51 protein-coding genes and 2 tRNA genes (1 of these 53 running past the window's edge) are annotated in these 57,551 nt (G+C 69.2%); 16 read left to right on the top strand and 37 right to left on the bottom strand.

From position 1 onward, the window contains the following. Positions 1–64 precede the first annotated feature (64 nt). Positions 65–310, top strand: coding sequence for a hypothetical protein (locus tag ACWDU4_RS19050; protein ID WP_450115482.1), 246 nt, complete (start codon positions 65–67; stop codon positions 308–310). Between the two features lie 118 nt (positions 311–428). Here the strand turns inward: ACWDU4_RS19050 and rpsA are convergent, their stop codons facing one another. Further along, complete coding sequence (rpsA, locus tag ACWDU4_RS19055) at positions 429–1,901, bottom strand: 30S ribosomal protein S1 (RefSeq protein ID WP_450115483.1); 1,473 nt, start codon at positions 1,899–1,901, stop codon at positions 429–431. 189 nt (positions 1,902–2,090) lie between these two features. On the opposite strand from rpsA, the gene ACWDU4_RS19060 reads away from it, so the two are divergent. Continuing rightward, positions 2,091–2,969, top strand: a complete 879-nt coding sequence (locus ACWDU4_RS19060) for a class I SAM-dependent methyltransferase (RefSeq protein ID WP_450115484.1) — start codon at positions 2,091–2,093, stop codon at positions 2,967–2,969. A gap of 25 nt (positions 2,970–2,994) precedes the next feature. On the opposite strand, the gene ACWDU4_RS19065 is transcribed toward ACWDU4_RS19060, so the two are convergent. From ACWDU4_RS19065 to ACWDU4_RS19080, 4 genes are all read right to left on the bottom strand, one after another. After that, entirely contained in the window at positions 2,995–3,192 is a 198-nt protein-coding gene (locus ACWDU4_RS19065) for a hypothetical protein (protein WP_450115485.1), read from the bottom strand. Between the two features lie 2 nt (positions 3,193–3,194). Beyond that, a complete protein-coding gene (locus tag ACWDU4_RS19070) occupies positions 3,195–4,091 on the bottom strand; it encodes an SPFH domain-containing protein (protein ID WP_450115486.1) in 897 nt (298 codons plus the stop codon). Between the two features lie 112 nt (positions 4,092–4,203). Further along, the gene (locus tag ACWDU4_RS19075; protein WP_450115547.1) at positions 4,204–4,956 is read right to left on the bottom strand and encodes an amino acid ABC transporter ATP-binding protein; all 753 of its coding nucleotides are present in this window, start codon (positions 4,954–4,956) and stop codon (positions 4,204–4,206) included. A gap of 26 nt (positions 4,957–4,982) precedes the next feature. Further along, entirely contained in the window at positions 4,983–5,885 is a 903-nt protein-coding gene (locus ACWDU4_RS19080) for an amino acid ABC transporter permease (RefSeq protein WP_450115548.1), read from the bottom strand. Here ACWDU4_RS19080 and ACWDU4_RS19085 point away from each other — a divergent pair. Then, positions 5,857–5,935 (top strand) — tRNA-Pro (locus ACWDU4_RS19085). The genes ACWDU4_RS19080 and ACWDU4_RS19085 overlap by 29 nt on opposite strands. Before the next feature lie 30 nt (positions 5,936–5,965). On the opposite strand, the gene ACWDU4_RS19090 is transcribed toward ACWDU4_RS19085, so the two are convergent. Further along, positions 5,966–6,856, bottom strand: coding sequence for an ABC transporter substrate-binding protein (locus ACWDU4_RS19090; RefSeq protein ID WP_450115549.1), 891 nt, complete (start codon positions 6,854–6,856; stop codon positions 5,966–5,968). A 58-nt stretch (positions 6,857–6,914) separates the two neighbouring features. After that, positions 6,915–8,084: an isocitrate/isopropylmalate dehydrogenase family protein gene (locus ACWDU4_RS19095; protein WP_450115487.1), complete on the bottom strand. Its 1,170-nt coding sequence runs from the start codon at positions 8,082–8,084 to the stop codon at positions 6,915–6,917. Here ACWDU4_RS19095 and ACWDU4_RS19100 point away from each other — a divergent pair. Both ACWDU4_RS19100 and trxA read left to right on the top strand, forming a co-directional pair. Then, on the top strand, positions 8,083–8,595 hold the full coding sequence (locus ACWDU4_RS19100; RefSeq protein ID WP_450115488.1) for a 2'-5' RNA ligase family protein: 513 nt from the start codon (positions 8,083–8,085) through the stop codon (positions 8,593–8,595). The genes ACWDU4_RS19095 and ACWDU4_RS19100 overlap by 2 nt on opposite strands. 146 nt (positions 8,596–8,741) lie before the next feature. Next, a complete protein-coding gene (trxA, locus tag ACWDU4_RS19105) occupies positions 8,742–9,107 on the top strand; it encodes a thioredoxin (RefSeq protein WP_450115489.1) in 366 nt (121 codons plus the stop codon). 79 nt (positions 9,108–9,186) lie between these two features. Here the strand turns inward: trxA and ACWDU4_RS19110 are convergent, their stop codons facing one another. The 8 genes from ACWDU4_RS19110 to ACWDU4_RS19145 all read right to left on the bottom strand — a co-directional run bounded on the left by ACWDU4_RS19110 (position 9,187) and on the right by ACWDU4_RS19145 (position 18,980). Beyond that, entirely contained in the window at positions 9,187–9,960 is a 774-nt protein-coding gene (locus ACWDU4_RS19110; protein ID WP_450115490.1) for a PIG-L family deacetylase, read from the bottom strand. Between the two features lie 19 nt (positions 9,961–9,979). After that, a complete protein-coding gene (gene polA, locus ACWDU4_RS19115) occupies positions 9,980–12,715 on the bottom strand; it encodes a DNA polymerase I (protein ID WP_450115491.1) in 2,736 nt (911 codons plus the stop codon). Between the two features lie 55 nt (positions 12,716–12,770). Then, positions 12,771–13,529 (bottom strand): ABC transporter ATP-binding protein, encoded by a 759-nt coding sequence (locus tag ACWDU4_RS19120; protein WP_450115492.1) that lies wholly within the window; start codon positions 13,527–13,529, stop codon positions 12,771–12,773. Further along, on the bottom strand, positions 13,513–14,478 hold the full coding sequence (locus ACWDU4_RS19125) for an ABC transporter ATP-binding protein (protein ID WP_450115550.1): 966 nt from the start codon (positions 14,476–14,478) through the stop codon (positions 13,513–13,515). The genes ACWDU4_RS19120 and ACWDU4_RS19125 overlap by 17 nt, the downstream gene beginning before the upstream one ends. A 26-nt stretch (positions 14,479–14,504) precedes the next feature. Continuing rightward, on the bottom strand, positions 14,505–15,737 hold the full coding sequence (locus ACWDU4_RS19130) for a branched-chain amino acid ABC transporter permease (RefSeq protein ID WP_450115493.1): 1,233 nt from the start codon (positions 15,735–15,737) through the stop codon (positions 14,505–14,507). Next, the gene (locus tag ACWDU4_RS19135) at positions 15,734–16,792 is read right to left on the bottom strand and encodes a branched-chain amino acid ABC transporter permease (protein WP_450115494.1); all 1,059 of its coding nucleotides are present in this window, start codon (positions 16,790–16,792) and stop codon (positions 15,734–15,736) included. Before ACWDU4_RS19135 ends, ACWDU4_RS19130 begins: the two co-directional genes overlap by 4 nt. Positions 16,793–16,875: 83 nt before the next feature. After that, positions 16,876–18,102 carry a branched-chain amino acid ABC transporter substrate-binding protein gene (locus ACWDU4_RS19140; RefSeq protein WP_450115495.1) on the bottom strand — a complete coding sequence of 409 codons (1,227 nt, stop codon included), beginning with the start codon at positions 18,100–18,102 and terminating at the stop codon, positions 16,876–16,878. 269 nt (positions 18,103–18,371) lie between these two features. Continuing rightward, entirely contained in the window at positions 18,372–18,980 is a 609-nt protein-coding gene (locus tag ACWDU4_RS19145; RefSeq protein ID WP_450115496.1) for an ANTAR domain-containing response regulator, read from the bottom strand. A gap of 125 nt (positions 18,981–19,105) precedes the next feature. Here ACWDU4_RS19145 and ACWDU4_RS19150 point away from each other — a divergent pair. The 5 genes from ACWDU4_RS19150 to ACWDU4_RS19170 all read left to right on the top strand — a co-directional run bounded on the left by ACWDU4_RS19150 (position 19,106) and on the right by ACWDU4_RS19170 (position 23,468). Beyond that, positions 19,106–19,182, top strand: a tRNA-Leu gene (locus ACWDU4_RS19150). A 331-nt stretch (positions 19,183–19,513) separates the two neighbouring features. Next, on the top strand, positions 19,514–20,188 hold the full coding sequence (locus ACWDU4_RS19155; RefSeq protein WP_450115497.1) for a hypothetical protein: 675 nt from the start codon (positions 19,514–19,516) through the stop codon (positions 20,186–20,188). Positions 20,189–20,306: 118 nt separating this feature from the next. Further along, a complete protein-coding gene (locus ACWDU4_RS19160) occupies positions 20,307–22,007 on the top strand; it encodes a DEAD/DEAH box helicase (RefSeq protein WP_450115498.1) in 1,701 nt (566 codons plus the stop codon). 134 nt (positions 22,008–22,141) lie between these two features. Then, on the top strand, positions 22,142–22,372 hold the full coding sequence (locus tag ACWDU4_RS19165; protein ID WP_450115499.1) for a hypothetical protein: 231 nt from the start codon (positions 22,142–22,144) through the stop codon (positions 22,370–22,372). A gap of 223 nt (positions 22,373–22,595) precedes the next feature. Further along, positions 22,596–23,468 carry an SGNH/GDSL hydrolase family protein gene (locus tag ACWDU4_RS19170; RefSeq protein ID WP_450115500.1) on the top strand — a complete coding sequence of 291 codons (873 nt, stop codon included), beginning with the start codon at positions 22,596–22,598 and terminating at the stop codon, positions 23,466–23,468. Between the two features lie 300 nt (positions 23,469–23,768). Here the strand turns inward: ACWDU4_RS19170 and ACWDU4_RS19175 are convergent, their stop codons facing one another. From ACWDU4_RS19175 to ACWDU4_RS19185, 3 genes are all read right to left on the bottom strand, one after another. Beyond that, positions 23,769–25,166 carry an FAD-binding oxidoreductase gene (locus ACWDU4_RS19175; protein ID WP_450115501.1) on the bottom strand — a complete coding sequence of 466 codons (1,398 nt, stop codon included), beginning with the start codon at positions 25,164–25,166 and terminating at the stop codon, positions 23,769–23,771. Positions 25,167–25,228: 62 nt separating this feature from the next. Beyond that, positions 25,229–28,099, bottom strand: a complete 2,871-nt coding sequence (locus ACWDU4_RS19180) for a BTAD domain-containing putative transcriptional regulator (protein WP_450115502.1) — start codon at positions 28,097–28,099, stop codon at positions 25,229–25,231. Positions 28,100–28,196: 97 nt separating this feature from the next. Then, a complete protein-coding gene (locus tag ACWDU4_RS19185) occupies positions 28,197–28,844 on the bottom strand; it encodes a TetR/AcrR family transcriptional regulator (RefSeq protein ID WP_450115503.1) in 648 nt (215 codons plus the stop codon). Between the two features lie 147 nt (positions 28,845–28,991). Between ACWDU4_RS19185 and ACWDU4_RS19190 the strand changes: the two genes are divergently transcribed. Continuing rightward, positions 28,992–29,753 carry an SDR family NAD(P)-dependent oxidoreductase gene (locus tag ACWDU4_RS19190; protein WP_450115504.1) on the top strand — a complete coding sequence of 254 codons (762 nt, stop codon included), beginning with the start codon at positions 28,992–28,994 and terminating at the stop codon, positions 29,751–29,753. A gap of 90 nt (positions 29,754–29,843) precedes the next feature. On the opposite strand, the gene ACWDU4_RS19195 is transcribed toward ACWDU4_RS19190, so the two are convergent. After that, a complete protein-coding gene (locus ACWDU4_RS19195) occupies positions 29,844–30,926 on the bottom strand; it encodes a phosphatidylinositol-specific phospholipase C domain-containing protein (RefSeq protein ID WP_450115505.1) in 1,083 nt (360 codons plus the stop codon). Positions 30,927–31,045: 119 nt separating this feature from the next. Between ACWDU4_RS19195 and ACWDU4_RS19200 the strand changes: the two genes are divergently transcribed. Together ACWDU4_RS19200 and ACWDU4_RS19205 are read left to right on the top strand one after the other, a co-directional pair. Then, positions 31,046–31,309, top strand: a complete 264-nt coding sequence (locus tag ACWDU4_RS19200; protein ID WP_450115506.1) for an SRPBCC family protein — start codon at positions 31,046–31,048, stop codon at positions 31,307–31,309. 510 nt (positions 31,310–31,819) lie between these two features. Then, a complete protein-coding gene (locus ACWDU4_RS19205; RefSeq protein ID WP_450115507.1) occupies positions 31,820–31,966 on the top strand; it encodes a hypothetical protein in 147 nt (48 codons plus the stop codon). 35 nt (positions 31,967–32,001) lie between these two features. Here the strand turns inward: ACWDU4_RS19205 and ACWDU4_RS19210 are convergent, their stop codons facing one another. The 6 genes from ACWDU4_RS19210 to gltB form a co-directional block, all read right to left on the bottom strand. Then, positions 32,002–33,855 (bottom strand): ABC transporter ATP-binding protein/permease, encoded by a 1,854-nt coding sequence (locus tag ACWDU4_RS19210; RefSeq protein ID WP_450115508.1) that lies wholly within the window; start codon positions 33,853–33,855, stop codon positions 32,002–32,004. Positions 33,856–33,944: 89 nt separating this feature from the next. Continuing rightward, on the bottom strand, positions 33,945–35,081 hold the full coding sequence (locus tag ACWDU4_RS19215) for a cation:proton antiporter (RefSeq protein ID WP_450115509.1): 1,137 nt from the start codon (positions 35,079–35,081) through the stop codon (positions 33,945–33,947). 43 nt (positions 35,082–35,124) lie between these two features. Continuing rightward, the gene (locus tag ACWDU4_RS19220; protein WP_450115551.1) at positions 35,125–36,009 is read right to left on the bottom strand and encodes an acyl-CoA thioesterase; all 885 of its coding nucleotides are present in this window, start codon (positions 36,007–36,009) and stop codon (positions 35,125–35,127) included. Positions 36,010–36,047: 38 nt separating this feature from the next. Further along, positions 36,048–37,469: a pyruvate kinase gene (pyk, locus tag ACWDU4_RS19225; protein ID WP_450115510.1), complete on the bottom strand. Its 1,422-nt coding sequence runs from the start codon at positions 37,467–37,469 to the stop codon at positions 36,048–36,050. Between the two features lie 115 nt (positions 37,470–37,584). Continuing rightward, positions 37,585–39,090, bottom strand: coding sequence for a glutamate synthase subunit beta (locus ACWDU4_RS19230; protein ID WP_450115511.1), 1,506 nt, complete (start codon positions 39,088–39,090; stop codon positions 37,585–37,587). Then, positions 39,083–43,660 (bottom strand): glutamate synthase large subunit, encoded by a 4,578-nt coding sequence (gltB, locus tag ACWDU4_RS19235; RefSeq protein ID WP_450115512.1) that lies wholly within the window; start codon positions 43,658–43,660, stop codon positions 39,083–39,085. The genes ACWDU4_RS19230 and gltB overlap by 8 nt, the downstream gene beginning before the upstream one ends. 655 nt (positions 43,661–44,315) lie before the next feature. Here gltB and ACWDU4_RS19240 point away from each other — a divergent pair. After that, a complete protein-coding gene (locus ACWDU4_RS19240; RefSeq protein ID WP_450115513.1) occupies positions 44,316–45,290 on the top strand; it encodes a hypothetical protein in 975 nt (324 codons plus the stop codon). Between the two features lie 59 nt (positions 45,291–45,349). Here ACWDU4_RS19240 and ACWDU4_RS19245 read toward each other — a convergent pair whose 3' ends face one another. From ACWDU4_RS19245 to ACWDU4_RS19275, 7 genes are all read right to left on the bottom strand, one after another. Next, positions 45,350–45,949 carry a TM2 domain-containing protein gene (locus ACWDU4_RS19245; RefSeq protein ID WP_450115514.1) on the bottom strand — a complete coding sequence of 200 codons (600 nt, stop codon included), beginning with the start codon at positions 45,947–45,949 and terminating at the stop codon, positions 45,350–45,352. After that, complete coding sequence (gene lgt, locus ACWDU4_RS19250; RefSeq protein WP_450115515.1) at positions 45,946–46,944, bottom strand: prolipoprotein diacylglyceryl transferase; 999 nt, start codon at positions 46,942–46,944, stop codon at positions 45,946–45,948. The genes ACWDU4_RS19245 and lgt overlap by 4 nt, the downstream gene beginning before the upstream one ends. Beyond that, positions 46,941–47,744, bottom strand: a complete 804-nt coding sequence (trpA, locus tag ACWDU4_RS19255) for a tryptophan synthase subunit alpha (protein ID WP_450115516.1) — start codon at positions 47,742–47,744, stop codon at positions 46,941–46,943. Before trpA ends, lgt begins: the two co-directional genes overlap by 4 nt. Continuing rightward, a complete protein-coding gene (gene trpB / locus ACWDU4_RS19260; RefSeq protein WP_450115552.1) occupies positions 47,741–48,991 on the bottom strand; it encodes a tryptophan synthase subunit beta in 1,251 nt (416 codons plus the stop codon). The genes trpA and trpB overlap by 4 nt, the downstream gene beginning before the upstream one ends. 102 nt (positions 48,992–49,093) lie before the next feature. Then, entirely contained in the window at positions 49,094–49,903 is an 810-nt protein-coding gene (gene trpC, locus ACWDU4_RS19265; protein ID WP_450115517.1) for an indole-3-glycerol phosphate synthase TrpC, read from the bottom strand. Positions 49,904–49,987: 84 nt separating this feature from the next. Next, entirely contained in the window at positions 49,988–50,671 is a 684-nt protein-coding gene (locus ACWDU4_RS19270; RefSeq protein WP_450115518.1) for a TIGR02234 family membrane protein, read from the bottom strand. Further along, complete coding sequence (locus ACWDU4_RS19275; RefSeq protein WP_450115553.1) at positions 50,664–52,238, bottom strand: anthranilate synthase component I; 1,575 nt, start codon at positions 52,236–52,238, stop codon at positions 50,664–50,666. Before ACWDU4_RS19275 ends, ACWDU4_RS19270 begins: the two co-directional genes overlap by 8 nt. Positions 52,239–52,426: 188 nt before the next feature. Between ACWDU4_RS19275 and ACWDU4_RS19280 the strand changes: the two genes are divergently transcribed. Then, a complete protein-coding gene (locus tag ACWDU4_RS19280; protein WP_450115519.1) occupies positions 52,427–52,885 on the top strand; it encodes a peroxiredoxin in 459 nt (152 codons plus the stop codon). A 62-nt stretch (positions 52,886–52,947) separates the two neighbouring features. Here ACWDU4_RS19280 and ACWDU4_RS19285 read toward each other — a convergent pair whose 3' ends face one another. Then, on the bottom strand, positions 52,948–53,730 hold the full coding sequence (locus ACWDU4_RS19285; protein WP_450115520.1) for a dioxygenase family protein: 783 nt from the start codon (positions 53,728–53,730) through the stop codon (positions 52,948–52,950). A gap of 78 nt (positions 53,731–53,808) precedes the next feature. On the opposite strand from ACWDU4_RS19285, the gene ACWDU4_RS19290 reads away from it, so the two are divergent. Next, positions 53,809–54,321 carry a MarR family winged helix-turn-helix transcriptional regulator gene (locus tag ACWDU4_RS19290; RefSeq protein WP_450115521.1) on the top strand — a complete coding sequence of 171 codons (513 nt, stop codon included), beginning with the start codon at positions 53,809–53,811 and terminating at the stop codon, positions 54,319–54,321. A gap of 44 nt (positions 54,322–54,365) precedes the next feature. Here ACWDU4_RS19290 and ACWDU4_RS19295 read toward each other — a convergent pair whose 3' ends face one another. The 4 genes from ACWDU4_RS19295 to ACWDU4_RS19310 all read right to left on the bottom strand — a co-directional run. Then, positions 54,366–55,046, bottom strand: a complete 681-nt coding sequence (locus ACWDU4_RS19295) for a hypothetical protein (protein WP_450115522.1) — start codon at positions 55,044–55,046, stop codon at positions 54,366–54,368. Between the two features lie 112 nt (positions 55,047–55,158). Beyond that, complete coding sequence (locus ACWDU4_RS19300) at positions 55,159–55,338, bottom strand: tautomerase family protein (protein ID WP_450115523.1); 180 nt, start codon at positions 55,336–55,338, stop codon at positions 55,159–55,161. Positions 55,339–55,450: 112 nt separating this feature from the next. Next, positions 55,451–56,503 (bottom strand): zinc-dependent alcohol dehydrogenase family protein, encoded by a 1,053-nt coding sequence (locus ACWDU4_RS19305; protein ID WP_450115524.1) that lies wholly within the window; start codon positions 56,501–56,503, stop codon positions 55,451–55,453. 433 nt (positions 56,504–56,936) lie between these two features. Continuing rightward, positions 56,937–57,551 carry the 3' portion of an oxidoreductase gene (locus ACWDU4_RS19310; protein WP_450115525.1) on the bottom strand. It continues 168 nt past the right edge of the window, so the window shows 615 of its 783 coding nt (coding positions 169–783); the start codon falls outside the window, past its right edge; it ends in the stop codon at positions 56,937–56,939.

Below are 57,551 nucleotides of genomic sequence, written 5' to 3' on the forward strand. Positions count from 1 at the left end.
GGTCGCCGTCGTTCGTGCCCCTTCGTGGGATGCGGCCTCGGCCCGCCGGTTCTACCGTGAGTACATGACTGTCACAGCCGATGACCTGCGCACACTGTTGTCCAGCACCGTGCCCGGTGCCACGTTGGTCCTGGAGGAGGGCGAGACCAGGGTCTACTCGAAGGACCAGGCCGAGCAGCGCTCGTCCTGGGTCGTCACCACGCAGGACGACCTGCGGCGCGATCTCCCGGACGCGGCGAGTCCCACCGCTCACGACCTGGACGAACGGGCGGCGATGCTGGACGACATGATCGCCGCTCAGGGCGGCTGAGCGGCTCCCCCGCCCGTTGTCGTGGCTCCGACCCACCCGGCCCGAGCACGTCGAAGGCCCCGGTCCTGCGAACAGGACCGGGGCCTTCTGGTCACCACCCGACTAGCGGGCGATCACGTCACGCGTTGCCGGACAGCTTCTCGCGCAGCGCAGCGAGCTGGGCATCGCTGGCCAGCGAGCCCGCGGCCTCGGTGGAGCCGGTGGTCTGGCCCTCGGTGGCACCGGACTCGGAGGAGTAGTTGGCGCCCGACGCACCGGCCGCCGCCTCGGCGGCCTCGTCGGCAGCCATCTTCTCCATCTGAGCGGTGTGCATCTTGTGGCGACGCTCGGCCTCCGCGTAGCGGGACTCCCACTCCTCACGCTGCTTGTCGAAGCCCTCGAGCCATTCGTTGGTCTCGGGGTCGAAGCCCTCGGGGAAGATGTAGTTGCCCTGCTCGTCGTAGCTGTCGGCCATGCCGTACTTCGACGGGTCGAACTCGGCGTTGTAGTCCTCGTTCGCCTGCTTCAGCGACAGCGAGATCCGGCGACGCTCCAGGTCGATGTCGATGACCTTGACCATCGCGTCGTCGCCAACGGCCACAACCTGGTCCGGCACCTCGACGTGGCGCTCGGCCAGCTCGGAGATGTGGACGAGGCCCTCGATGCCCTCCTCGACGCGGACGAACGCGCCGAACGGAACCAGCTTGGTGACCTTGCCCGGCACGATCTGACCGATCGCGTGGGTGCGGGCGAACTGACGCCACGGGTCTTCCTGGGTGGCCTTGAGCGAGAGGGAGACGCGCTCGCGGTCCAGATCGACGTCGAGAACCTCGACGGTGACCTCGTTGCCGACCTCGACAACCTCGGACGGGTGGTCGATGTGCTTCCAGGACAGCTCGGAGACGTGCACCAGGCCGTCGACACCGCCGAGATCGACGAACGCGCCGAAGTTGACGATGGAGGACACGAAGCCCTTGCGGACCTGGCCCTTCTGGAGCTGGTGCAGGAACTCGCTGCGGACCTCGGACTGGGTCTGCTCGAGCCACGCACGACGCGACAGGACCACGTTGTTGCGGTTCTTGTCGAGCTCGATGATCTTGGCCTCGATCTCCTTGCCGACGTACGGCTGGAGGTCACGGACACGACGCATCTCGACGAGCGAGGCAGGCAGGAAGCCGCGCAGCCCGATGTCGAGGATCAGGCCGCCCTTGACGACCTCGATGACGGTGCCCTTGACGGCCTCGTCCTTCTCCTTGAGCTCCTCGATGGTGCCCCAGGCACGCTCGTACTGAGCGCGCTTCTTCGACAGGATCAGGCGCCCTTCCTTGTCCTCCTTGGTGAGGACCAGGGCTTCGACCTCATCGCCGACGGAGACGACCTCGTTGGGGTCGACGTCGTGCTTGATGGAGAGCTCACGGGACGGGATGACGCCTTCGGTCTTGTAACCGATGTCGAGCAGCACCTCGTCGCGATCGACCTTGACGATGGTGCCTTCGACGATGTCGCCATCGTTGAAGTACTTGATCGTGGCATCGATGGCGGCGAGGAAATCCTCGGCAGAGCCGATGTCGTTGACGGCTACCTGCGGCGAGGTGACGGTGGTGGAGGGCATTTGGTGAAGTGCTCCGGAGGGATAGGCAATCGGTTGATGGTGTTCTGTCGGACCACGAACGACCGCCGACGACCCCCTAGAGATGCCGCACGGCAGACACTCGCGTGGATCAGGGTACGCGACCCGATGCTAGCTGGGCAAACCCGGGTGCCACCGTGAGGCGCCGGGCGCGCTACCGTGCAGGTCGAGATGACCGAGCATTCCGACACACCCGAAACCACGGACGACGATCGCCACGCCGCCGCCAACGCCGTCCTCGGCACCGCCGGGTTCAGCCGCCACCGCGTGGACTCCGCCCAGAGCGAGCGCGCCAGTCGTGCCTGGTGGGACGCAGACTCCGCCGACTACCACCGCACGCACGGCGAGTTCCTCGGCGTCGACTCGGCCGGCGGTGAGTTCGTGTGGTGCCCGGAGGGCCTGCACGAGGGCGACGTGCACCTGCTCGGCGACGTCGCCGGCCGTGACGTGCTGGAGATCGGCTGCGGATCGGCACCGTGCGCGCGCTGGCTGGCCGGGCAGGGTGCGCGGACCGTGGGCCTCGACGTCTCCCGCGGCATGCTCGAGCGCGGGCTCGCCGCGATGGCACGCGGTGGCCCGCGGGTACCGCTGGTGCAGGCCGGCGCGGAGGCGCTGCCGTTCGCCGACGCCAGCTTCGACATCGCCTGCTCCGCGTTCGGCGGGGTGCCGTTCGTGGCCGACTCCGCCCTGGTGATGCGCGAGGTCGCGCGGGTGCTGCGGCCGGGTGGCCGGTGGGTGTTCTCGGTGAACCACCCGATCCGGTGGATCTTCCCCGACGATCCCGGCCCGGGCGGGCTGACCGCGACGATCCCCTACTTCGACCGGACCCCGTACGTCGAGGTCGACGAGGCCGGCGTTCCGACCTATGTCGAGCACCACCGCACGATCGGCGACCGGGTTCGGGAGATCGTCGCGGCCGGCCTCGAACTGCGCGACATCGTCGAGCCGGACTGGCCCGAGTGGCTGGACCGCGAGTGGGGACAGTGGAGCCCCCTGCGCGGGCAACTGTTCCCCGGCACCGCCATCTTCGTCTGCCACAAGCCTGCCTGACCCGCCCCTCCCGCCGAGACGCTTGTCAGTCCTTCGTGCGGGGCGAGCGGCCCGCGGCATCGAGGGCGCGCCGCAGCGCGTATTCGAGCTGCGCATTGACGCTGCGCAGGTCGTCGGCCGCCCACTTCGCGATCGCGTCGTAGACGGCGGGGTCCAGCCGCAGCAGCACCTTCTTGCGCTCGGGCCTGGACCGGCTCGCCGACCCCTCGTCCGCGTCGGCCATGGTCAGGCGTAGAGGGTGCCGGTGTTGACGACCGGCTGGGTCGCCTTGTCCCCGCACAGGACGACCAGCAGGTTCGACACCATCGCGGCGCGGCGCTCCTCGTCGAGTTCGACGACGGACTGTTCGGCCAGGCGGTCCAGCGCCATCCCGACCATCCCGACCGCGCCCTCGACGATCATCGCCCTGGCCGCGACCACCTGCGCGGCCTGCTGCCGCACCAGCATGGCCTGCGCGATCTCCGGCGCGTACGCCAGGTGCGTGATGCGGGCCTCGACGACCTCGATGCCCGCGAGTTCGGTGCGCTCCCGCAGTTCGGCGGTCAGTTCGGCGGCGACCTGAGCGCCGTCGCGCAGGCTGGTGGCGTCGGCGGCCTCGGAATCGGCCGGGACGATGGTGGTGTCGTAGGGATGAGTGGTGGCCAGGTGCCGCACCGCTGCCTCCGACTGGATCGCGACGTACTCCTCATAGTCGTCGACCGCGAAGATCGCCTTGCCGCTGTCGATCACCTTGTAGACCACGACCGCGGCGATCTCGACCGGGTTGCCGACCGCATCGTTGACCTTGAGCTTGGACGTTTCGAAGTTGCGAACCCGCAGCGTCACCCGGCGCTTCATGCTCAGTGGGACCACCCACTTGAATCCGTCGTCCGAGACCGTCCCGAAGTAGCGTCCGAAGAACTGGATCACCCGCGCCTCGTTCGGATTGACGATCGTGAATCCCGTTGCGATGACGGCGATCACGAGAACCAGCAGCCCGGCGACGACCCAGCAGACGATCCGGACGGCGATCGTCGTGTCGAGGAGCAGGCCTGCGAGAACGAGTCCCGCGGCGATCAGTGTCCCCACAGTCAGCGCCAGCAGTACCGCGAACCCGTTCAGCCGAAAAGCTCTACGCTCCATCGATCCACCTTTGCTATCGAAGTGATATCACTACGATAGCAATCGAGTCGAGTGAACGGAACATTCAGTCGATCTGATCGACTGAACGCTTCCTTCACTCGGGCGGGGGCGGTCAGAGGAGCTTGGAAAGGAAGGCCTTGGTGCGCTCGTGCCGGGGGTCGGCCAGCATCGCCCGCGGCTCGCCGGACTCGACGACAACGCCGCCGTCCATGAACACCAGCTGGTCGGCGACCTCGCGGGCGAATCCCATCTCGTGGGTGACGACGACCATCGTCATGCCCTCCTTCGCGAGGTTCTTCATGACGCCGAGCACCTCGCCGACCAACTCGGGGTCGAGCGCGGAGGTCGGCTCGTCGAAGAGCATCAGCTTCGGATCCATCGCCAGCGCCCGGGCGATCGCGACCCGCTGCTGCTGACCGCCGGACAACTGCGCCGGGTATGCGTCGGCCTTGGCGGCCAACCCCACCTGGTCGAGCAGGTCCATCGCCCGGGTGTGGGCGTCCTTGCGTCGCACCTTCTTCACGAGCATCGGCGCCTCGACGACGTTCTCCAGCGCGGTGCGGTGCGGGAACAGGTTGAAGTGCTGGAACACCATCCCGATGTCGCGCCGTTGCCGCGCCGCGGCCCGCGGCTGCAGTTCGTAGAGCTTGCCGCCGCGCTCGGAATAGCCGACCAGTTCGCCGTCGACGTAGAGCCGCCCGGCGCTGACCTGCTCGAGGTGGTTGATGCAGCGCAGGAAGGTCGACTTGCCGGACCCCGACGGCCCGACCAGACACAGCACCTGCCCGCGGTCGATCTCGAGCGTGACCCCACGCAGCACCTTCAGCGCCCCGAAGCTCTTGCACACCCGGTCGGCCTTCACCATCGGTGTCGTCGGTGCAGTAGTCATGGTCATCCTCCCTGTCCGCCGCCCGGCCCGGCGGGCATCCCGGCCTGCGCATCCGCGAGGGCCTGCAGTTGCCGTGCCGTGAGCACCCGGGACAGGCCCTTCGAGTAGTGCCGTTCGAGGTAGAACTGCCCGATCATCAGGATGCTCGTGATCGCGAGATACCAGGTGGCGGCGACGAGCAGCAGCGGGATCGGCTGGAAGTTGGCTCCGGAGATGTCCCTGGCCCGCCCGTACAACTCGCCCGTGTAGGGCACGGCGAGGACCAGCGAGGTGGTCTTGAGCATGCTGATCAGCTCGTTGCCGGTCGGGGGGATGATCACCCGCATCGCCTGCGGCAGCACGGTGCGCCGCATCGTCTGCGCCCAGGACATGCCGAGCGCGGTCGACGCCTCGGTCTGCCCCTCACTGACGGAACCGACTCCGGCGCGCACGATCTCGGCCATGTACGCGGCCTCGTTGAGTCCCAGTCCGACGACTGCGAACAGGAACGCGGCCTGCAGGTCCTGGAGGTCGAAGTGCACGAACTGTGGGCCGAACGGCACGCCGAGGGCGACGTTCTTGTAGATCGACGGGAACAGGCCCCAGAACACCAACTGCACGTACACCGGTGTGCCGCGGAAGATCCACAGGTACACCCACGCCGCGGTGCGCAGCACCGGATTCGGCGACAGGCGCATCACCGCGAGGATCACCCCGAGCACCACCGCGATGAGCATCGCGAGCACGGTCAGTTCGATGGTCCGCAGGGCACCTTCGGTGATCCGGGCGTCGAACAGGTACCGGCCGTAGACGTCCCAGGCGAAAGCCTCGTTCGTGGCGGCGCCGTAGACGAACAGGGCGACGAGCACGACCACGACGACGGCAGCGATCCAGCGGCCGGGATGGCGGAGCGGGATCGCGCGGATCGGTTCGGGCTCGTCCGCGAGCGCGGGTTCGGATGCCGTGTCCTGTGCCATTGCCCTCCGCCTTCCTACCGTGACCCGGGTCAGCTCGTCGCGCTGTTGATCTGCGCGGTGGTGACGGTGCCCGAGCCGACTCCCCAGTTGTCGGCGATCTGCTTGTAGGCGCCGGTGTCGATGAGGTGCTGCAGCGCCTGCGCCAGCACCGGCGCGAGCGGCGAACCCTTGGCCACCGGCCACCCGTAGGGCGCCGAGTCGAACTGTTCCCCCGCGTTCTCGAGCCTGCCGTCGCTGCGCTTGATCGCGTACGCGGTCACCGGGGAGTCCGCCGACATGGCATCGATGCGGCCCAGGATCAGCGCGTTGGACACGTCGTCCTGGCTGTCGTACTTGATCTTCGCGATCGGCTGCTTCCCGGCGGCGACGCAGGCCTCACTCTTGGCGGGCACCTCGTCGATGTCCTCGGTGGTGGTGGTCTGCACCCCGACCCGCAGCCCGCAGGCGTCGTTGGGGTCGACCGGTTCACCGGTGCGCTGGGCCCACTGGACGCCGGCGGTGTAGTAGTCGACGAAGTCCACCGTCTTCTGCCGTTCGAGGGTGTCGGTGAACGAGGACATCCCGACGTTGTAGGTGCCGGCCTGCACGGCCGGGATGATCTTGTCGAAGTCGGCCTGGATGAACTCGGCGCGCAGCCCGAGGGTGGCGGCGACCGCGTTCATCAGGTCGACGTCGAACCCGACGATGTTGCCGTTCTCGTCCTTGAATTCGTTGGGCGCGTACGGGACGTTCACGCCGATCTTCAGCCTGCCGCTGTCGCGCACCTGCGGCGGCACCTGGGCGGCGATCTCGTCGACCCGGTCCACGTGGACCGTCTCGGGCGGGACCAGACCCTCGCTGTTGTGCACGCAGCCGGTGACCGCGATCAGCACGGCGACCAGGACACCGAAAGACCGGGCGCGCCGGGGGAATCGACGCACCGACGTCGTCACACCCGCCGGCGAGGACCGCACCCTTCGCAGCGTACTGGCAGGCCGGTCACCGCCGCAGTATTCGCGCGCCCACGGTTTCGGTGAATTCGGCCGTCGACGCCAGGCCGCCGAGGTCGGCGGTCGCGACGCCGGCGGCGAGGGTGTCGCTGACGGCGCGCCGGATGCGCCCGGCCGCCCGCGCCAGCCCGCCGGTGTCGCCGCCGAGCCGGCCGGTGCCGCCGCCGGTGTCACCGGACTCGCCGGTTTCGCGATGGGCGGACAGCCAGTCGAGCAGCATCGCCGCCGACAGCATCAGCGCGGTCGGGTTGGCGCGGTTGCGGCCGGCGATGTCGGGGGCGGCGCCGTGTGCCGCCTGTGCCATCGCCTGCGTCCGAGAGGCGTTCAGGGACGGCGCGGTGCCGAGCGACCCCGACAACTCCCCCGCCAGGTCGGACAGGATGTCACCGAACATGTTCTCCGTCACCACGACGTCGAAGTCGGCGCCACGCCGGACCAGGTGCGCGGCCATCGCGTCGACATGTTCGGTGTCCACGTGCACGCCCGGGTACCGGTCGGCGACCTCGACGCACACGTCCCGGAACAGTCCGGTGGTCAGCGCCAGCACGTTGGTCTTGTGCACCACCGTCAGCCGTCCGCGACGACTGGCGGCGAGTTCGCAGGCCGTGTGGGCGATCCGCTCGCAGGCCCTGCGGGTGAACACGGCGACGGCGAGTGCGACATCGGGCGTCGGCATGAATTCGCCGCTGCCCGTGTGCATGTTGCGGTCCGCGTAGAAGCCCTCGGTGTTCTCGCGGACGATGACCAGGTCCATGTCCGGCACGGTGGCCCGGATCCCGGCGAAGGCGTGGGCGGGGCGGATGTTGGCGAACAGGTCGAACCGTTTGCGGATGGTGCCGCCCGGCGTCAGGGTCCCGCGGAACCGCTCGGGGTAGGCGGCGCTGTCGTGTGGGCCGAGCACCCAGCCGTCCAGCCCTTCGAGTGCGTCGAGGGTCTCGTCGGGGATCGGTGTGCCGTGGGACGAGATCGCGCCCTGGCCGATAGGCAGCTCGACCCACTCGATCGGGGGCTCGCCGGCGGCGGCGACGGCGGTGTCGACGATCCGCCGGGTGGCGGGCACGATCTCGTGGCCGATGCCGTCGCCGGCGAGCAGACCCAGGCGCGTCGGCTCGCGTGTGATTGCGCTCGAGGGGTTCACCCGACCATCATTGCTCAGCATGGTGCAGTCCGTGGAACTGCTGCTCGACGCCGACCTCGACACGGCGATTCGCCGGGAGTGGAGGCGACTGTCCGATGCCGCGCTACCGAGCCAGGACGTCGTCCGCAAGTCGACGAACCGGCCACACATCACCCTCGCGGTGGCCCAGCACATCGAGCCGGAAACCGATCTGCTGCTGCAACAGCAGCTGGCCGCCCCGGACCTGCGGCTGTCACTCGGCGGCGTGGTGATCTTCGGAGGGCACCGAAAGACCCTGTCGTATCTGGTGATTCCCACGGCCGGACTGCTGGCGTTGCAGCGGAGCATTTTTCGGGTACTGCACGCGAGTCCGGGCATCCCCGCGCACATCCACCCCGGCGACTGGACCCCGCACATCACCCTCGCCCGGCGGGTGTTCCCGGACGAGATAGGGCCGGCGGTGAACCTGTTGACGCCTGCGCACAGCTCCGGCAAGGCGGACGGGATCCGCCGATGGGACGGCGACGCGAAACGGGAATGGCGCATCGCCTGACCGGTGGCGACGGCGGCCTTGGGTCGCGGCAACCGGGAGTTCCGGAAGCGGTCGGGAAGAATGGGCGACGGTCGTGCGTTGAACCGCTCGACGGCAGCGCAGGCTGCACCCACCCGGCCCCGGCGCCGGCGGAGAGAGGATTTCCCTTGGCTACCCAGACCCTGACCCAGCAGAACTTCGACGAGATCGTCACCGGCAGCGACGTGGTGCTGGTCGACTTCTGGGCGTCGTGGTGCGGCCCGTGCCGCCAGTTCGCCCCCACCTTCGAGGCATCTTCGGAGGCACACCCGGACGTGGTGTACGGCAAGGTGGACACCGAGGCCGAACAGGGCCTGGCCGCGGCCGCGAACATCCGCTCGATCCCGACGATCATGGCGTTCCGTGAGGGCATCCTGGTGTTCTCGCAGCCCGGCGCGTTGCCGCAGGCAGCGCTGGAGGACCTGGTCACCCAGGTCAAGGCCCTCGACATGGACGAGGTACGCAAGCAGATCGCCGCGCAGCAGGAGGCGTAGTCCACCAGTACATCGGCCCCGTGACGTTCGCCGTCACGGGGCCGATGTCGTCTGCCGAGCCCCGGTCACGGGGCACGCGTCACAGGGCGAGCGCAGTCTCCGTGTAGCCGCCGGGCATGCCACGACGGCGGAACCACTCGAGACCGAAGGCGGAGCGCAACTGCTCCACGGGCATCGCGAGGAACGGTCCGAAATCGCCGACCTGGGTGGCGTGCGCGAGCATCGCCGCCCGCTTGGAGTCGATCTGGCCGGAGACGTCCACGACCGTGGTGATCTGGTCCTCGGGCAGGCCGAAGGTGTCGACGTCCGGCGGCTGCGCCTCCTCCGACCAGGCCGGGTTCGCGGCGATCATCCGCTTCATGTGGTCGCGGTTGACCGCCGCCTCGTAGACGCGGTCCACACCGGCCAGTTCGGTGGCGCGGACGCCGACCCGGTGGACCTGGATGTGGTCGGGGTGCCCGTAGCCGCCGTTCGGGTCGTAGATCGTGACCACGTCCGCGGACTCCTCGGCCAGCACCTCGGCCAGTCGTCCCGCCGCGACCTCGACGTCGACGTTGCAGAACGCGTCGGGGTGCGTGTTGTCGTCGGTGCCCGCCATCCCGGAGTCGCGGTAGTGCAGCGGGACGACGCGGTGCACTCCGAGCGCGGCAGCGGACCGGTCCAGCTCGGCGCGGCGGCGCTGCGCGAGGGTCTCCCCCGGGGTCAGGATCCCGTCGGGCACCTCACCGAGCGCCCCGTCGGTGGCGGTGACCAGCACGACGCGGTGACCGGCGTCGGAGGCCTGCCGGATGACCCCGCCGGTGATGAACACCTCGTCGTCGGGGTGGGCGTGGAAGCAGACGAGCACCGCCATCGTCAGAGTTCTCCCGTCATCAGTGCGCCGCCGCGTCCCAGCTGCGGCCGTCCCCGACCGAGACGTCCAGCGGCACGGACAGTTCGATCGCGCCGGCCATCTTCTCCCGAACCAGCGCCTCGACCGCCTCCCGCTCGCCGGCGGCGACCTCGAGCACCAGCTCGTCGTGCACCTGCAGCAGCATCCGGGACCGCAGGCCCGACTCGCGCAGCGCAGCCTGCACGTCGATCATCGCGACCTTGATGATGTCGGCGGCAGTGCCCTGGATGGGGGCATTGAGGGCGGCACGTTCGGCGACCTCGCGGCGCTGCCGGTTGTCGGAGTTCAGGTCCGGCAGGTAGCGGCGGCGACCGAACAGCGTCGAGGTGTAGCCGTCCTTGCGGGCCTGCTCGACCACCTCGTGCAGGTAGTCGCGCACCCCACCGAACCGGGCGAAGTAAGCGTCCATCTGCGACTTCGCCTCCTCGGTGGAGATCTTGAGCTGCTGCGCCAGCCCGTAGGCACTCAGGCCGTAGGCCAGGCCGTACGACATCGCCTTGACGCGGCGCCGCAGCTCGGCGGTGACCTCCTCGATCGGCACCCCGAACGCGCGTGAACCGACGAAGCTGTGCAGGTCCTCACCGGTGTTGAACGCCTCGATCAGACCCTCGTCCTTCGACAGGTGCGCCATGATGCGCATCTCGATCTGGCTGTAGTCGGCGGTCATCAGCGACTCGTAGCCTGCGCCGACGACGAAGCCGTCGCGGATCTGCCGGCCCGCATCCGTGCGGACCGGGATGTTCTGCAGGTTCGGCTCGGTCGAGGACAGGCGTCCGGTCGCGGCGACCGTCTGGTTGAACGTGGTGTGGATGCGGCCGTCGTCCGCGACGGACTTGAGCAGGCCGTCGACGGTGACCTTGAGCCGGGTCGCGTCCCGATGTGCGAGCAGGTGCTCGAGGAACGGGTGCTGGGTCTTCTCGAAGAGCGACTCGAGCGCCGCCGCGTCCGTGGTGTACCCGGTCTTGGTCTTCTTCGTCTTCGGCATCTCGAGCTTCTCGAACAGCACCACCTGGAGCTGCTTCGGCGACCCGAGATTGATCTGTTCGCCGATCACCTCGTAGGCGGCGTTCGCGGCCGCCGCGACCCGGTCCGCGAACGTGGACTGCAGATCATGCAGGTGGTCGGTGTCGACGGCGATGCCGGTGCCTTCGACGTCGGCGAGGACCTCGAGCAGCGGCAATTCCAGATCGGTGAGCAGTCGCGCCGACTCGATCGCGGCGAGTTCGGTGTCGAACGCGGCGGCCAGGTCGAGAACCGCACGGGCGCGCAGGATCTCGGTTTCCGCGGCCTTCGCCTCGGCGTTGTCCTCGTCGTCGAGCAACGAGAGCTGCGCCTCGCCGCCGTCCTCGACCCGCAGTTCCCGCTTGAGGTAGCGCAACGAGAGGTCGTCCAGGTTGAAGCTACGCTGGCCGGGCCGCACCAGATACGCGGCGAGCGCGGTGTCGCTGGTCAGCCCGCCGAGACCCCAGCCGCGGCCGTGCAGGGCGTGGATCGCGGCCTTGGCCTCGTGCAGGGCCTTCGGAGCTTCGACGTCCCCCAGCCATTGGGCCAGCGCCTCCTCGTCCTCCTCGGTGACGGTGGACGCCACGATGTAGCCACCCTCGCCGTCGGCCGCGGCGATCGCGAGCGCGGTCACGTCACCGCCGTAGGGGGCACCACTGCCGACCACGGACAGCGCGGCGCGGGCCCCGTCGCTGACGTGCTCGGCCAGCCACGCCGCGACCTCGCCGGGGGCCAGCACGCCGCCACGCACCTCGAAGCCCTCCTCGGCCTCGGGTTCGGCGGACGCGAGGGTGTCGAACAGGCGGTCCCGCAGCACGCGGAACTCGAGGTCGTCGAACAGCGCGTGGATCTTGTCCCGGTCCCAGGGCGCGAGCGCCAGCTGCTCCGGGGTGTAGGGCAGCGGGACGTCGCGCACCATCTCGGTGAGCTGCCTGTTCATCACCACCGACGACAGGTTCGCGCGCAGCGAATCGCCGACCTTGCCGCGCACCTCGTCGACCCGGTCCACCAGTTCGGTCAGGGAGCCGTACTCCCGGATCCACTTGGCCGCGGTCTTCTCCCCCACGCCCGGGATACCCGGCAGGTTGTCGGACGGGTCCCCGCGCAACGCCGCGTAATCCGGGTACTGCCGCGGGGTGAGGCCGTACTTCTCCTCAACGGCCGCCGGGGTGAAGCGGGTCAGGTCCGAGACGCCCTTGCGCGGGTACAGGACCGTCACGTCGTCCGTGACGAGCTGCAGCGAGTCCCGGTCGCCGGTGCACACCAGCACCCGGAAGCCCTGCTCCGTTGCCTGTGTGGTCAGGGTGGCGATGATGTCGTCGGCCTCGAAGCCGGCCTCGGCCATCACCGGGATGCCCATCGCGCCGAGCACCTCCTTGGTGATCTCGACCTGCCCCTTGAACTCGTCCGGGGTCTTCGCGCGGTTCGCCTTGTACTCGGGGAACGCCTCCGCACGGAACGTCTGCCGGGACACGTCGAAAGCGGCCGCGACGTGCGTCGGCTGCTCGTCACGCAGCAGGTTGATCAGCATCGAGGTGAACCCGTACACCGCGTTGGTGGTCTGCCCGCTGTGTGTCTTGAAGTTCTCCGCAGGCAGGGCGAAGAACGCTCGGTAGGCCAGCGAGTGTCCGTCGAGGAGCAGCAGCGTCGGCTTGTCGCCGGAATCGGTGACGGAGGGGTCGAGGTGGGATGCGGGGGACGTTGTCGGGCTCACCGCAGTGAGTCTAGGGAGCGACCCCGACAGGATGGCAACGGACACCGGGCACACATCACCCGACACCGAGGTAGGCGTGCTTGACCGCCGGGTCGGCGAGCAGTTCGGCACCGGTGCCGGTCTTGGTGATCTCCCCGGTCTCGAGGATGTACGCGCGGTCGGTGCGGCGCAGCGCCTGCTGCGCGTTCTGTTCGACGAGCAGGATCGTGGTGCCCTGTGCGTTGATCTCGGCGATGATCCGGAAGATCTGGGCGATCACCATCGGCGCCAGCCCCATCGACGGTTCGTCGAGCATCAGCAGCCGCGGCCGGGCCATCAGCGCCCGCCCGATCGCGAGCATCTGCTGCTCGCCGCCGGACATCGTGCCACCGACCTGCGCACGTCGCTCCCCGAGTCGTGGGAACAGTTCGAACACCCAGTCCAGCCGCTGCGCGTACTCCGCCTTGCTGTCGAATGTGCGTGCATAGCAACCCATGTCGAGGTTCTCCTGCACGGTCATCCCGGGGAACACTCCGCGCCCCTCCGGCACCTGCACGACGCCGAGCCCGACCCGCTCGTGCGCCTTGACGTGGGTGATGTCCCGGCCGTCGAACACGATCCGGCCGCCGCCCAGCGGCAACAGCCCCGACAGCGCCCGCATGGTGGTGGACTTGCCCGCCCCGTTGGCGCCGAGGAGGGTGACCAGTTCGCCCCGGCGCACCTGCAGCGAGATGCCGTGCAGCGCGCGGATCCGGCCGTAGCTCACGACCATGTCGGCGACCTCGAGCAGCGGCGCGGCCTCCACGACGGGATTCGGATCAGGCTGGTTCATCATCGGGAACCCCCAGGTAGGCGGCGACCACGGCCGGGTTCTCCCGGATCGCGGCGGGCCGGTCGTCGGCGATCTTGCGGCCGAACTCGAGCACCACGATCCGGTCGGTCACCCCCATCACCAGCCGCATGTCGTGTTCGATCAGCAACACGGTGAAGCCGTCGTCGCGGATCTTGCGGATCAGGTCCATCAACGCGGCCTTCTCGCTCGGGTTGAACCCGGCGGCGGGCTCGTCCAGGCACAGCAGTTTCGGTTCGGTGGCGAGCGCCCGGGCGATCTCCAGCCGGCGCTGGTCGCCGTAGGAGAGGTTGCGGGCCTTCTCCACCGCCCGCGGCGCGATGCCGACGAACTCGAGCAGCGCCATGCCGCGCTCGACGGCGTCGTGTTCCTCGCGCCGGTGCCGGGCGGTGCGGAAGATCGCACCGGGCACCGAGGTCCGGTGCCGCGCATCGGTGCCGACGACGACGTTCTCGAGCGCCGTCATCTCCCCGAACAGCCGGATGTTCTGGAAGGTGCGGGCGATCCCGAGCCGGGTGATCTCGTTGCGCTTGGTCGCCCTGGGGCGAGCGAAGCGACGGGGGGATGACGCGGTGAGGGGCCTGCCGTCGAAGGTCACCGAGCCTGCGGACGGCTTGTAGACGCCGGTGATGGCGTTGAAGCAGGTGGTCTTGCCTGCGCCGTTCGGACCGATCAGTCCGAGGATCTCGCCGCGGCGGATCTCGAAGCTCACGTCGTCGAGGGCGACGAGGCCACCGAACTTCACGGTCAACCCGTCGGTGCGCAGCAGGGCCGAACCCTCTTCGACCCGGATGTCTCGCTGCGGGGCAACGACTTCCGCGACTGCGTCGGGATCGACCAGGGCGGGGTCGAGTGCGGCGACGTCCACCACCCCGGCTGTCGGGACGTCCGTCTCGGGCGCCATCTGCGCCGCCATGTCCTCGTTGTCGAACATCGCGTCGCCGGCGCCCGGTCCCGCGGTCACCGCGCACCTCCGTCGGTCGCCGGTTCCGTCCGGGTGGCCGGTCTGCGCACCGCCTGGTAGACCTGCCTGCCGTAGGCGAGCAGTTTCTGACGCGCCGGGAACAGGCCCTGGGGCCGGAAGATCATCAGCATCACCAACGCGAGTCCGAAGAACAGGTACTTGTAGTCGCCGAGCGATTGGTCGCCGACGTGGATCGACATCGCGCGGTTCGGCAGATACACGATGACGAACGCACCGACGATGACGCCGAGCTTGTTGCCCTGGCCGCCGATGACGACCGCGCACAGGAACAGCATCGAGTTGATGACGTTGAAGCCGGTCGGGTTGATGAACTGCACCTGCCCGGCGTACAGCGCTCCCGACAGCCCACCGATCGAGGCGCCGATCGTGAACGCCCAGAGCTTGAACTTGAAGGTGGGCACCCCCATCATCTCGGCGGCGTCCTCGTCCTCCCGGATCGCCACCCAGGCCCGGCCGACGCGACTGCGTTCGAGGTTGCCGACGATCAGCAGCACCACGATCACCATCGCCATGCCGACCCAGAACCACCACACGCCGGAGTTCACGTTGCCGCCGGTGTTGCCGGCGGAGAACACCCCGTACGGATTCGCCTCCGACTCGCCGACGTGCGGGTAGGCGATCTGGGACAGGCCCTGACCGCCGTTGGTGACGTCGGTGAGGTTGTCGGCGAGCAACCGGACGATCTCGCCGAACCCGAGTGTGACGATCGCCAGGTAGTCGCCGCGTAGTCGCAGGGTCGGGGTGCCGAGTATCAGGCCGGTGATCGCGGTGATCGCGACCGCGAGCGGAAGACACGACAGCCACGCCCAGTCGGTGGAGAAGAAGGCGCTGGTGCCCATCTTGTTCCACGGACTGTTCGGGCTGGTCAGCAGCCCCACGGTGTAGGCGCCGACGGCGTAGAAGCCGACGTAGCCGAGGTCGAGCAGCCCCGCCTGGCCGACCACCACGTTCAACCCGATCGCGATGAGCGCGACCATCGCAAATTGGGCCATCACACCACCGAAGTCGGTGCCCGGGGTGTCCAACAGCGGCGGCCGCCACACCGGCAGGATCGCGATCAGCGCGATCAGGGGAACACCGACCAACCACTGCATCGGCCGGGCGAGCCCGTTCCACCACTCCCGGATCGCGTCACCGACACCGCGGCCTCGGGCGGTACCGCCGCTGTTCCGCCCGGGCGCCTGGGCGGTCGCCTCGTCGACGCTCATACCCGCACCCTCCCGAGGCTCTCGCCGAGGATCCCGGTCGGCCGGAACATCAGCACCGCGATCAGCAGCACGAACGCGACGACGTCCCGCCATTCCGTACCGAAGACGACCTGCCCGTAGTTCTCCATCAGCCCGAGCAGGAGTCCACCGATCAGGGCGCCGCGCAGGTTGCCGATGCCGCCGAGGACGGCTGCGGAGAACGCCTTGATACCGAGGATGAATCCGCCGTTGTAGATGATCCCGGAGGGGATCTTCAGCGCGTAGAGCATTGCGGCGGCGCCGGCGAGGAGTCCGCCGATCAGGAAGGTGAGCATGATGACCCGTTCCCGGGAGATGCCCATCAGCGTGGCGGTGTCGGGGTCCTGGGCGACGGCTCGGATACCGCGGCCGAACTTGCTGCGGTTGATCAGCATGTCCGTTGCGGCGGTCAGCACCAGCGCGGCGACGATGATCACCAACGTGACGTTCGTGACCGATGCCCCGCCGATCGAGAACACCTCGACCGGCTGTACCAGCTTGATCGGCTGCTGCGCGTTGGTGCCGCCCAGGCCGGGCCAGATCTTCGGCAGCACGTAGTGCACGAATTCCTGGATCACGAACGACATTCCGATCGCCGTGATGAGGAAGACGAGGGGTTTGGCGCCGCGTCGGCGCAGCGGGCGGTAGGCGACCCGTTCGAGGCCGACTGCGGCGGTGCCGGAGACCGCCATGCCGAAGATCATGGCAAGGCCGAGGAACACGACGGTCATCACGACGCCCTCGTTGTACACGTTGCCGCTGGGGGCGAACCCGAGCAGTTGCAGCGCCACGTACTGGCCGAACAGCCCGAGCATGAAGATCTCGGAGTGCGCGAAGTTGATCAGGCGCAGCACACCGTAGACGAGGGTGTATCCGATGGCGACGAGCGCGTAGATGGCGCCGTAGCTCAGGCCGTCGACGGTCAACTGCCAGAAGCTCTTCGTCAGTCCTTCGATGTTGAAGTCGATGTTGCCGGCGAGGAGGTCGACGCTGCCCGCGTACAGGGCGGTCGAGTCGGCGAGTGCGGTCGCGATCATCGCGGTCTCTCGTTCACTGGTGTGGAAGAAGGTCGGCTACGACGGCCGACCGGGCACCGCGAACATGCCCGGTCGGCCGACGGTCACTTGACCTCGTAGATCTGGATGAGCGCGTTCGCGAGCTCACCCTGAGCATTCCACTGGTAGCGCTTGCCGACACCCTGGCCGTTGTAGTTGCGGACGAAGTCGAGCATGCCTGCGCGGTCCTTCACACCGGAGTCGATCGCGGCGAGCATGATCGTGGTCAGGTCGTAGCCCTCGACGGAGTAGACGCCGGGCGCCTGCCCGTTGAGCGCCTCGTACTGCTCGGCGAGGGCGTCGGGAGCGGGGATGCACGGGCAGGTCAGGATCGCCTCCTTGGAGGACTCGCCGGCCTGCTTGACGAACTCGGGATCGTTAGTGCCGTCACCGGAGCTGAACAGCGCGGTGACACCCCCCTCCCGCAACTGGGTCACGAACGGTGCGGCCTCCGCGTAGTACCCGGAGAACCAGACCGCGTCCGGGTCCTCGCCCTTGATCTGCGCGACGGTCGCCGAGAAGTCCTTCTGACCGGTCTTCACGCTCGCCGAGCAGGCCGGGTCGGCGGCGGGCCCGAGGCTCTCGGTGACCACCCGCGCGAGGCCGACGCCGTAGTCGGAGTCGTCCTGGATCACGCAGACCTGCTGCTTGCCGAGGGTGCCGGTCAGATACTTCGCGACGACCGAGCCCTGACTGTTGTCGTTGCCGAGACCGCGGAAGAAGGTGGTCCAGCCGTTCTCGGTGAGCGTCGGGTTCGTTGCGGACGCGGTGAGGAACGGCAACCCGGCCTGGTTGAACACCGCGCCGGTGGCCTTCGTCTCGCCGGAGAATGCCGGACCGAGCAGTCCGATGACGGACTGGTCGCTGACGATGTTCGGTGCGACCTGTGTGGCCTTCTGTGGGTCGCCCTCGGTGTCGAACTGCTTGATCTCGACCTGGCAGTTCGGGTTGTTCTTGTTGTGCTTGTCGAGCGCCAGTTTCGCGCCGTAGAGGATGTTCTGACCGAGGGCCGCGTTGGCGCCGGTCAGCGCGCCGGCCATCGCGATGGACACCCCCTGGCAGGTGGCGTTGCCGCTGCCGGCCGGGTCGGCGGCGTCGGTGACGTCCGTGGACGAGACCTCGGCGCCTGCCGCGTCGAGAAGTACCTGCGGCTGAATGCTCAACCCGCTGCCGGCCGCACCGGTGCCGGTCCCGGACGATCCACTGTCGGTCGACTTGCTGCTACACCCCGCCACGGCGAGGGTTGCGGCGACTCCCAGAACCAACGCGCCTCGCGCTGCACGACGATGCACGGTCCACCTCCCGTTCTCTGCGCTCTCCGACGGGTCGTCAGGTGCCGACCACGCCAGCTTCGGAGAGAACATAGCGTCGCCGCTATCTCCTTGCACCGCAATGAATCGACGTGGCGGGATTCGTGTTTCGAGCGTTACCGACCGGCAAACGCACCCGGCGCGCGAGGGCGGAGAGGATCGACAGGCCCCGAACAGGCCGAACGCACCCACGCCCGGCGAACCGCGCGGTCAGCGGGAGCGGCGGCGGAAACACGCCGGTAGCGCAGTGTTCACCGTCCGCCGAGGGTTTCGAGGATCACTTCCGCGACGACCTTCATGGTGGTGCGCCGGTCCATCGCGGCGCGCTGGATCCACTTGAACGCCTCCGGTTCGGTGAGCGACTGGGACGTCATCAGCACACTCTTGGCCCGCTCGATGAGCTTGCGGGTCTCGAAACGCTCGGTGAGGCTGGCGACCTCGGCCTCGAGGGCGGAGATCTCCGAGAACCTGCTGGCGGCCAGTTCGACGGCGGGCACCAGATCCGCCTTGGAGAACGGCTTGACCAGGTACGCCATGGCGCCGGCGTCCCGGGCCCGTTCGACGAGTTCACGCTGACTGAAGGCCGTCAGGATCACCACCGGCGCAATGCGTTTCGCCGCGATCTCGGACGCCGCGTCGATCCCGTCGCGGCGGGGCATCTTGACGTCCATGATCACCAGGTCGGGGCGTAACTCCTCGGCGAGTTCGACGGCACGCTGCCCGTCGCCGGCCTCGCCGACCACGTCGTAGCCCTCCTCGCGGAGCATCTCGACGAGGTCCATCCGGATCAGCACCTCGTCCTCGGCCACCACAACACGGCGTGACGCCGGACGGCGCTCCTGCCCGACCGGATCGTTCATCGTCGGCCTCTCCCTTCGTTCGGCAGCCAACTGCCGACACGATCGTTCCAGCCGTCGGACAGCCCCTTGCAGGGTACCGGTGCTTGACGTGACGAACGGATCATCTACAGTCGGTATCCGCACCAGCCCTCGTATCCCAATTGGCAGAGGAAACGGATTCAAAACCCGTGCAGTGTGAGTTCGAGTCTCACCGAGGGCACCACGAAACGCCAGATCAGGCCCCGAACACGCCGAACACGCCGCGTGGTTGCTCGCACTCGCCGCACAGCCGCGAGAAGCGGTCCGGCTGCCCCCAGAAGGGCCGCAATCGTTTTGACGAGACGAGGACGGGGGCGGACGTTCGACCGCTCGGGTCCTGGGGCAGGCGTCGGCGCGGCGACGGGCTCGGGGAGTGCGGTCGCGATGAACGCCCTGTCAACGGCCATGGCCGCTCAGCCGCACACTCACGTTCGGCTGGCACTCGCCGAGCGGTGGTGAGACCCTTCATTCGAGCACAGCGTGCAAAGTTCCCGCCTCGAGGAACGAGGGACACGATGAGCGGCGATTCCACCACCTCCACGCGTGGCGGACCTCGCGCGGAGCGGCGCTGGACCGCATCGGTATTCGTCGTCGTCGCAATGGTCGTACCGTTCCTGCTTCCCGCGCACTACTCACCGGGCGCCGACTGGCTCCTACCCGCGATCGAAGGGGGCGTGCTCATCACACTGATCGTGGTCGATCCAGGTCGTATCGATCGGCCCGGACGGTGGGTGCGGGCGCTGTCGATCGCGCTCGTGGTCGCGATCGCCGCGGGCGCGGCGTGGGGTTCGGCACGACTCGTCTGGGATCTGCTGCATGGTGCCCCGCAGACAACCGAGCCGGTCGAACTGCTCGCCTCGGGGGCACTGGTGTGGTTGCAGACCGTTCTCGCGTTCGGCTTCCTGTACTGGGAACTCGACGGCGGCGGACCCGTGACCAGGCATGTACGGCCGTCACCCCACCCCGATCTGGCGTTTCCCCAACAGCTCGATCCCTGCCTGGCCCCGCCCGGGTGGCGGCCGGTGTTCGTCGACTACCTGTATCTGGCCCTGACGAACGCCACGGCATTCAGCCCGACCGACGTCATGCCGCTGGCCCGCTGGGCGAAGCTCGCCATGGCCGTGCAATCGATTCTGTCGGTCGTCATCCTCGGCCTGGTCGTCGCCAACGCGGTCAACCTGCTCGACTGAGTTCCCCTCGGCCACCCATCGAGGACTTGTCGGCAGCGCGTGCCAGGATCTCGGGATGACCGACACACCGTGCCGAATCACGTCACTGCTGCCTCGGCGCGACGCGTAGGCGCCGGCGTTGGCGACAAGCCGCCGTCGTCCGGCGAAGAAGTCCACGAGAAAGCCGTCCACAGCCGCGGCGGCGCCGGTGCCCGGCCCCGGCGAGCGAGCGTGGATGCTCGACGTCCCGCACCGGGTCAGTGCTCCCGGCGCGCTCTGGAACAAGAAGCTGCGCTGCCACGTCTACATCGGGCAGGAGCTGCCGCAGGCGCTCGCGCCGTTTGCCGCCAAGCCGTACAGCTACCAGCAGTGGATCGAGGACGACCTCAACGGGACTCGGGGTTCGTCGGCAACGGCCGCACCCAAGATTCCGCGGCCCGAACAGCTCTCGGCGGCACGCGCGATCGCGGACGCGGCACGGCACGGGATGCGTGGCATCGCGCTGTTCGACGACGTGGGGATGGGCAAGACGATCTCCGCGGTCCTCGGGGCGCGGGAGGTCCTCGACCAACGCGCCGGAACCAGTGTCCTGGTGATCGTCGATCGTCCGACCGCGATCACCGTCCCGTCATGGCGGTCGACGATCGCGGCGGTCGGCGACGGCGGCCACCGATGGCTGATCTGCTCCCCCGATCAGTTGAAGAAGCTGATCGCGGCCAACGGCCGGCCGAAGTTCTCCTTCGACGTGGTCGTCGCCGACGAGGCGCAGAACTTCCGGCGAGACTCGCAGCGCACCGACTACATGCGCCGCATCACGAAGATGCTCGCGCCGCCCGCGAAGGCACCGTTCCTCATCGCCTCCACCGCCACCCCCGGCCACCACCCCGGCGAATGGCGTTATCTGTCCTCTCTTTTCGCGCAGATCCATGGCGAGGACCCGTCCGAGTGGGACGACCTCGGGGCCCGGCTCGCACGCGCCGGCCTCCCGCTCGCCCGCACATTCGGCACCTGGCAGTGGTCGACCGAGGCGAAGGAGCAGGTGTCATTGCAGGCCGAGGCAGTCGACACGGTACGCAGGTGGCTCACCGAACACGACCCGCCACTGATGATCCACCGCGACTCCCCCTGGGGGCCCGCCCCGATCGACGGTCTCGGCGTCGAACTGACCCCCAACGAGCAGGAACAATACGACCTGCAGTGGGGCGAGTTCCGGCGCGAAATGGGGTTGGCGCGCACAGGATCCGACACCGCGCGCGGCCTGGCCGCACTGCTCCGATTCCGACAGAAGGCCGGAATGATCCGGGTGCCACACACCGTCGACCTCGCCGCAGCCTACGTCGCGCGCGGCTATCAGGTGCTCGTCGCGGCGGAGATGGTGTCCACCGCAGCCGATCCGATCGCCGATGCACTCGAGAACCGGGGAATCCCGGTCGCGCGGATCTTCGGTGGGCGCGCCGACGCCGAGGAGCAGAGGCTGCGTTTCCAACGCGGGCAGGCGTCGGTCTGCGTGTTCACCGCGACCACCGCGATCAGCCTGCACGCGAACGAGCATCTCTCCGACGGGACCCGGGCGACAGCGACTCCGCGGATCGGATTGTTCCACCAGCCGCGGTATTCCGGGATCGCCGCGCGCCAGACCGTCGGCCGCGCGCATCGCGACCACCAGGTGTGCCCGTGGTTCCTGCTCTACAGCGAGGGAACCATCGAGGAGGAGGCCGCCACGACGATGGTCCAGCGCCTGCTCGTGACAGCAGCGTCCGTCGACGGCGACACGAGTGCGCTGGGTGCGATCGCAGAACTGTTCGGGGCCGAGTGGTTGCCGTCCGACGCCCTCGGATAGGCGCTCTCGGACCCATCGACGCCCGGACCGCGGGCACGGGGCGCCGGGAACGTCACCGGCCGCCCGAGGTTGTGCGACCGCATGCCCGGGCGCAAGGTTGACATACAGCACCGGCACCATCGAAGAAGTCCGCCATGAACGCAACAGCCCTCCGCGCGGCAGTCGTCGCCGTCGTCACTCCCCTGCTCCTGATCGGCCCCTGTATCGCCGGGGCCGCGGCGGTGCCGATCACTCCCGATCCGGTCCACCCCGTCGTCCTGATCGGTCAGAAGACGGATCCGCTCGGCGCCCTCCTGGCGTGCGCGGGGACGGGACTCATTCCGGTCTTCGGGCCGAACATCATCTTCCCGATCTGCCTGGCCTGAGCCGACGCCCCCGGCACCGGTCGCCCGCGCAGCGAGCGCGGGTGGGCCGCACCCGGGCAATCAGGCCGGTTTTCCGGTCCGCGGCTCGGCGGTCGTCTAGATTGCTGTCGGGTCGCGGGGGTCGATCACTCCTGCCGCCGTCGGGGTCGCCGCGAATCCGGCTCACCCTTCCGAGCCGTATCTTCCGGGCCGTTTCGCGAACGACGACAGGAGTCTCTCAGTGGTGGACAGGTTTTCCAGGCGTCATCTCGTGGCCGCGGGCGTTCTCGCCGCGGTGTCCCTGACCGCACCCGCCACGGCGGCAGCCGCCCCGGCGCCGGGTGAGGCGATCGAGCACGTCAATCTCGGCGACAGTTTCAGCGCCGGGTCCGGCGTGTTCCCGATCGTGCCGGGCACTCCGCTGGCGTGCGCGCAGTCCGAGCGGAACTTCGCGCACCTCGTGGCCGCCGAACGCGGCTACCAGCTCACCGACGTCAGCTGCGGCGGCGCCAAGACCGAGGACTTCTACAGCCCGCAGTACCCGGGTCTGCGTCCGCAGCTGGACGCCCTGTCCCCGTCGACGGACCTGGTGACGATGACGATCGGCGGCAACAACAACGACACCTTCTCCGGTGCCATGGCCAAGTGCATCGGCGCGGGCCTGTCCCGGCCGGGTGCATGGAATCCGTGCCAGGAGCAGTACGGCGACAGCATTGCCGAACCGGTACGGACGCAGACCTACCCGGCACTGGTGCAAGTGCTGCGTGACGTGCACGCCCGCGCCCCGCATGCGGAGGTCGCGATCGTCGGCTACCCGCACCTGCTGCCCCCGACCGACGGGTGCGCACCCGCGATGCCGCTCGCACCCGGCGACGTCCCCTACCTGTACGAGCTGCAAACGGTCCTCAACGACGCGGTCGCGCGGGCTGCGGCCGAGACGGGTACGACCTTCGTCGACGTGTCGGAGTCGTCGACGGGCCGGGACGGCTGCCAGTCCGAGCAGCAGCGGTGGGTGGAGCCGATGATCGGTGCGAGGCAACCCGTTCCGGTGCACCCGAACGCGGCCGGGGAACGCGCGCTCGCAGATGCCGTACTCGCCGCCGTCGACGTGGGCTGACGGTCCCGGCTCGCACCGCAACCACCCGACGCACCCCTGACATGACGCGACCCCCGCCGCTCACCGGGAGCAGCGGGGGTCGTGTGGGGTCCGGGATTTACTCCGTCGGCGCCGTCGGCTCGCTGGAACCGAGGCCGAGGCCACCGAGGATGTCGGCGATCGAAGCGAAGATCTCCTGAACGCTGCCCATTGCAACTCCTACGTATTGTGTGAGGGGTGTGTCACCGCGCGGTGACGCGTCACACTATCGCACGCCGCGAGGGCGCGCGCACCCCCAAGTCTCGCTCTCTTTCACGCCCGTCACCACCGGGCCGCGGGCGCAAACAATCCGACCGGGTCGACGCGCCGACGGATCTGCGTCAGCCTCGGGTGGATGTCCTCCCCGAATGCCGCCTGCACCCGCTCGGCGGGCGCCCCGGTCACCGAACCGGCGAAGTTCACCAGCGACCCTCCGGTTACCCAGGGCTGCATCCGGTCGAGCACCGAATCCAAGGCCGCGGGAACCACGTCCGCGATCTCCGGAGCCAGCGCACCGATCGTGAACAGGCTGAAGGCGGCGGCCCGCCCGGCGACCGCGTTCGGCACCCCGGAGGGCCGCGCCAACGCCCCTCCCATCGCACGAATCTCGGCCATCGCCAACGGCAGCCCACCCTCCGGCCCGACGGCGGCGAGGAACTCGTCGATCGCCTCCGCGGGCAGCTCACGGAGCAGGGCGCCCCGCTCCGCGGCCGGCATCGGCTCCGTCGGATCGGCGTGGATCGCCCCCACGTCGGCGTACATGATCTCGGTGACGGTGTCGATGATCGGCGTGCCAAGGGCCCGGAGCGCGGCGATCCACGGCTCCCCGTCCTCGGTGTCGCTGACGTGCGCGAACCGCACATGGACCACCGACCGGCCGCGCAGCGGCTCGGGCAGGTCCGGCAGGGGCGGGAGGTTCAGCACCGCGACGGATGAGCCCACCGTCTCCGGGATGGTGTGGACCCACTCCCTCCAGCCGTGCAGCACCCGGGCCGCGTCGGCGATGTCGAAGAACAGGCCGCCGGCGAGCAGCGTCTGGATCTCGAAGAGCCGGAACGTGATCTGGGTGACGATGCCGAACGCCGCACCTCCGCCGCGGAGCGCGAAGAACAGTTCGGGATCGGTGTTCGCGTCGACGCGGCGCAACCGGCCGTCCGCGGTGACCACCTCGATCTCGAGGACGTGGTCGGCGGCGAAACCATAGGTGCGTCCGATCGGCCCCATCCCGCCGCCGAGGGTGTACCCGACCACCCCGACATCCGGCGCGGATCCGCAGAGCCCGGCCAGGCCGTACGGCGAGGCGGCGTCGAGCACCTGCCGCCACTTCACCCCGGCCCCGACCGTCGCGGTGCGGGCGTGCGCGTCGACGGAGATCGAGTCGAGCAGACCGGTGTTGACGAGGATCGAGTCCGGACCGACCGCGGCGGCGCCGTGCCCGGTGGCCAGCACGGCAACGGTCAGCCCCGCCTCGGCCGCGACGCCGACCGCGGCGGCGACGTCGGCGGCGCTCGCCGCGACCACGACCGCGGCGGGCCGGTGCACGGTGGCGCAGTTGAACGCGGCGACGGCGAGGTCGTAGCCGCCGCTGCCGGGCGCATGGACCGGGCCCGCGACGGCGACGTCGAGCGCCGCCGCGATCGAGGGAAGTGCGGGGGACGATTCGTTGATGCTGGTGGACATGGGATTCCTCGTCTCGGTGGAAGGTGACGAGATCAGGACACCGGGCATCACTTACCGAACTCTTACTCCCCGCTTGGAACCCACCTCGCCAACGCCCCGGCCAGCAGTTCGTTGACCTGGTCGCGGCTCAGGTCGGCCCCGGACGCGGCGTGACGCCGGTAGTCCTCGGCGCTCACCGCGCCCCGGATGGTGGCCGCCTCCCTGGGTCCGTCGACCGGGTCCATCCACTCCGGAAGGAAGCCGATCCGGCTGCCGTGCGAGTGCACCGCGCCTGCAAGCGTCACCGCCTCGACCGTCGATCCGCGGCGCGCGAGGGCCGCGGCGGAGGTGTGGACCAGGACGAGCCACGAGGTCACGTCACCGTCGATCTCGAGCATCTCCTGCATGTGCACGGCCGCAGCCAATGCGTCGTCGAGGCGATCGAGGTCCATCGCCGCCTTCATCAGCGCCCAGGTCGACGACGTGGCGACCCACCGGTTGCCGACCCGTTCTCCGCAGGCGATCGCACTCACCAGTTCCGACCATGCCTCCTGTGAACGGCCGAGGTTGCGCAACACCATTCCGAGGACCATGCGGGCATCGGCCTCGCCGAATGTCGACTCGGCCGCGATGGTGCGCTCCACCCCTCGTCGGCACAGGACCACCGCCGCGTCGTGGTCACCTTGCATCGAATGGAAGTAGCCTTCCCATGCCTGCATGCGTGCGGCATGGGCCTCGACGCCGACCGCTTCCCACAACTCCGAGGCGCGGCGCGCTGCCTGCGCTGCGCCCGCCGCGTCTCCGGTCAGGTAGGTCAGCGAGGCGATGCCCGTCAGTGCGTGGGCCAGGTTCTCCCGATCGACCGGCGCCGCACTCGCCGCGACCCCGTCGACGGCGGCGTTCAGGAACCCGAGTCCCTCGCCGATCCGGCCACGGCGGTACCAGAACCAGTACAACCCGCCCGAGATCTCGAGTGCGTAGTGCGGATCACCGGCCGCCAGCGCCGACGCCATCGCGGACCGGTGCTCGGAGTCGTCCGCCGCGATCTCGTTCATGATCGCGACGGAATGGGTGCCGTACAGTCCGTCACCCGCGGCGGCGACCCTGGCCCGCACGTGCTCGCGGTGCGCGAGCGCGGCCGCTGCGTGCTCCTCGGGTTCGGCCTGGTCGAGGGCGAACTGTTTGATGGTCTGCATCATCCGGTAGCGCCGCGGCGAGGTGCCGGGCAGCACCTTCAGCAACGATCGGCGCACGAGCGCCGTCAGCGGTTCGACGGCGGAGAACTCGGAGGCTGCGCCGGTGACAGCCGCGGCACCGGCGAGGTCGAAGCTGTCGGCGAACACCGCGACTTGACGCAGCACCCGCGCCTGTTCGTCATCGAGTAGCCGGTAGCTCCAGTCGATGGTGTCCACGAGTCTCCGCTGCCGGGGTGGGGCACTGCGAGACCCGTTGCGCAGCAGGGTGAACCGGTCCCCCAACCCGTCCGCGATCTGCTGCTCGGAGAGCACCCTCAGCTGCGCCGCGGCCAATTCGATGCCCAGGGGTATGCCGTCGAGTTCCCGGCAGATGGTGTGCACCGCAGTCGCGTTCGACTCGTCGAGGATCCATCCCTCGACCACGCCGCCCGCTCGCGTGGCGAACAGTTCGACGGCCGAGTCCGTGTCCAGCGGGGCGACGTCGAACAGGACTTCCCCGTCGACGTCGAGCGGTTCGCGGCTGGTCGCCAGCACCTGCACCTGGGGGCACTGCCCGATCAGCGCCGCGGCCAGGTCCGCGGCCTCTGCGACGACGTGTTCGCAGTTGTCGAGGATCAGCGCGGTCTTGCGGCCGGCGAGCACTCCGGCGAGATGCTCGGCGGTGCCGACTCCGGGCAGGCCGAGCGCGGACGAGGTGGCGGCCGCGACCAACCCGCCGGTCACCGCACCGAGATCCACGAGCCACGGCCCGTCCTCGTCCGGGCGACGGCCGCACACCTCCACGGCGAGCCGGGTCTTGCCCACCCCGCCGGGGCCGACGAGGGTGACGAGCTGATGTGCGGACAACAACGCCGTCACGGACTCGACGTCCAGGTCACGGCCGACCAGCCGGGTGCGCGGGGTCGGCAGGTTCGATGCCCGTGCGGGCGCCGGCGCAACGGGGACGGGCACCGTCGCCGGGGTCAGTGAATCGTCCTGCGCGAGCACCGCCCGTTCCAGGTCCCGCAGACCGATGCCCGGATCGATGCCGAGTTCGTCGTCGAGGATCCCCCGGATCCTCCGCAGTGAGGCCAGTGCATCGGACTGCCGCGCGGCCCGGTACTGCGCGAGAACCAGAATCTCCCAGGCGCGTTCGTCGAGCGGGTGATCGGCGACCAGGACCTGCGCCCGGGTCGCCACGTCCTGATACCGCCCCTGGGTCAGGTCCACGCCGAGCAGTGACTTCACCGCGTCGAGGTGCAGCGCGGCGAGGCGGGTGACCTCGGGAGCCGCGAACTCCGCTCCCCCGATGTCCGCGTAGGCCGAACCCCGCCACAGTGACAGCGCCTCGCGATACCGCTCGGCCGCGATCTCCGGCGTCGCGGAAGCCTGATCGGCGCCGCGAACGAGGTCCTCGAATCGGGCGACGTCGATGCACGTCCGGTCCACGGCGAGTGCGTATCGCGTGCCGTCCCGAACGAGTACCCCGTCGGCACGGCGAGCGCGGTCCGGGCTCAGCGCGTCGCGCAGTTTGGAGATCGCCACATGCAGCGAACTGAGTTTGGGCTGGTCCACACCGTGCCACACCTGGGCGAGAAGCCGATCGGCGGACACGGTGTGCGGATGCGCGAGCACGAGCGCGGCGAGCAGCGCACGCTGCCTCCCGCCGCCGAGATCGACCGGCGCCCCGCCGCGCAGCGCGGTCACCGGACCGAGCACCCGCAGATCGAGGCTGCCAGGCGGTTCCGGGCCGTCGGTCTCTTCCAGGCCGTCGGGCATGGGCCGTCCTCTCGTCGCACACCGCAGGTGGGACCGGAGGAACGGTACCGAAGGACAAGGTGATTGGCCTTGCGAAACAACCGTCGGCGAGGCGACGTCAGCCCTCGGGCACGGCGATGCCCCCGATGATCAGCGTGACGACGTCACCGGCGAGGGCGACGATCTCGCTCTCGCCCTGCCCTTCGATCGGCCGGTACCAGGTGTCGACCGCGTTGATACTGCTGAGCAGTGTGCGGGCGGCGAGTGACGGGTCGGCCTGCCGCAGGGATCCGTCGCGCATGCCGTCGACGATCACGCCGTGGAACAGCCGCTCGTAGTCGCGGCGCAATTCGTTGAGGGCGAGCAGCGCGTCACGCTGACGGGCCTTGATCGCGGTCGAGGACTGGTCGCGGACGCCCTGCTGCACCACATGGTGGTATCCGAGATCGGTCATCAGGTTCACCACGTGGGCCCTCGACATCGCCTCGAGCCGCGCCCGGCCGGTGCCGGGGCCATTCGCGAGAGGACGGACCACGGCGTCGAGCCGGCGCATTCCGTCCTCGTAGACGCCGAGGAAGATGTCGAACTTCGAACGGAAGTGGTAATAGATCAGCCCCTTGGTGGCGCCGACCCGATGCGCGATGTCGTCGATCGTGGTGTTCGCGAAGCCGCCCCGCATGAATGCGTCGGCGGCGGCGTCGAGGATTCGGACGGTGACGTCGTCCGACGCGGAACTCGCATCACGCGCAGCACTCGCCTCGTTCACACCCTCACCTCCTCACACGCGGCCGCTCTCGACCCGTTCGAAGGGCTCCCCGTGATGATACTCCGTAGTATCCTTGGTCAGACCATGTTTCTCAGCGGAGCCGTGATCAGCTGACGGCTTGCGACCAAGGCAGGAAAAGGTAGCCACATGTCCGTGCTCGACAAGTTCCGTCTCGACGACAAGGTCGTCATCGTCACCGGCGCGTCCTCCGGGCTGGGTGTCGCCTTCGCGCAAGCGTGCGCCGAGGCGGGCGCCGACGTCGTCCTCGCGGCCCGCCGCGCCGAGAAGCTCGAGGACACCGCGAATCTGGTGCGCGCGACCGGCCGTCGCGCCCTGACCGTCGCCACCGACGTCACCTCGCCCGAACAGTGCCAGGCCATGGTCGACGCCGCGATGGCCGAATTCGGCCGGGTCGACGTCCTGGTCAACAACGCCGGCATCGGCACCGCGGTTCCGGCCACCCGCGAGACCCCGGAACAGTTCCGGTCGGTGGTCGACATCAACCTGAACGGCTCGTACTGGTGCGCGCAGGCGTGCGGCCGGGTGATGCAGCCGGGCAGCTCGATCGTGAACATCGCGAGCATCCTCGGCCTGACCACCGCACAGCTGCCGCAGGCGGCCTACAGCGCCAGCAAGGCCGCGATCGTCGGCCTGACGCGTGACCTCGCCCAGCAGTGGGGCGCCCGAAAGGGCATCCGCGTCAACGCGATCGCCCCCGGGTTCTTCGAGTCGGAGATGACCGACAGCTACCAGCCCGGCTACCTCGAGAGCCAGGCCTCGCGAATCGCACTGGGCCGCACCGGCGATCCGGCGGAACTGGCCGCCTCCCTGGTCTGGCTGGCGTCGGACGCCGGCGGCTACGTGACCGGGCAGACCATCGCCGTCGACGGCGGTTTCACGATCACCTAGGAGTCGCCCGGACGGCACCGAATCCGCCCCCGCAGCAGACGAGTTGCGGGGGCGTCCGTCGCCACCACCGTGTGCCGACCGGCACGAACGTCACCGACGTACGTCGACCCGGGACAGCACCGACGGCAGCCCCGCCCAATCGGAGGTGATCACACTCGCCGACCGGCCCGCCAGCTCCTCGACCCGCGCCGACGCCGCCACCGGATCGGGTGTGCGGCTGTCGATGGCCGGTGACACCGCGTGCGCGGCGGTCATCACCAGCAGATAGTTGTTGTCCCGGTACCACCCGGTGTCGATGTTGCCGTTGACGTACCTCGACGCATCCCCGTCGAACACCACGAACCAGGGCCGCAACGAGGCATCCGCGTACCGCAGTCGCGGATCGCCGGGCGCGGCGCCGTTCACGGCGGGAAATGCGACGGCGGACGCCAGGTTGCCCGACGCGGCGAGATCACGCAGGTGCGTGGCGTACTCGCGGTCGGTCCACAGGTCGTCGAGCGGATTGACCTCTTCCACGGTGCCCGGGATCAGGTCGATCACGAACCGGCCCGCGAGTTCGTCGCGGGTCGGCCAGCCGCGCTCGCGGACGGCGTCGTCGAGGGTGGCGGCATCGCCGAGCAGATCCGCAGGCGTGTACACCGCATCGCCGAGTCGCTCCCGCACGAGGACATCGAATTCGGCCGGCCCGCGCGCGATTCCGGCCGAACCTCCCGACCCCGTCGAACCCCCGACCGGAGCCGTGTCGAACCCGTCCTTCATCTCGATCTTCACCAGCACCGGGCGGTGAGTCGGGTTCGCGTCGTGCCAGGTGCGCAGGTCGGTCAGGCAGGCGCCGAGGTCACCGTCCCGCGGCCCGGTTCGCCCGTCGGCCGATCCACCACCCACGCAGTTGTTTTCGTTCGCCAGCGGATTCTGGTGCGACACACGCCAGCCCGTCCCGCCGCCGTTCGTCCACACGTCGAGCTCGATGAGCGCGGCACCGGCATCGAGAGCGTCGACGAGATATGGGTAGGTCGCCTTCTCGTAGGTGTTGTGCACTCCGACCGACGTCGTCTGGTCGTAACGCAGGCCGCCCACCTCCGGGCCGCTGTCGGCGGCGGCCGACGCAGGTGCCGACACCATCGCCACGACCGCAGACACCACCAGCACCCGTCCCACCACATGCGCCACCACGGCCAGACCACCCTCTACGCTCGGACGACAACGCCTCGCGCAGCCTACGAGCAACCTCGTCCCACGGGGGCGCGTTTGGCGACACCGGATCGGAGCGGACACCGCACGAGGAGCTGCGCTTGCCCACCAACGAGATTCGACTGACTCGACAGGTCGCGGCGACACCGGAACGGGTATGGGCGGTGCTCACCGATCTCGACGCGGCGGAGGCCACCCTTTCCGGGGTCACCCGTATCGAGCGCGTCGAGGGTGCGGGATACGACGTCGGCACCCGGTGGCGCGAGACCCGGCGCATGTTCGGCAAGGAGGCGACCGAGGAGATGTGGGTGGCCGAAGTGGACCCGCCGCGGAGGTCGGGAGTTCGGTCATGCTTCGACTACTGACGGTCACCGTTGGACGCCTCGGCGTCAGGGCCACCAGGAAGGTGATGACGGACGACCTGCAGGACATCGCCGCGCGCGCCGAGCGGTCCTGATTCGCGTCCGCGAGGACGAGTCGGCACGCTCATCGGGTCGACGGCCGTCACGTCGGCGACATGGGTCCCGCCGCACAGAGTCACGCCGTCCGACCACGGTGTTCCCGGCTCCCGCCGAAGGTTTCGATGTCCGCCCACTCGTTGTCGGTCCGGACCCGATCGGGGCCCCGGGCCCGGACCGCCAATTCCCGCCGATCGGACACTCGTCCAGGAAAAAGTGCCAAACCAACTATTCGGTCTGTCCGGTTCGCTACATTGCTTGCCAACACGGTGGTTTCGCATCCGACACCATCAGCACGGCACGCATCCCACCCACGGCGCGGTCGATCCTCGGGGAGGTCACAGATGAGCGCGACACGACACATGTACGGGCGACATGCCTAGGCCGGGCCCGGTCCGACCCCTGGTCGGGGTGAAGATGGACGCGAACCAGATTCAGCAGTACGACCAGCAGGCCGCGATCGAGGGCCTGCTGATGAAGTCCGGCAAACCCAACCGGTCCGAGCTGATCCGGATCAAGCTCGCATTCGCGGACGAGCACATGCCCGCCGGCTGGCGCCCCTAGGTCCGGGCCGGACCCGGCACCACAACCGACCTCGGCTACACCGACACCGTCGACAACTGCCACGCCCCGTCGCCCGACAACTCGAGCTGGCGGGTGTGGTGCTGGTCGACGGTGCTGCGGTGGCTGACGCTGAACAGCATGCACGCGGGGACCTCGGTGCGGACCAGGTCGTACAGCGAGTACTCGAGGCCCTCGTCGACCGCGGAGGTCGCCTCGTCGAGGAACACCAGCGCGGGCCGCAGCAGCAGGATGCGCGCGAACGCGATTCGCTGCTGCTCCCCCGGCGAGAGGACTTTCGCCCAGTCCTGCTGTTCGTCCAGCCGGTCGACGAGGTTGCCCAGTTGCACCTTTCGCAGAACGGTCCGAATGGTTTCGTCGTCGAGGTCGTCCGCCGAGCCGGGATACGCAACCGCGGTGCGCAGGTCACCCAGTGGCAGGTACGGCATCTGCGACAAGAACAGCGTCTGCTCGCCGGCCGGTCGACGGATCCGCCCCTCCGTGTACGGCCACATCTCGGCGAGGCTGCGCAGCAACGTCGTCTTGCCGCTGCCCGACCGCCCCTTGACGACGAGTGCATCCCCCGGCGCCATGGTCAGATCCAGGCCGGTGACGAGCGGGGTGCCGTCCGGTGTGCGCACGTGCACGCCGTCGAGTTCGAGCGCGTCGTCCAGATCCACTGCCTGGAGAGCAGGCATCTCGCGAGAGATGTGGTTGGCGCGGCGCAGGCCGTCCAGACGGATCAGGCTGGCGCGGTAGCCGGCGAAGGTGTCGTAGGACTCGCGGAAGAACGACAGCGAATCGTGCACCTGGCCGAACGCGGTGGCGGACTGCGTCACGTCGCCGAGGGTGATCGTGCCTGCGAAGAACCGTGGCGCCTGGATCAGGATCGGGAACACCACCGCGATCTGGTTGACGCCGAGATTCCAGCCGTTGAACTTCAGGGTCCGGAAGACGATCCGCCAGTAGTTGCGCAGGACCGCGGCGAAGCGGGCGAGCAGGCCGCGGCGTTCGACGCCCTCACCTCGGTAGAACGCGACGTTCTCGGCACCGTCGCGCACCCGGACGAGCGCGTAGCGGAAGTTGGCCGTGAGCCGCTCGTTCCAGAAGTTCAGCTGGATCAGCGGCCGGCCCAGCCAGAACGCGACGATCGTCGAGATCAGGACGTACACGAACACCAGGAACACCATCGCCCGCGGGACCTCGGTGCCGAACACCGTCATCGGCCCGGACAGGTCCCAGAGGATCTTCGTGAACGAGACGAGGGAGACCACCGCACCGACCGCACCCATCGACAGCGATCGGGAGATCTGCACGAAATCGGTGATGTCCTGCTGGATCCGCTGATCCGGGTTGTCGATGGTGTCGTCCACGAACCGGTCGCGGTAGAACGCGCGTCCGTGAAGCCAGTCGGTGGTGACGTGGTCGGTGAGCCAGCGGCGCCAGCGAATGTCGAAGGCCTGGCCGATGTAGAAGTCGAACAGCGAGCGCGCGACGTGGATGGTGGCGAGAACCGCGAAGATGACGATGCTCGTCCAGAATGCCGACTCGGCCGCGTCGAGTGCGGCCGTGTCCCCCTGCGCGAAGCCCTGCGCCGCCAACTGCAGTGCGGTGTACATGTCGTTGCCCTGATACGAGAAGAGCACCGTCATCCGCACCGCGAACACGGTCATGAACAGGACCAGCGCGAGCAGTCCCCACACCGGTGCGCTGTCGCGGCCGGTGAAGTAGGCGCCGCTGATCCGCCAGAACTGTCTCCCCCACCGGGTGTAGCGCAGCAGTAGTGCGGCGACGATCACGAAGCAGACAGCCGAGATCCCGAACGCCTCGAGGGTCCACCGCAGACTGCTCCAGAACTCGTGATTCCAGTCCAGCGACGAAGATCCGGACATTCGCGACCCCTCCTCCTGCGGTGGGAAGTGCGTGCGCGAAGTCTAACGCCGGGCGAGTCATCCCGTCCGCACAAGCGGAGGTGAGCGGATCAGGACCGCACCAGTCCCCGCCGCGCCGCGCGACCTCCCGCGACGGCGGCGATCCCGATCGTGACCAGCGCCCCGAGCAGCAGCGCCGGGGCCTCGCCCGCGGCGAACAGCCCGAGCTGGGTGCCGACGGTGGCCGCCGCGACCGGGATCCCGAGCTGGGCGGCAGAGAGTGCGGCCAGCGGCAGCGGCTGCCCGAACAGCCGGGCCACCGCGTGCACGGCGACGGCCGCCACCCCGAGGCACACGCCGAGGCCTACATACGACGGGTGGTCGACGAGCGCCGTCAGGTCAAGGGACGCACCCAGCCAGACGAAGAACAGTGGACCGAGGAATCCCTCTGTGACACCGAACAATTGGCGCGCCAGCCGCCTCGGCTCCCCCACCCCTGCCAGTGCCAGGCCGAGCGCGAATCCCGCCAGCATCACCGACACGTGCATCGACACCGCGAGCGCGGACAGACCGAACAGCAACACCAGGTTCACCCGCAGTTCGAGCGCGAACCGCCGCTGCTCGGACTCCCGGTGGATGCGCTCCTGCAGTCCGGTACGAACCATCCAGCGGAAGCACAGGAACACGGCCGCGGCCCCGACCGCGACGACCACCGCACCGACCGCCGCCCGGGGCGCCCGTCCCGGGTCGATGACGAGCGGCAGCGCCACGATGCAGGCGGTGTCGGCGATCGCGACCTGCGCGATGGTGTCGACGACCTTCGGCCCGCCGAGGCGCAGCGAGTCGACGATCGGGAGCACGAGTGCCGCCGACGAGGACGCGACGAGTACGGCGTAGAGACCGGCCAGTTGGGTGTCGAACGCGGCTGCGATCGCGATCCCGACCGGTACCGCCAGCACCCCGACCGCGACCGCCCGCAGCAGGCCGCGCCGCAATGCGGGGCGGATCGAGGCGTCGCGGACGGGGACGTGGGTGCCCGCGACGAACATCACCAGCGCGAAACCGACGTCCGCGAGGAACGTCAGGGTCGGATCGGTCGGGTCGATCAGGTGTGCCCCGCTGATCCCGATCAGCATTCCGGCCGCGAGCTCGCCGAGGACGACCGGCAGGTTCCAGGTCCGGCGCACCGCGAGCAGTGGGCCGAGCAGGGCGACGAACGAGACGAGGGCCAGCGTCCCGAATCCCATGTTCCCTCCCGGTAGGTGTCCGCAATGCCCCTCCGGGTGGGTGTCAGCTCCGCTTCGGGAAGTGCCGAATCATCCCTTCCTGCACGACCGTTGCGAGCAGGTCACCGCCGCGGGAGTAGAAGCGTCCGGTCGCCAGTCCGCGGGATCCGGCGGCGACGGGAGACTCGGTGGCGTACAGCGTCCACTCGTCGAACCGGAACGGCCGGTGCAGCCAGATCGAGTGGTTGACGGTGGCCGCGACGATCCGGTCCAGCCCCCAGGACAGGCCGTGCGTGGTGATGATCGAGTCGAGCACCGTGGTGTCCGAACCGTAGGCCAGCGCCGCGGCGTGCAGCAGCGGATCGTCCGGAAGCGGCCCGTCGGTGCGCATCCAGACCCGGTTGTGGCCGAGTGTCTCGCCCGTGCCCTTGAGGATCCAGGACGGGTCGTTGGCGTACCGCATCTCGATCGGCCGCAGCGCGCCGACGAAGTGCGGTAGGACGTCCTCGAAACCTACGAGCAGTTCGCCGACCGACGGCAGCGACTCCGGCTCCGGGACGTCCGGCAGTGGCGCCCCGTGTTCGAGGCCGCGGCCGTGTTCCTGGAAGCCGACCAGCGCCACGCACAGCTCGCGCCCGTCCTGCAGGGCGGTGACCTGACGGTTCGCCAGTGCACGCCCGTCGCGGAACCGCGCGACGCGATACTCGATCGGTTCCTTGACGTCGCCGCCGCGGATGAAGTGCACGTTGATCGCGTGCAGCGGGCGGCTGCCGTCGACGGTGCGGCCGGCGGCGATCACCGACTGCGCGACCAGCTGCCCCCCGAAGGTGCGGCTGCCGATCCCCCGCCGGGAGGGGTGCCGGCCGAGGAACGTGTCCTCACCGGTCTGCTCGAGATCGAGTAGACCCAGCAGGGTTTCGAGATCTTCCGCTCGCTCCGGATCTTCCAACCGGTCCGTCACGACCTCGCTGCCGGCACCCGCATCACTCACCTATGGTCCTCTTCCCCAATCCGATGGACGTGAATCAGATTGGTGGAGCCTACGGTGCCGGGCGGCGATCCGGCGACGATAACCACGAGATCGCCCTTGTTGTACCGGCCGAGGGACAGCAGCGCCGTGTCGACCTGACCGATCATCACGTCGGTCGTCGACACCGGCGGAACCAGGAACGTCTCCGTGCCCCAGGTCAGGGCGAGCTGGCTGCGCACCTCGGGCAGCGGGGTGAACGCGAGCAGCGGCAGCGGGGTGTGCAGCCGCGCGAGACGGCGCACCGTGTCGCCGGACTGAGTGAACGCGACCAGCGCCTTCGCGTCGAGGCGCTCGCCGATGTCGCGGGCGGCGTAGGAGATCACTCCCCGCTTGGTGCGCGGCACATGGGTCAGCGGGGGCACCCGCGTCGACTCGGTCTCAACGGCCTCGACGATGCGGGCCATGGTCTCGACGGTCTCGATCGGGTACTTGCCGACCGACGTCTCGCCGGAGAGCATCACCGCGTCGGCGCCGTCGAGGACGGCGTTCGCGACGTCGGACGCCTCGGCGCGGGTGGGCCGGGAGTTCTCGATCATCGAGTCGAGCATCTGCGTCGCCACGATCACCGGCTTGGCGTTCTCCCGGGCGATCTGGATGGCCCGCTTCTGCACCAGCGGGACCTGCTCGAGCGGCAGCTCCACGCCGAGGTCACCCCGGGCGACCATCACCGCGTCGAACGCGAGGACGACGGCCTCGAGTGCCTCGATCGCCTCCGGCTTCTCGAGCTTCGCGATCACCGGAACACGGCGGCCGACCCGGTCCATCACCGCGTGCACCAGTTCGACGTCCGCGGGCGACCGCACGAAGGACAGGGCGATGAAGTCGACACCGAGCCGCAGCGCGAACTCGAGGTCCGCGATGTCCTTCTCCGACAGCGCGGGCACCGAGACGTTCATGCCGGGCAGGGAGACGCCCTTGTTGTTGCTGACCGGTCCGCCCTCGGTCACGCGGCAGACCACGTCGTTGCCGTCCACGCGGACGACCTCGAGGCCGACCTTGCCGTCGTCGACGAGCAGCCGGTCGCCGGCCTTGGCGTCGGCCGCGAGTTCCTTGTAGGTCGTCGAGACCCGGTCGTGGGTGCCGTCGCACTCGTCGACGGTGATCCGGACCTCCTCGCCGTTCTCCCACACCGTCGATCCGGTCGCGAAACGCCCGAGCCGAATCTTCGGACCCTGCAGGTCTGCCAGGATGCCGACGGCCTTGCCGGTGGCATCGGACGCGTCACGGACGAGGCGGTAGTTGTTCTCGTGATCGGCATGCTCACCGTGGCTGAAGTTGAGCCGGGCGACATCCATGCCGCTCTCAACGAGTTCGCGAATCTTCTGTTCGGTGGCCACCGCGGGGCCCAGGGTGCACACAATCTTTGTCCGTCGGGTCACGCGCTCAACCCTAGTCCGTGAACCGATTCAGTTCCATTTGCACCCCCGCAAATCCGTTCACAAGCGTGCGAACAAAATACACTCAACGGCCGTTAACCTGCAGGTCATCCACTTTTCACAGAACCTCGAGCGGCAGCGACGTCGGATGCACGGGCGACGGGAGATCCGAATGCCCGGTGAGGAATTCGTCAACGGCGCGAGCCGTCGCCCTACCCTCGGCGATCGCCCATACCACCAGTGACGCACCGCGATGCGCGTCACCGCACACGAACACCCCGGGAGCGCTGGTCTGCCAGTCCGGGCCACACGCCAGCACACCGCGGGGCGTCAATCCGAGGCCGAGCCCCTCGAGCAACTCCTCGTGTTCGACCCCCTCGAAACCGATCGCGAGAAGCGCCAGATCGCAAGGCAATTCCACCTCCTCGCCGATCGGTGCGATGTGCCGACGCCCCTGATCGTCACGCGTGACCCGCACCTCGGCCAGCACCATGGACCGGACGTGGCCGGACTCGTCACCCAGGAAGCGTTGCACCGCAACCTCGTAACGCCGCTCACCACCCTCCGCATGAGCGGGCGAGGTGCGCAGCACCATGGGCCACGACGGCCACGGGGACCGTTCCTCGTCCCGCACGACCGGCGCCTCCGGGTGGTAGTCCAGCTGGGTCACCGACAGCGCCCCCTGCCGGTGCACGGTGCCGAGGCAGTCCGCACCGGTGTCGCCGCCGCCGATGATCACCACGTGCTTGCCGTGCGCGGTGACGGGACTCACTCCGTCCCCCTCGCATTCGCGGTTCGCGAGTACCAGATGCTCCATCGCCAGGTGAATGCCGTCGAGGCCCCGCCCCTCGACGGTGGTGTTGTCCCGGGCGCGCAGAGCACCGACGCCGAGTACGACGGCGTCGAACCGCTCCCGCAACTGCTCGGCCGTCAGATCCACTCCCACCTCGCAGTCGGTGACGAATTTCGTTCCCTCGTCGCGCATCTGGGTGATTCTCCGGTCGATCACCCCCTTGTCCAGCTTGAAGGCGGGAATGCCGTAGCGGAGCAGTCCGCCGAGACGGTCGTCTCGTTCGAAGACGGTGACGTCGTGTCCCGCCCGGGTCAGCTGCTGAGCCGCGGCCAAGCCGGCCGGTCCGGAACCCACCACGGCCACCGCCCGGCCGCTGCTGACCGTCGCGGGCTGGGGGGTGACCGCCCGGGACTCCCACGCCGCGTCGGCGATGGCCTGCTCGATCCGTTTGATGGTCACGCTGCCGCCGGTGTCGTTCTCCGCGATCGACAACACGCATGCGGCCTCGCACGGCGCCGGACAGATCCGCCCCGTGACCTCCGGGAAGTTGTTGGTCGCGTGCAGGCGGTCCGCCGCCGCGGACCAGCGCCCGCGCCGCACCAGGTCGTTCCACTCGGGGATCAGGTTCCCCAGCGGACAGCCCGCGGTTCCCGAGTGACAGAACGGGATGCCGCAGTCCATGCACCTCGTCGCCTGGTCGGCGATCTCGCGCGCCCGGTCCGCGGCGGACTGGGCGGCGCCCACCTCCTGCCAGTCCCGAACCCGTTCGGCGACGGGGCGTTTCGGGGCCTCCTGCTTGCGCACGTTCAGGAAGCCGTGCGGATCAGCCACGTGCCGCCTCCATGATTGCAGTGTCGACGTCGCGTCCCTCGGCGCGGGCGAGACGGCTCGCCTCGAGCACCCGCCGGTAGTCGACGGGCAGGATCTTGGTGAACAGGCTGCTGCGCCGCGGCCAGTCGGCAAGCACCGAGGCCGCGACGGGCGAACCGGTGCGGTCGCGGTGCACGGTGACGGCGCCACGCAACCAGTCCAGATCGTCCGGATCGAGCGGTTCGAGGGTGACCATCGCCGTGTTCACCCGCGTCCGGTCCAGGTCGAGCACGTAGGCGATGCCGCCGGACATACCCGCCGCCAGGTTCCGTCCGGTCGGCCCGAGGATCACCACCCGCCCGCCCGTCATGTACTCGCAGGCGTGGTCGCCGACACCCTCGACGACCGCGGTGGCGCCCGAATTGCGGACCGAGAACCGCTCCCCCACCTGGCCGCGCAGGTACGCCTCCCCGGACGTCGCCCCGTACAGGACGGTGTTCCCGGCGACCACCTGCTCCTCGGCCTCGAACAGCGCGTCGGCTGCGGGCCGGATCACGATCCGGCCGCCGGAGAGCCCCTTGCCGACGTAGTCGTTGGCGTCACCGATCATCTCGAGGGTGATCCCCGGCGGGAGGAACGCGCCGAGCGACTGCCCTGCCGATCCGGTCAGTTCCACGACGATGGTGTCGTCGGGCAGGCCGGCGGCGCCGTAGCGGCGGGTCACCTCCGCACCGAGGAGGGTGCCGACCGTGCGGTTGACGTTGCGCACCGGCAGTTGCAGCCGCACCGGGTGGGCGTCCTCGAGCGCGCCCTCCGCGAGCTGGATCAGGCTGCGGTCCAGAGCGTGTGCGAGTCCGTGGTCCTGGTCGCGGACCCGCCGCCGCTGCGGCAGCCGGGTGCCGTCGGGGCCGGTGGGAATCCGGAAGATCGGCGACAAGTCGAGACCGCGGTTCTTCCAGTGCGCCACACCCACCGCCGTCTCGAGCAGGTCGGCCCGGCCGATCGCCTCGTCGAGACTGCGCAGGCCGAGCCGGGCCAGGTGCTCGCGGACCTCCTCGGCGACGAACCGGAAGTACTCCTCCACGAATTCCGGTTTGCCGGTGTACCTGGCCCGCAACACCGGGTTCTGGGTGGCGACCCCGACCGGGCAGGTGTCGAGATGACAGACGCGCATCATGATGCACCCGGCGACAACGAGCGGCGCGGTGGAGAAGCCGTACTCCTCGCCGCCGAGCAGCGCCGCGACCATCACGTCCCGGCCGGTGCGCATGCCACCGTCGCACTGCACGGTGATCCGGTCGCGAAGTCCGTTGAGCACCAAGGTCTGCTGGGCGTCGGCGAGGCCGATCTCCCACGGCGCACCGGCGTGTTTGAGCGAGGTCAGCGGCGACGCCCCGGTGCCGCCGTCGTTGCCGGAGATCAGCACGACGTCGGCGTGCGCCTTGGACACCCCCGCGGCGACGGTGCCGACCCCCACGGAGCTGACGAGCTTGACGTGGACGCGGGCGTTCTCGTTGGCGTTCTTCAGGTCGTGGATCAGCTGCGCGAGGTCCTCGATGGAGTAGATGTCGTGGTGCGGCGGCGGGGAGATCAACCCGACGCCGGGCGTCGAGTGCCGGGTGGTCGCGATCCACGGATACACCTTGAACGCCGGGAGCTGTCCGCCCTCGCCCGGCTTGGCGCCCTGCGCCATCTTGATCTGGATGTCGCTGGCACCGATCAGGTAGTCACTGGTGACCCCGAATCGGCCGCTGGCGACTTGTTTGACGGCGCTGCGCCGGACGGGGTCGTGCAGCCGGTCCGCAGTCTCGCCGCCCTCCCCCGTGTTCGACCGTCCACCAAGATGGTTCATCGCGACGGCCATGGTCTCGTGGGCCTCAGCGGAGATGGAGCCGTAGCTCATCGCGCCGGTGTTGAACCGGGTGACGATGGCCTCGACCGGCTCGACCTCCTCCAGCGGGACCGGTGGGGCGGCGCCCTCCCGGAATCGGAACAGCCCGCGCAGGGTGCCGCCGCGTTCGGCGAGGGCGTTGACCTCCTCGCTGTAGCGGGTGAACACGTCGCGGCGGCCGGTCCGGGTGGCGTGCTGGAGCAGGAACACGGTCTCCGGGGTGAACAGGTGCAGTTCCCCCTCGCGACGGAACTGGTATTCGCCGCCGACGTCGAGTCGGCGGTGCGCGCGATCGGTCGGGTTGTCCGGATACGCCTGCCGGTGCCGGTCCGCCACCTCGTCGGCCAGCACGTCGATACCCACCCCACCCAGGGTGGACGTGGTGCCGCGGAAGTACTCGCGCACGAGATCACGGTTCAGGCCGATGGCCTCGAAAACCTGTGCGGCCGTGTAGGACCCGACGGTGGAGATGCCCATCTTCGACATCACCTTCAGCACGCCCTTGCCGAGCGCGTGCAGGTAGTTGCGCACCGCGACCGCCGGTTCGAGGCCGGTCAGCTCGCCCTCGCTGACGAGGTCCTCGATCGTCTCCATCGCCAGGTACGGATTGACCGCCGCCGCCCCGAAGCCGATCAGCAGTGCCACGTGGTGCACCTCGCGGGCGTCTCCGGTCTCCACCACCAGGGCGACCTTCGTCCGTTCCTTGGTGCGGATGAGGTGGTGGTGCACCGCGGACACCGCCAGCAGCGACGGGATCGGCGCCCGCGTGTGGTCGGAGTCGCGGTCGGAGATCACCAGGGTGCGGTAGCCGGCGGCGATGGCCGCGCTCGCCCGGGCACGCAGGTCCTCGATCGCCGCCGCCATGGCCTCGCCGCCGCCGTCGACGTCGTACAGCGCGTGCAGCACGGTCGTGGCCAGCCCGGGGTGGTCGCCGTCGTCGTCGATGTGAATGATCTTGCTCAGCGCGTGGTTGTCGAGCACCGGCCACGACAACACGATCTGTCGGCACGACGCGGCGGTCGGGTGCAGCAGGTTCTGCTCAGGACCCATCACCCGGGTCAGCGAGGTGACCACCTCCTCCCTGATCGCGTCCAACGGCGGATTCGTGACCTGCGCGAACAGTTCGACGAAGTAGTCGTAGAGCAGCCGCGGACGCTGCGACATCACCGCGACGGGGGTGTCCGTGCCCATCGACCCGAGGGTTTCGCCGCCGCTCGCCGCCATCGGGGTGAGCAGGATCCGCAGGTCCTCCTCGGTGTAGCCGAACGCGACCTGCCTGCGCACCACCGACTCGTGTGGGTGAACGATGGGCGGCCGCGGCGGCAGCTCGTCGAGACCGAGTAGCCCCGAGTACAGCCACTCCGCGTAGGGCCGCTCGGTGGCCAGGGACAGCTTGATCTCGGCGTCCGGCACGATCCGTCCCTCGGCGGTGTCGACGAGGAACATCCGGCCGGGTTCGAGTCGGCCCTTGGCCAGCACTCGCGACTGCTCGATGTCGAGCACCCCCGACTCGCTGGCCAGGACGACCCGCCCGTCCGCGGTCTGCCACCAGCGTCCCGGACGCAGCCCGTTGCGGTCCAGGACTGCGCCGACGCGGACGCCGTCGGTGAACGTCACGCACGCCGGACCGTCCCACGGTTCCATCAGCGACGCGTGATAGCGGTAGAAGTCCCGGCGGGCGGGCGGCATCGCGAGGTCGTTCTCCCACGCCTCCGGGATCATCATCATCACGGCATGTTCGACGCTGCGACCGCCGAGGTGCAGCAGCTCGAGCACCTCGTCGAAGGAGGCGGAGTCCGAGGCGTCGGGCGTGCAGATCGGGAACAGCCGGCCGAGGTCGCCGGGGATCAGGTCGGAGGCGAGCATCGCCTCCCGTGAGCGCATCCGGTTCCGGTTGCCGCGGACGGTGTTGATCTCGCCGTTGTGGGCCACGTACCGGAACGGGTGCGCGAGCGGCCACGACGGGAAGGTGTTCGTGGAGAAGCGGCTGTGGACGAGCGCGATGGCGCTGCGGCACCGCTCGTCCCGCAGGTCCGGGAAGAACGCGGGCAGCTGGGTGGTGGTGAGCATGCCCTTGTAGACGATGGTCCGGGCGGACAGCGACGGGAAGTACACGCCCTCGCTGACGTCCGCGGGGACCTGCTCGGCGCGTTTGCGCAGCGGGTACACCAGGCGGTCCAGGTCGAGCCCGGCCGGGCGCCGGCCGTCCGGTCCGGCGGGGGCGGCGACGAACAGCTGACTCATGTACGGCATGCAGGCACGGGCAGCGGCACCGACGTCGGCGCCGTCCGGGTCGACGGGCACCTCCCGCCACCCGAGAACCTCGAGGTGTTCCTCGGCGGCGATCTCCTCCACCCGGGCGACGGCCGCTCGGCGCGCGGCCGGATCCTGCGGCAGATAGCAGATCCCGGTGGCGAAACAGGTACCACCGTCTCGATCCGGGTCCGGGAGATCGACGCCCGCGACCGCGCTGATCAGCTCGACGGGCAACTGCAGCAGGATCCCTGCGCCGTCGCCACTGTTCGGTTCCGACCCGGCCGCGCCGCGGTGTTCGAGGTTCGCCAGGGCGAGGAGTCCGTCGGTGACGATGTCGTGCGTGCGGCGGCCGTGGATGTCCGCGACCATCGCGACACCACAGGAGTCGGATTCGCTCGCCGGGTCATAGAGGCCCTGCGGCTCGGGTATCTGGGAGAACAGCACCTGACACCTCCACGCGGTGGTCAGCGCATGGGCACGAGGCACATGAGCCGGAGGCATCCGGTGTGGCGCACAGGTGTGGGAGCTGCCGAGCGTCACACTCGGGTGCGCCCAGTTTAACAGCGCAGACGCCGAGGTCCAGGGGCTGTTCGGGAGTCGAAATCAGCTCGTGCCTCCGTTCATGGGGGCCTCGGCGGGCGCGGGATTCGAGTAGCCGACTACGCGCGTGGTTCGACGGTCGGGGGAATACGTTGGCCTCATCCGGGGACCGATCCGGTCCGGACACGGCCCGGGCCGATTCATCGAGGTGCGAAATGCGGTACCCACGATCGACCTCCCGTGCAGGGGCTGCGCTGATCGTCGTCGCGCTCGCGGGGAGCCTCCTCCTCGGCGGGTGCCGCGAGGAATCCGACGAGCAGTCGACCACGCCACCCGTCGGCTCACCTGCGGTGGCAACCCGTACGGGTTCCGTCGACGCAACCGACATCGGTGACGTACTGAAGTCCACGGCTCCTCCGCCCGAGAAGTCCTCGGCACCAGGCCACATCGGGCCCCCCGCCACAATCGGGCCCCCGGCGCCCGCACCTGTCCTTCCTTCCGACGAAGAGACGTCGGAACCGCCGGACGAGGGAACGCCACCGCCTGACCGCGACACGCCATGACGACTGACTCGACCCGCCCGCACGACGACCACATGCGCCCGGAATCCGGTGGAACACTCCGTCGGGATCCGGCCACGCCATCCACGTTCGCCGTCCTCGGCGCCATCACGTCACAGGCGGCGTTGATCACGGGGCTGCTGTACTACTTCGGCTGGACGGTCAAGCACGCCTACTACGACTACTTCGGTATCGACGTCCGCACGCTCGGCTACTCGACATCCGACTACCTGCTCAGCAGCATCAGAGCCACGTTCTCGCCGGCGCTCTTCTTCCTTGTCTCCCTGCTGGTGTTGCTCGGCGTCCACCGACTCGTGGTACTCCCCGCCCTCACCACGCAGTCGCAGCAGCCGGACTCGCCGCCATCGGATTCGACGCAACAGGTCCGGGAGGGCCGTATGCTCGCCCGCGCCCTGACGATCGCCCTCGTGGCCGGTGTCGGATCGATCGCTTTCGTGTTGGCGGCCTATGTCTTCCGCACATGGTTCGGCTGGCTGCCGCAGATCTGTCTCCCGATCGTGCTGATCGGCGGAGTCGTCCTGCTCGCCTACATCGCGGTGCTGCGCACGACCTACGACGCTCCCCTGTCCGTACGGACTGCCCCCGCCCACACCGTTCGATATCCCTGGGTGCTTCCGCTCGCCCTGATCGGGGTCGGGTTCCTTGCCGCGTTCTGGGCGGTCGGCCTGTACGGCGACGCACACGGCCAACAGGAGGCCGCGGCGAAGGCCGGCAACCTGGGCGTTCTGACGTCCGTCGTGGTCTTCAGCAAGGACAACCTGTTGCTCGACGGTGGGGGCTCACAACACCTGACGGTGACCAACGGCGACTATGGCCATCTCTACACGGGTCTGCTGTTGCTCGCCCAAACCTCGGACAGGTACTTCCTGGTCCCCAACAACTGGAAGCAGGGCGTGGACCGCGTCTTCGTCGTTCGCGACAACGAGTCGATCCGCGTCGACCTCGCGTCATAGCCACCGGCACCGCCCGTCGCGGGCGGCGCCCGATCGTCCGGCCCGCGACCGTCGCGATGTCAGTTCCGGAGCCTGCGGCCCTGACCGTCGCGAACGTTGCCGGCCAGGATCATGATCCCGTCGATGAACGTCCACAGCCAGAACCCGATGACGAACGGGATGCCGATCAGCACCAGCGACATGAACAGCGCGACGAACATGCCGAGCAGCTGGATCAGCCCGATCGCGGTGCTGCCGATGTAGAGGCGGCCGACTCCGCAGATCGACAGGAACGGCAGCAGCATCTGCAGCAGCCCGGCCGCCACCTTCGACTTGTCCGACAGCGGTTCCCCGGTCACCGGGTCGCGGCCGAAAGGTGCTGCGGCGTCGGCCGCCATGTACCCGTATCCGGGGACGGCGGCGAACTGCTGGGTGGTGGCCGGCGACGCGAAGCCGGGCGGCGGGTATCCCGGTCCGCTGCCGGGCGCGCCGAACACCGGGCCGGGCGCCGCCGGGTGTCCGGTGTTCGGGAACTCGGCGGAGGGGGCACCACCGGGGTACTCGCCCGGCGGGTTCGGGGTGTCCGGGGTCGGGTATCCGGCGGTGAGTTCGTCGGCGGTGGGGTGGAACGGGAGTCCCGCCTCGATCCGCTTCTGCCAGTCGTCGGTCGGTCCGGTCACGTGTCGTCCCCCTGTTTGGTGGCGTCACCATCCCCTGGCGACGCTTCGGCCTTCCCAGCGTCAACGGTTGCGGCCCCGCCCGGAGTTCCCGCGGCCTGCGGGTCGTCGGCGTGCTCGGCCACGTACTCCTCGCGCGCCTTCCCGATCCGCAGTTCCGCCGGGGTCTCCCGGCCCTTCCTGGCGAGCAGGAAGTACGCCACGGCGCAGGCGAACACGATCGCCGAGGTGAACGAGTTGATGCGGATGCCCGCGATGTGGGTGGCGTGGTCGTCGCGCATCAACTCCACGAAGAAGCGGCCCAGGCTGTAGCCGGCGACGTACAGCGCGAACAGGCGGCCGTGCCCGATCCGGAACCGGCGGTCCACCCAGACGAGCAGGATCACGATCAGCACGTTCCAGATCAGTTCGTACAGGAACGTCGGGTGCACGACCTTCTCGACGACGCCGTTGGAGGTGCCGGTGAGCGCGTCGAGGCGGCCGGCGGAATTCACCCGCTCGTAGATCTCCAGGCCCCACGGCATCGTGGTCTCCCGGCCGTAGAGTTCCTGGTTGAACCAGTTGCCGAGCCGGCCGATGGCCTGCGCCAACAGGATTCCGGGGGCGATCGCGTCACCGAGCGCGGCCACGGACACGCCGCGCTGGCGGCAGCCGATCCAGGCGCCGACCGCGCCGAGCGCGACGGCGCCCCAGATCCCGAGGCCGCCCTGCCAGATCTTCAGGGCGTCACCGGGATTGCCGCCCTCGCCGAAGTAGGTGGTCCAGTCGGTGAGGACGTGGTAGAGCCGACCACCGATCAGGCCGAACGGCACCGCCCAGATCGCGACGTCGAGAACGGTGCCCTTCTCGCCGCCCCGCGCCACCCAGCGGCGGTCGCCCCAGACCACCGCGACGACGATGCCGACGATGATGAAGAAGGCGTAGGCGCGCAGCGGCACGGGGCCGATGTTCCACACGCCCTGCGGGGGGCTCGGGATGTAGGCGAGAACGTCGGTCACGACGCCACGGTAGCCGAACGGACGCCCGCGGCGAGTTCGGTGGTGAGCGCCAGCAGCGCGTCCGGGCCCTCGGCGGTGGCGGTGACGAGCGCGGACCCGACGATGACGGCGTCCGCGTACGCGGCGATCTCCGCGGCCTGCGCGCCGGACCGCACGCCGAGTCCGACACCGACCGGGATGTCGGAGTGCTCACGCACCCGCGCGACCAGCTCCGGCGCGCGGTTGTCGACGTTGTCGCGGGCACCGGTGACGCCCATCGTCGACGTCGCGTACACGAAGCCCCGGCAGTGATCGAGGGTCATCGCGAGCCGCTCGTTGGTCGACGACGGTGCCACGAGGAAGATGCGGCCCAGGCCGTACTTGTCGGACGCGGCGATCCAGTCGGCGGCCTCGTCGGGGATCAGGTCGGGGGTGATGATGCCGAGCCCACCCGCGGCGGCGAGGTCGCGGGCGAAGTTCTCGACCCCGTACTTGAGCACGAGGTTCCAGTACGTCATGACGACGGCGGCGCCGCCCGCATCGGTGACGGCCTTGACGGCCGGGAACACGTCGCGGACGCGCACACCGGCGGCAAGCGCTGCGTTGGCGGCGTTCTGGATCGTGGTGCCGTCCATGACGGGATCGCTGTAGGGGATGCCGACCTCGACGAGATCGCAGCCGCCCTCGACGAGCGTGGTGACGGCCTCGATGGACTTCTCGACGGTCGGAAAGCCGACCGGCAGGTAGCCGACCAGCGCGGCGCGCTTCTCGGCGCGGCAGGTCGTGAAGATCTCGGTGAGGCGTTCGTGCGGGGCGCTCACTGCGCGGCTCCTTCGGTGTCGGTGCTGTCGGCGGGCAGGTACCCGAACCACTTGCCTGCGGTGTCGACGTCCTTGTCGCCGCGGCCCGAGATGTTCACCACGACGATCGCCCCCTCACCGAGTTCCCGGCCGAGCTCGAGCGCGCCCGCGACGGCGTGCGCGGACTCGATCGCCGGGATGATGCCCTCGGTGCGGCACAGCAGCCGGAACGCTTCCATCGCCTCGGTGTCGGTGGCCGACCGGTACTCGGCGCGGCCGGTGTCGGCGAGCCACGAATGTTCCGGTCCGACACCGGGATAGTCCAGGCCGGCGGAGATCGAGTGCGATTCGATGGTCTGCCCGTCCTCGTCCTGCAGCAGGTACGAGTACGCGCCGTGCAGCGCGCCGTGGGTGCCACCGCCGATGGTCGCGGCGTGCCGCCCGGTCTCGACGCCGTCGCCGCCCGCTTCGATGCCGACCAGCTTCACCGACGGGTCGTCGATGAACGGATGGAAGATGCCGATGGCGTTGGACCCGCCACCGACGCACGCGACCACGGCGTCGGGCAGTCGACCGGTCAGCGCCTGCACCTGGGCACGCGCCTCGAGGCCGATGATGCGCTGGAAGTCGCGAACCATCGCCGGGAACGGGTGCGGCCCGGCTGCGGTACCGAAGCAGTAATACGTGGTGTCGGCGTTGGTGACCCAGTCGCGCATCGCTTCGTTGATGGCGTCCTTGAGCGTGCGTGAGCCCGTCACGGCGGCCACGACCTCGGCGCCGAGCAGACGCATGCGCGCCACGTTCAGGGCCTGCCGCACGGTGTCGACCTCACCCATGTACACGAGGCATTCGAGGCCGAAGAGGGCGCACGCGGTCGCGGTGGCGACGCCGTGCTGGCCCGCGCCGGTCTCGGCGATGATGCGCGTCTTGCCCATGCGCTTGGCGAGGAGGACCTGCCCCAGCACGTTGTTGATCTTGTGGGAGCCGGTGTGGTTCAGGTCCTCGCGCTTGAGGAGCAGTCGCGCACCGCCCGCGTGCTCGCTGAGCCGGGTCGCCTCGTAGACCGGCGAGGGGCGCCCCGTGTAGTCGCGCTGGAGACGGTCGAGTTCGGCCAGGAAACCCGGGTCGTTGCGTTCCTTCTCGTAGGCGGCGGTCACCTCTTCGATGACGGCCATCAGTGCCTCGGGAAGGTAGCGGCCGCCGAAGACCCCGAAGTGTCCGCCGGCATCTGGTTCGTGCGCGGTGGGGACCGCCACGGCGTCGCTCATGAGGGGCAGGCCACGGCCCTTGGCGGAAAGTACGGGATCGTCTGCAGTCACCTGTTCAGTCTGCCCTAGACGCCGCGACGCCATTCCGTCCGGGTCGGGTGGTCAGCGCGACGGCTTCGGGCACGACGGGTGCGTGCCCGCAGCGACCAGATCCTTGACCGCGGTGCGCGGATCGCCGCTGGTGACCAGGCCCTCTCCGACCAGCACCGCGTCCGCGCCGGCACCGGCGTAGGCGAGCAGATCGGCGGTGCCGCGGACACCGGACTCGGCGATCTTGACGACGTTGCTGGGCAACCCCGGCGCGATGCGGCCGAAGGTGTCGCGGTCGACCTCGAGGGTCTTGAGGTTGCGGGCGTTGATGCCGATGACGCTCGCGCCGGCCTCGAGTGCGCGATCCGCCTCCTCCTCGGTGTGCACCTCGACGAGCGCGGTCATACCGAGCGATTCGGTGCGGTCGAGCAGCGACGCGAGGGTGTTCTGGTCGAGAGCGGCGACGATCAGCAGGATCACGTCCGCGCCGTGCGCGCGGGCCTCGTGGATCTGGTACGGCCCGACGATGAAGTCCTTGCGCAGGATCGGGATGCGCACCGCCTTGCGGACGGCGTCGAGGTCCGCGAGGGAGCCCTTGAACCGGCGCTCCTCGGTGAGGACGCTGATCACCCGGGCGCCTCCGTCCTCGTAGGCGCGGGCCAGCGCGGCGGGGTCCGTGATGGTGGACAGCGCACCCTTGGACGGGCTGGCGCGCTTCACCTCGGCGATGACACCGATGCCGTCGGCGCGCAGAGCGGCGGCCGCGTCGAGCGCGGGCGGCGCCGCCGCGGCGGCGGCCTTGACGGCGGCCAGGTCGAGGACGGACTCACGGGCGGCGACGTCGGCGCGCACCCCGTCGAGAATCGAATCGAGAACAGTCATCGCGTCCCGAGTCCTTTCTGGGCTGTCGCCGATTGTGAGGAAGGTCATCCGTTCGGCCAAGCCTAGAGGCCGCTGTTCTCTTGACTACGGGCGGGTGTCCGTGCCATCCGTCGTGCCCGGTCGGCCGGGGTCGCCGGGCTCGTCGTCGGTGGGATCGTCGCCCGCGTCGAGAGCGTCCCACAGCACCCGCTGGCTCGGAGGTTCCTTCGACTCGTGCCGCTTGGACGCCTCTTCACGCCGGGCGGCCGGGGCCGCGTACTTCGACGACAGGCCGGTGCTGACCGAGGCCTTGCGCAGCAGCGCGACCGCCGCGGCCAGTGCCAGCACACCGCCGATCACCACCAGCACGGCCGGCGTCGTGGACACCTCGGTGGCGGTCACCTCGGCACGGTCGGGCAGTTCCGCGAGCCGGCCCGCACGATCGGGATCCACGTCGGTGGTCAGCAACTGCACCGCGGGCACGATCGCCGCGACCGCGACGAGGGCGACCATGAGCGCCACCACCCGCAGCGCCCAGCCACGCACCGCGAACGATGCCGCGATCGCGGCGAGCAGCGCCAGCGCGAGCGGCGTGGTCGCGGCCGCCCAGGTGCCGCCGATGAGGTCGGTCGTCCGGGCCTCGCCGAGCCCGTCGAACGAGTCGACCCGCACCCACGTCATCCGCGACGACGCCCACAGGCACAGCGCGGCCACGGCGAGCAGCAGCACCGGCAGGACCGCGAGGGGGACCGAACGGCGGGTGGGGGCGCTGGTGTCGGCGTCACTCATCGTGGCCACCCAGGGCACGCAGGGTGCCCGCGGCGGCGATCGCGCTCAGCGCCGACATCGCCTTGTTGCGGGCCTCGGTGTCCTCGTAGACCGGATCGGAGTCGGCGACCACGCCGGCGCCGGCCTGTACGTACGCCGTGCCGTCCTTGACCAGTGCGGAGCGGATCGCGATGGCGGTGTCGGCGTCGCCGGCGAAGTCGAGGTAGCCGACGATGCCGCCGTAGATGCCACGGCGGGTCGGTTCGAGTTCGTCGATCAGTTCCATCGCCCGCACCTTCGGCGCCCCGGACAGGGTGCCCGCCGGGAAGCAGGCGGTGACCGCGTCGAGGGCGTGTTTGCCGTCGGCGAGGCGACCGGTGACGGTCGACACGAGGTGCATGACGTGGCTGTAGCGCTCGACGTGCCGGTAGTCGTGCACCTTCACCGTGCCCGGCTCGCACACGCGTCCGAGGTCGTTGCGGCCGAGGTCGACGAGCATCAGGTGTTCGGAGTTCTCCTTCTCGTCGGCGATCAGGTCCTTCTCGAGAAGGAGGTCCTCTTCCTCGGTGGCGCCGCGCCACCGGGTGCCCGCGATCGGGTGGGTGGTGGCGGTGCCCTCCTTGACGGTGACCAGCGACTCGGGGCTGGAGCCGACGATGGTGAACCCGGTGCCGCCGCTGCCGTCGGGGATGTTGACGAGGTACATGTACGGGCTCGGGTTGGACGCACGGAGCATCCGGTAGATGTCCGCGGGCGCGGCGTCGGTGTCCATCTCGAAGCGCTGCGAGAGCACGACCTGGAACGCCTCACCGGCCTCGATCTCGGAGATCAGCCGGCGCACGCCGGCCCCGAACTCCTCGGTGGTGCGCTGGCGCCGGAACTCCGGGACGACCTTGGTGAAGGTGGAGACGGTCGAGGGTGCGGGCGCGGTGAGGGCGCGGGTCATCGCGTCCAGGCGGGCGACCGCGTCGTCGTAGGCCTCGTCGACGCGTTCGTCGCTGCCGTCCCAGTTGACTGCGTTCGCGATCAGGGTGATCGCACCCTCGTGGTGGTCGACGGCGGCGAGGTCGGTGGCCAGCAGCATCACCATCTCGGGGATCTGCAGGTCGTCGACGGCGTGGCTGGGCAGCCGTTCCAGGCGGCGCACGATGTCATAGCCCATGAAGCCGACCATGCCGCCGGTCAGCGGGGGCAGGTCGGGGAGGCGTTCGCTGCGCAGTAGTTCGAGGGTCTGGCCGAGGGCGACGATCGGGTCGCCGCCGGACGGCGCACCGGCCGGCACGTTGCCGTACCAGGCGGCTTCACCGTCGACGACCGTCAACGCCGCCGGACTGCCGGCACCGATGAACGACCAGCGCGACCAGGAGCGACCGTTCTCGGCGGACTCGAGCAAGAAGGTTCCGGGCCGGTCGTCCGCCAGCTTGCGGTAGGCGGAGAGCGGGGTTTCGGCGTCCGCCAACACCTTTCGCGTGACCGGGACGACCCGATGCTCGGCCGCCAGGGCGCGGAACTGCGCGCGGGTGGTGGTGGCTGCGGCCGTGTCGGCGGCAGCGGGTGCAGGGGTGACGGTGATCGACTCGCCGGGCATGGTCCCCATCATCCCAGGAGCGGAGCCCGCGGAGCGACCAGGGTGTGCAGGAGCGGAGCCTGCGGAGCGACCAGGGTGTGCAGGAGCGGAGCCCGCGGAGCGACCAGGGTGTGCAGGAGCGGAGCCCGCGGAACGACCAGGGTGGAGCGTCTCCCCCCATTGCGGTCTGGGGCGGTAGCCTCGCGCGCATGCAGACCGGAGAGCAGGCCCCCGACTTCGCGTTGCCCGATCAGTCCGGCACGGTCCGGAAACTGAGCGACCTGGTCGCGGACGGACCGCTGGTGTTGTTCTTCTATCCGGCCGCGAACACTCCGGTGTGCACCGCGGAGGCGTGTCACTTCCGCGATCTGGCCGCCGAGTTCTCGGCGGTCGGGGCGTCGCGGGCGGGTATTTCGACGGACGCGGTCGAGAAGCAGGCGTCGTTCGCGTCGGCGAAGTCGTTCGACTACCCGCTGCTGTCGGATGTCGGCGGTGTGGTTGCCGAGCAGTTCGGTGTTCGGCGTGGATTGCTGGCGAAGCTGTCCCCCGTCAAGCGGACCACCTTCGTCATCGACACCGATCGGACGGTGCTGAAGGTGATCGCCAGCGAGCTGCGGGCCAACACGCACGCCGACGAGGCGCTGGACTTCCTCCGCGCCAGACGCTGACGCGCCCGTGCACGTTCTCGGCAGCCGGGGCCACCGGAAACGCGCACGGGCGGCGGAGCCGCCTACGCCAGCTGCAGAGACCGTTTGGACAGGCCCATCCAGAAACCGTCGATGACCTGCTCGGGCGTCTGCTCGGGGTCGGAGGAGGCTCCGAGCGCAACGAACAGCGGCGCGAAGTGCTCGATCGTCGGGTGGGCATACGGCATGCCAGGCGCCTGGGAACGGAAGTCGACGAGGTTGTCGACGTCACCAGCGGCGAACCGCTCACGTGCCCACGCGTCGAACTCGGCGGACCAGCCGGGTGCGGCGGCGTCGGGCGTCCAGTCCCGCAGGAAGGGCAGGCCGTGGGTGGTGAACCCGGATCCGACGATCAGGACGCCCTGCTCGCGCAGCGGACGCAGCCGCTCCCCCAGGTGCAGCAGCCGCTCCGGGTCGAGGGTCGGCATCGAGACCTGCAGGACCGGAATGTCGGCGCCGGGGTACATGACGGTGAGCGGGACGTAGGCGCCGTGATCGAGGCCGCGGTCGGGCTGGTGGTACACGGGTTCGTTGTCGGGCATCAGTGCGGCGACCTGCCGGGCGAGGTCGGGCGCCCCGGGTGAGGCGTATTGCACGCGGTAGTACTTCGGGTCGAAGCCCCCGAAGTCGTAGACGAGCGGCGTCCCGGTGGTGACGGAGCCGATGGTGAGCGGCGCCGACTCCCAGTGCGCGGACACCATCAGGATCGCTTTCGGCCGGGGCAGATCGCGTGCCCACCGTTCGAGTTGCGAGACCCACAGTGCGTCGTCGACGAGCGGCGGTGCACCATGGCTCAGGTACAGCGCCGGCATGGCCAGGTCGGTCATAACCACTCCTTGATGTTGAAGCTTCAACTATCATAGGAGTCAACGCGCGCACATCACAACTATTCCGAGGGGGCGGCAATGACCGAGGCACACGAGGGCGAGCCGAAGTCGCAGCAGCCGACGCGCTGGCTCAGCGACGAGCAGCAGCGCGCCTGGCGCGAACTCGTCGCGCTGACCACCCGACTGCCCGCCGCCCTCGACACCCAGCTGCAGCGCGACGCCAAGCTCACCCACTTCGAGTACTTCGTCCTCGCCGTCCTCTCCGAGGCCCCGCAGCAGCGGCTGCAGCTCAGCGCGCTTGCCGCCGACGCCAACGCCTCACTGTCGCGGCTGTCGCACGTGGTGACGAAGATGGAGAAGGCCGGCTGGGTGCGCCGCAAGGCAATCGTCGGCGGCCGCGGATCCCTCGCCGTGCTCACCCCGGCCGGACACGCGAAGGTCGTCGAGTCCGCGCCGGGTCACGTCGAGACGGTGCAGGCCCTCGTGTTCGACGGACTCGACGACGAGCAGGTCCGCGAGCTGATCTCGCTCGGCAAGGCAATGGTCACCCAGCTCGATCGCGCCATCGCCGAGGGCACCGGCAAGGCCTGACCCGGGGGCCGAACGGTGCCGTGACGCCTGGCGGTGGCCGGCCTTCAGCCGGCGCCGAGGTCCTCGCGTGCCTGGTCCAAGAAGGACGTCAGGATGTCGCCGCTGGCCGCGATCAGCCGGTCGATCTCGGCGATCAGGGGCGGTCCGTCGCGCAGCAAGCCGTCGGGGTCCCGCTCACCCTCCCCCTGCAGATTGCGGCTCGCGAACGGATTCAGATGGTCGCCGAAGAACGGGGTGTACGAATCGGCGAATTTGCCGACAGTCCCTTCCAGGCCATCGTTACCGACGAGGAGGACCTTGCTGACCGCGGTCCACGTTGCCAATCCCCGAGCGCTGAGACCTTGGACGATGCCGCGGACAACCTCGCGGTCGGGCGGATTCCTGGTCAACGCCCCCTTCAGCGCGCCGAGCCCGCCGTTGAGATCCATCAAGGCACTGACGAATTCGGCGTAGGCCTCCTGCCGGTTCTCGCGGACATCCTGCGCGACTGCGAGCCTCTCGTTGCGATCCAATTGGTTGCCGCTCACGTACAGCGCGGACCCGGCCGACACCGCGCTGGACACGATCGCGGCGCACAGCGCGGCGATCAGGGCGTATCGACCACTACGGGTGGCAACCCGCACGTCGCGCTCCAGACCCGACTTCGACGCCTGCGCCTCGGCCGCGGGCGCCTGTTGCTGTTCGAGCGGGACGGAATCCGGCCCCGGCTGCCTGTCGCTGTCCATCGCTCACACCTCGCTCGCCCTTGAAGGACACAATCGAGGTTCCCAGCGGTGATCGCCGAGGCACAGCGTAGTGAACTACCCGAATCGAGCAGGTGCACGCGGACTCCAGCGGTCAGGCCAGGGTGACGCCTCCGACGCCCCAGTTCTCCCCCGGCACCTCGGTGATGGTGACCCACACCTTGGCGGGATCCTTCCCGGAGGCCTCCGCGTAGGCGGAGGTCACGGCGGCGACGACCGCACGCTTCTGTTCGGCGGTGAGCCCGGGAGTCTGACTGATCTGAATCAACGGCATGACAGCAATCTGCCACAGCAGCGAACCGACCCGCACGAGCCGGTCACGGCGGTGAACTTTGCCCTCTTGATTTGCATCGGAGTGCTTATCGATGCTCTCGATCGGCGCCCGTTCAGGCCGTCGTCGCCCGGTCATCGGCACTGCGTCCTCGATCGAACAGCAACAGCGGTTTGCCCCCGTGTGCGGGGGCTTCGGCCAGATCGACGGCTTCGCTGAACCTTTCGACGGGAATCGGCTGGCCCTCGGGCACCCGCAGCGCGCCGCTGTCGACCAACCGAAGCGTCCGGTCGATCACTGCGGTCATCCGATCCTTCGGGGTCTCGGCGAACCAGCGGAGCAGCCAGAATCCCCGAACGATCTTGGTTTCGTAGATCAGCGAGCGCGCGAAGACGGGGATGGTGAGTTTGTCGGGATCGGTTTGGCGGTGCGTGGACAGAGCACCGAAGACGACCAGCTCACCGTGTGGTGCCAGTGCACGCGACACGTCCGCCCCCACCTGACCGCTGACACAGTCGATCGCCTTGGACACGCCGTCACGACCGGTTATGTCGGCCACGCGTTCGCGCAGGTCCTCATCCTCCGTGCAGATCACCGCGGTGCCGCCCAACGCGAGGATGTCCTCGACAGCGGAACGCCGGCGAACCACGTTGAGGGTCTGGAACCCGACGTGCGTACCGAGCTGAATGACCGACTGGCCGACGGTTGATCCGGCCGCCGTCTGCAAGAGCCATTCACCCGGTCGAACATCGAGCTCATCACCGGTCAAGATCACCGCGGTGAGCGGATTACTGAGAATCTGGGCGGCCGTGGAATCGCTCATGCCGACGGGAACAGGCAAGACCCGCTCGGCATCGACAACGACGTACTCCTGCCACGTTCCCCTGACTCCGACCGTGATGACGCGTCGCCCGACGGTCAAACCTTCTGTGCCGCTACCGACTTCGTCGATAACCCCAACGGATTCGATTCCGGGCACGGTGGGGAACTCCGGGGTGAATCCGTATCTGCCGCGGACGGTGTGCAGATCGCCGGCATGAACCGGCACAGCCGCCACCCGGATCCGGACCTGGCCGGGGCCGGGCTCCGGAATGGGGCGAGTCTGCAGGTGCAGAACCTCGGACGGTTCGCCTACCGTGGCGGCGACAACAGACTTCATGGTTCTCATCTTCCTGACGCTCCTTCGATCGGATCCGGCCCCACAGTGGTTCGGCGTGCAAGGCACCGGCTGCGTCCTGCAACGGCGAAATTCGAGCGACGGCTCGATTCACGCTCCTTGCCGCAACGAACAAGGCACACAGGACAGTTCGTCTCGTCGTGCCGCGCCGCGATCGCAGGATCACCCACCACAGATGCGGGCGGCGCGCTGGGCGGCCCGGCCCACGGGCACTCCCCGGATCATCGACGCGGAACTCGCTTCGCTCTCACACCGGACGGGCGGCGTGAGCCCGGTAGGCACAACCCCCTGCGCCAACCGGGCTGTCGAGGCCACCGGCTCCGCACTCGGTGCCGCCGACCTCTCGTGAGCGTGTGCAGCCGGCGTGGGGGTTGCTGCACACGCACTGCTCACATGGCGCCCGGCGAGTTTCTGCTCGCCAGGGTCAGAGGGTCTTGATCAGGCCACCATCGATGACAAAGTCTGCGCCGGTGATATTTGCTGCTCGCGCAGAAGCCAGAAACACAACGAGATCGGCGACCTCCTGGGGGCTGGTGAAGCGGCCGGTCTCGCTGCTCGCGGCCGTCTGGTCGATGACGACCTGCGCTGCGACCCCACTCGCCCTGGACACGGTGGCAGCGACACCCTCCGCACCGGTCCACAACGCGGTCGTCACCGGACCCGGACTGACCGTGTTCACCCGGATACCTTGAGAGGCAACCTCTTTCGATAGCGATTTGGAGAAGTTGGTCAACGCCGCCTTTGCGGCGCAGTAGTCGATGATCGCCGGGTCGGGAAGAAAGGCATTCACCGAGCTGACGGTCACGATGCTCCCACCACGCGCGGTCATCAACGGCAGAGCCGCGCGGGTGGTGCGGACCGCCGACAGGAACGTCAATGTCAGGGACGCGAGCCAGTCATCGTCCGTGACGCTGACGAACCCGTTCGGACGTGGTGTCACCGCGCCGGCGTTGTCGACCAGCACGTCGATACCGCCTCGGGCGCTCGCCGCCTCGATGAGGTTCCGTGGCCCATCCGAGGTGGCCAGGTCCACCGGGAC

This window comes from Rhodococcus sp. NPDC003348 (assembly GCF_053589375.1).

Coding starts and splice junctions, on each gene's coding strand:
- ACWDU4_RS19050 (WP_450115482.1), top strand. CDS start 65: ATGACTGTCACAGCCGATGACCTGCGCACACTGTTGTCCAGCACCGTG.
- rpsA (WP_450115483.1), bottom strand. CDS start 1,901: ATGCCCTCCACCACCGTCACCTCGCCGCAGGTAGCCGTCAACGACATC.
- ACWDU4_RS19060 (WP_450115484.1), top strand. CDS start 2,091: ATGACCGAGCATTCCGACACACCCGAAACCACGGACGACGATCGCCAC.
- ACWDU4_RS19065 (WP_450115485.1), bottom strand. CDS start 3,192: ATGGCCGACGCGGACGAGGGGTCGGCGAGCCGGTCCAGGCCCGAGCGC.
- ACWDU4_RS19070 (WP_450115486.1), bottom strand. CDS start 4,091: ATGGAGCGTAGAGCTTTTCGGCTGAACGGGTTCGCGGTACTGCTGGCG.
- ACWDU4_RS19075 (WP_450115547.1), bottom strand. CDS start 4,956: ATGGTGAAGGCCGACCGGGTGTGCAAGAGCTTCGGGGCGCTGAAGGTG.
- ACWDU4_RS19100 (WP_450115488.1), top strand. CDS start 8,083: ATGGTGCAGTCCGTGGAACTGCTGCTCGACGCCGACCTCGACACGGCG.
- ACWDU4_RS19095 (WP_450115487.1), bottom strand. CDS start 8,084: ATGCTGAGCAATGATGGTCGGGTGAACCCCTCGAGCGCAATCACACGC.
- ACWDU4_RS19110 (WP_450115490.1), bottom strand. CDS start 9,960: ATGGCGGTGCTCGTCTGCTTCCACGCCCACCCCGACGACGAGGTGTTC.
- ACWDU4_RS19120 (WP_450115492.1), bottom strand. CDS start 13,529: ATGATGAACCAGCCTGATCCGAATCCCGTCGTGGAGGCCGCGCCGCTG.
- ACWDU4_RS19125 (WP_450115550.1), bottom strand. CDS start 14,478: ATGTTCGACAACGAGGACATGGCGGCGCAGATGGCGCCCGAGACGGAC.
- ACWDU4_RS19130 (WP_450115493.1), bottom strand. CDS start 15,737: ATGAGCGTCGACGAGGCGACCGCCCAGGCGCCCGGGCGGAACAGCGGC.
- ACWDU4_RS19135 (WP_450115494.1), bottom strand. CDS start 16,792: ATGATCGCGACCGCACTCGCCGACTCGACCGCCCTGTACGCGGGCAGC.
- ACWDU4_RS19145 (WP_450115496.1), bottom strand. CDS start 18,980: ATGAACGATCCGGTCGGGCAGGAGCGCCGTCCGGCGTCACGCCGTGTT.
- ACWDU4_RS19155 (WP_450115497.1), top strand. CDS start 19,514: ATGAGCGGCGATTCCACCACCTCCACGCGTGGCGGACCTCGCGCGGAG.
- ACWDU4_RS19165 (WP_450115499.1), top strand. CDS start 22,142: ATGAACGCAACAGCCCTCCGCGCGGCAGTCGTCGCCGTCGTCACTCCC.
- ACWDU4_RS19175 (WP_450115501.1), bottom strand. CDS start 25,166: ATGTCCACCAGCATCAACGAATCGTCCCCCGCACTTCCCTCGATCGCG.
- ACWDU4_RS19180 (WP_450115502.1), bottom strand. CDS start 28,099: ATGCCCGACGGCCTGGAAGAGACCGACGGCCCGGAACCGCCTGGCAGC.
- ACWDU4_RS19190 (WP_450115504.1), top strand. CDS start 28,992: ATGTCCGTGCTCGACAAGTTCCGTCTCGACGACAAGGTCGTCATCGTC.
- ACWDU4_RS19205 (WP_450115507.1), top strand. CDS start 31,820: ATGGACGCGAACCAGATTCAGCAGTACGACCAGCAGGCCGCGATCGAG.
- ACWDU4_RS19210 (WP_450115508.1), bottom strand. CDS start 33,855: ATGTCCGGATCTTCGTCGCTGGACTGGAATCACGAGTTCTGGAGCAGT.
- ACWDU4_RS19215 (WP_450115509.1), bottom strand. CDS start 35,081: ATGGGATTCGGGACGCTGGCCCTCGTCTCGTTCGTCGCCCTGCTCGGC.
- ACWDU4_RS19240 (WP_450115513.1), top strand. CDS start 44,316: ATGACGACTGACTCGACCCGCCCGCACGACGACCACATGCGCCCGGAA.
- trpB (WP_450115552.1), bottom strand. CDS start 48,991: ATGAGCGACGCCGTGGCGGTCCCCACCGCGCACGAACCAGATGCCGGC.
- trpC (WP_450115517.1), bottom strand. CDS start 49,903: ATGACTGTTCTCGATTCGATTCTCGACGGGGTGCGCGCCGACGTCGCC.
- ACWDU4_RS19270 (WP_450115518.1), bottom strand. CDS start 50,671: ATGAGTGACGCCGACACCAGCGCCCCCACCCGCCGTTCGGTCCCCCTC.
- ACWDU4_RS19275 (WP_450115553.1), bottom strand. CDS start 52,238: ATGCCCGGCGAGTCGATCACCGTCACCCCTGCACCCGCTGCCGCCGAC.
- ACWDU4_RS19280 (WP_450115519.1), top strand. CDS start 52,427: ATGCAGACCGGAGAGCAGGCCCCCGACTTCGCGTTGCCCGATCAGTCC.
- ACWDU4_RS19285 (WP_450115520.1), bottom strand. CDS start 53,730: ATGACCGACCTGGCCATGCCGGCGCTGTACCTGAGCCATGGTGCACCG.
- ACWDU4_RS19290 (WP_450115521.1), top strand. CDS start 53,809: ATGACCGAGGCACACGAGGGCGAGCCGAAGTCGCAGCAGCCGACGCGC.
- ACWDU4_RS19295 (WP_450115522.1), bottom strand. CDS start 55,046: ATGGACAGCGACAGGCAGCCGGGGCCGGATTCCGTCCCGCTCGAACAG.
- ACWDU4_RS19300 (WP_450115523.1), bottom strand. CDS start 55,338: ATGCCGTTGATTCAGATCAGTCAGACTCCCGGGCTCACCGCCGAACAG.
- ACWDU4_RS19305 (WP_450115524.1), bottom strand. CDS start 56,503: ATGAGAACCATGAAGTCTGTTGTCGCCGCCACGGTAGGCGAACCGTCC.